General features: G+C 67.3%; 49 protein-coding genes (1 of these 49 cut by a window edge). 25 read left to right on the top strand and 24 right to left on the bottom strand.

Annotated elements, in window-relative coordinates:
* The 4 genes in view from GPA27_RS09540 to GPA27_RS09525 are tightly spaced (at most 58 nt apart) and all read left to right on the top strand, a layout consistent with a single transcriptional unit that may run on beyond the window.
* Positions 1 to 127 carry the 3' end of an ABC transporter ATP-binding protein gene (locus GPA27_RS09540; RefSeq protein WP_169139873.1) on the top strand. The gene continues 725 nt to the left of window position 1, outside the view, so 127 of the gene's 852 nt are visible here — the last part of the coding sequence; the start codon falls outside the window, past its left edge; its stop codon occupies positions 125 to 127.
* Entirely contained in the window at positions 124 to 831 is a 708-nt protein-coding gene (locus GPA27_RS09535) for an ABC transporter ATP-binding protein (protein WP_169139871.1), read from the top strand. Before GPA27_RS09540 ends, GPA27_RS09535 begins: the two co-directional genes overlap by 4 nt.
* 58 nt (positions 832 to 889) lie before the next feature.
* Entirely contained in the window at positions 890 to 1,777 is an 888-nt protein-coding gene (locus GPA27_RS09530; protein WP_169139869.1) for a branched-chain amino acid ABC transporter permease, read from the top strand.
* Positions 1,774 to 2,715, top strand: coding sequence for a branched-chain amino acid ABC transporter permease (locus GPA27_RS09525; protein WP_169139867.1), 942 nt, complete (start codon positions 1,774 to 1,776; stop codon positions 2,713 to 2,715). The genes GPA27_RS09530 and GPA27_RS09525 overlap by 4 nt, the downstream gene beginning before the upstream one ends.
* Before the next feature lie 301 nt (positions 2,716 to 3,016).
* Here GPA27_RS09525 and GPA27_RS09520 read toward each other — a convergent pair whose 3' ends face one another.
* From GPA27_RS09520 to aliA, 3 genes are read right to left on the bottom strand one after another with little or no spacing between them, the layout of a single operon-like run.
* Complete coding sequence (locus GPA27_RS09520; RefSeq protein WP_211164910.1) at positions 3,017 to 3,934, bottom strand: FAS1-like dehydratase domain-containing protein; 918 nt, start codon at positions 3,932 to 3,934, stop codon at positions 3,017 to 3,019.
* A 1-nt stretch (position 3,935) separates the two neighbouring features.
* The gene (locus GPA27_RS09515; protein WP_169139865.1) at positions 3,936 to 4,709 is read right to left on the bottom strand and encodes an enoyl-CoA hydratase; all 774 of its coding nucleotides are present in this window, start codon (positions 4,707 to 4,709) and stop codon (positions 3,936 to 3,938) included.
* A gap of 20 nt (positions 4,710 to 4,729) precedes the next feature.
* The gene (gene aliA, locus GPA27_RS09510; RefSeq protein WP_169139863.1) at positions 4,730 to 6,358 is read right to left on the bottom strand and encodes a cyclohexanecarboxylate-CoA ligase; all 1,629 of its coding nucleotides are present in this window, start codon (positions 6,356 to 6,358) and stop codon (positions 4,730 to 4,732) included.
* 437 nt (positions 6,359 to 6,795) lie between these two features.
* On the opposite strand from aliA, the gene aliB reads away from it, so the two are divergent.
* Positions 6,796 to 7,944 (top strand): cyclohexanecarboxyl-CoA dehydrogenase, encoded by a 1,149-nt coding sequence (gene aliB / locus GPA27_RS09505; RefSeq protein ID WP_169139861.1) that lies wholly within the window; start codon positions 6,796 to 6,798, stop codon positions 7,942 to 7,944.
* Here the strand turns inward: aliB and GPA27_RS09500 are convergent.
* Positions 7,941 to 8,411, bottom strand: a complete 471-nt coding sequence (locus GPA27_RS09500; RefSeq protein ID WP_169139859.1) for a MarR family winged helix-turn-helix transcriptional regulator — start codon at positions 8,409 to 8,411, stop codon at positions 7,941 to 7,943. The two genes, aliB and GPA27_RS09500, sit on opposite strands and share 4 nt — an antisense overlap.
* Before the next feature lie 99 nt (positions 8,412 to 8,510).
* On the opposite strand from GPA27_RS09500, the gene badH reads away from it, so the two are divergent.
* From badH to GPA27_RS09480, 4 genes are all read left to right on the top strand, one after another.
* Entirely contained in the window at positions 8,511 to 9,278 is a 768-nt protein-coding gene (gene badH / locus GPA27_RS09495) for a 2-hydroxycyclohexanecarboxyl-CoA dehydrogenase (RefSeq protein ID WP_169139857.1), read from the top strand.
* A gap of 34 nt (positions 9,279 to 9,312) precedes the next feature.
* Positions 9,313 to 10,095, top strand: coding sequence for a 2-ketocyclohexanecarboxyl-CoA hydrolase (gene badI / locus GPA27_RS09490; protein WP_050415692.1), 783 nt, complete (start codon positions 9,313 to 9,315; stop codon positions 10,093 to 10,095).
* 103 nt (positions 10,096 to 10,198) lie between these two features.
* Positions 10,199 to 11,353: an acyl-CoA dehydrogenase family protein gene (locus GPA27_RS09485; RefSeq protein ID WP_169139855.1), complete on the top strand. Its 1,155-nt coding sequence runs from the start codon at positions 10,199 to 10,201 to the stop codon at positions 11,351 to 11,353.
* Positions 11,350 to 12,090, top strand: coding sequence for a nitroreductase (locus GPA27_RS09480; protein ID WP_169139853.1), 741 nt, complete (start codon positions 11,350 to 11,352; stop codon positions 12,088 to 12,090). The genes GPA27_RS09485 and GPA27_RS09480 overlap by 4 nt, the downstream gene beginning before the upstream one ends.
* Before the next feature lie 124 nt (positions 12,091 to 12,214).
* On the opposite strand, the gene paaY is transcribed toward GPA27_RS09480, so the two are convergent.
* Entirely contained in the window at positions 12,215 to 12,829 is a 615-nt protein-coding gene (gene paaY / locus GPA27_RS09475; RefSeq protein ID WP_169139851.1) for a phenylacetic acid degradation protein PaaY, read from the bottom strand.
* Positions 12,830 to 13,044: 215 nt separating this feature from the next.
* Here paaY and GPA27_RS09470 point away from each other — a divergent pair, with 215 nt between their 5' ends.
* From GPA27_RS09470 to GPA27_RS09455, 4 genes are all read left to right on the top strand, one after another.
* Positions 13,045 to 13,815: an enoyl-CoA hydratase gene (locus GPA27_RS09470; RefSeq protein ID WP_169139849.1), complete on the top strand. Its 771-nt coding sequence runs from the start codon at positions 13,045 to 13,047 to the stop codon at positions 13,813 to 13,815.
* 3 nt (positions 13,816 to 13,818) lie between these two features.
* A complete protein-coding gene (locus GPA27_RS09465) occupies positions 13,819 to 15,339 on the top strand; it encodes a 3-hydroxyacyl-CoA dehydrogenase (protein WP_169139847.1) in 1,521 nt (506 codons plus the stop codon).
* Between the two features lie 29 nt (positions 15,340 to 15,368).
* Positions 15,369 to 16,577, top strand: a complete 1,209-nt coding sequence (locus GPA27_RS09460; RefSeq protein WP_169139845.1) for a 3-oxoadipyl-CoA thiolase — start codon at positions 15,369 to 15,371, stop codon at positions 16,575 to 16,577.
* Between the two features lie 215 nt (positions 16,578 to 16,792).
* Entirely contained in the window at positions 16,793 to 17,383 is a 591-nt protein-coding gene (locus GPA27_RS09455) for a nucleotidyltransferase family protein (protein WP_169139844.1), read from the top strand.
* A gap of 16 nt (positions 17,384 to 17,399) precedes the next feature.
* On the opposite strand, the gene GPA27_RS09450 is transcribed toward GPA27_RS09455, so the two are convergent.
* The 3 genes from GPA27_RS09450 to ipdC all read right to left on the bottom strand — a co-directional run bounded on the left by GPA27_RS09450 (position 17,400) and on the right by ipdC (position 20,671).
* Positions 17,400 to 18,056, bottom strand: coding sequence for an HAD family hydrolase (locus GPA27_RS09450; RefSeq protein WP_169139843.1), 657 nt, complete (start codon positions 18,054 to 18,056; stop codon positions 17,400 to 17,402).
* Between the two features lie 143 nt (positions 18,057 to 18,199).
* A complete protein-coding gene (locus GPA27_RS09445; protein WP_169139842.1) occupies positions 18,200 to 19,036 on the bottom strand; it encodes a DUF3025 domain-containing protein in 837 nt (278 codons plus the stop codon).
* A gap of 12 nt (positions 19,037 to 19,048) precedes the next feature.
* Positions 19,049 to 20,671, bottom strand: coding sequence for an indolepyruvate/phenylpyruvate decarboxylase (gene ipdC, locus GPA27_RS09440; protein WP_169139841.1), 1,623 nt, complete (start codon positions 20,669 to 20,671; stop codon positions 19,049 to 19,051).
* A gap of 120 nt (positions 20,672 to 20,791) precedes the next feature.
* Here ipdC and GPA27_RS09435 point away from each other — a divergent pair, with 120 nt between their 5' ends.
* A complete protein-coding gene (locus GPA27_RS09435; RefSeq protein ID WP_169139840.1) occupies positions 20,792 to 21,313 on the top strand; it encodes an Lrp/AsnC family transcriptional regulator in 522 nt (173 codons plus the stop codon).
* Here GPA27_RS09435 and GPA27_RS09430 read toward each other — a convergent pair.
* Positions 21,310 to 21,870 (bottom strand): YcbK family protein, encoded by a 561-nt coding sequence (locus GPA27_RS09430; RefSeq protein ID WP_169139839.1) that lies wholly within the window; start codon positions 21,868 to 21,870, stop codon positions 21,310 to 21,312. The genes GPA27_RS09435 and GPA27_RS09430 overlap by 4 nt on opposite strands.
* Between GPA27_RS09430 and GPA27_RS09425 the strand changes: the two genes are divergently transcribed.
* On the top strand, positions 21,869 to 23,605 hold the full coding sequence (locus tag GPA27_RS09425; protein WP_246261013.1) for a L,D-transpeptidase family protein: 1,737 nt from the start codon (positions 21,869 to 21,871) through the stop codon (positions 23,603 to 23,605). The two genes, GPA27_RS09430 and GPA27_RS09425, sit on opposite strands and share 2 nt — an antisense overlap.
* A 12-nt stretch (positions 23,606 to 23,617) precedes the next feature.
* On the opposite strand, the gene GPA27_RS09420 is transcribed toward GPA27_RS09425, so the two are convergent.
* Genes GPA27_RS09420 through pdhA form a run of 3 tightly spaced genes read right to left on the bottom strand, consistent with a single transcriptional unit; the run spans position 23,618 to position 26,782 of the window.
* The gene (locus GPA27_RS09420) at positions 23,618 to 24,721 is read right to left on the bottom strand and encodes a dihydrolipoamide acetyltransferase family protein (RefSeq protein WP_169139838.1); all 1,104 of its coding nucleotides are present in this window, start codon (positions 24,719 to 24,721) and stop codon (positions 23,618 to 23,620) included.
* Positions 24,718 to 25,698, bottom strand: a complete 981-nt coding sequence (locus GPA27_RS09415; RefSeq protein WP_169139837.1) for an alpha-ketoacid dehydrogenase subunit beta — start codon at positions 25,696 to 25,698, stop codon at positions 24,718 to 24,720. Before GPA27_RS09415 ends, GPA27_RS09420 begins: the two co-directional genes overlap by 4 nt.
* Positions 25,691 to 26,782, bottom strand: coding sequence for a pyruvate dehydrogenase (acetyl-transferring) E1 component subunit alpha (pdhA, locus tag GPA27_RS09410; protein ID WP_169139836.1), 1,092 nt, complete (start codon positions 26,780 to 26,782; stop codon positions 25,691 to 25,693). Before pdhA ends, GPA27_RS09415 begins: the two co-directional genes overlap by 8 nt.
* A 428-nt stretch (positions 26,783 to 27,210) precedes the next feature.
* On the opposite strand from pdhA, the gene GPA27_RS09405 reads away from it, so the two are divergent.
* From GPA27_RS09405 to GPA27_RS09395, 3 genes are read left to right on the top strand one after another with little or no spacing between them, the layout of a single operon-like run.
* Positions 27,211 to 28,845, top strand: a complete 1,635-nt coding sequence (locus GPA27_RS09405; protein ID WP_169139835.1) for a methyl-accepting chemotaxis protein — start codon at positions 27,211 to 27,213, stop codon at positions 28,843 to 28,845.
* A 36-nt stretch (positions 28,846 to 28,881) separates the two neighbouring features.
* Positions 28,882 to 29,994, top strand: coding sequence for a Glu/Leu/Phe/Val family dehydrogenase (locus tag GPA27_RS09400; RefSeq protein WP_169139833.1), 1,113 nt, complete (start codon positions 28,882 to 28,884; stop codon positions 29,992 to 29,994).
* A gap of 47 nt (positions 29,995 to 30,041) precedes the next feature.
* A complete protein-coding gene (locus GPA27_RS09395) occupies positions 30,042 to 30,401 on the top strand; it encodes a thioredoxin family protein (RefSeq protein WP_169139831.1) in 360 nt (119 codons plus the stop codon).
* A gap of 31 nt (positions 30,402 to 30,432) precedes the next feature.
* Here the strand turns inward: GPA27_RS09395 and GPA27_RS09390 are convergent, their stop codons facing one another.
* The 3 genes from GPA27_RS09390 to GPA27_RS09380 form a co-directional block, all read right to left on the bottom strand.
* Positions 30,433 to 31,338, bottom strand: coding sequence for a Dyp-type peroxidase (locus GPA27_RS09390; RefSeq protein ID WP_169139829.1), 906 nt, complete (start codon positions 31,336 to 31,338; stop codon positions 30,433 to 30,435).
* Between the two features lie 254 nt (positions 31,339 to 31,592).
* The gene (locus tag GPA27_RS09385; RefSeq protein WP_169139827.1) at positions 31,593 to 33,686 is read right to left on the bottom strand and encodes an ATP-dependent helicase; all 2,094 of its coding nucleotides are present in this window, start codon (positions 33,684 to 33,686) and stop codon (positions 31,593 to 31,595) included.
* The gene (locus tag GPA27_RS09380) at positions 33,683 to 33,931 is read right to left on the bottom strand and encodes a hypothetical protein (RefSeq protein ID WP_169139825.1); all 249 of its coding nucleotides are present in this window, start codon (positions 33,929 to 33,931) and stop codon (positions 33,683 to 33,685) included. The genes GPA27_RS09385 and GPA27_RS09380 overlap by 4 nt, the downstream gene beginning before the upstream one ends.
* Positions 33,932 to 34,176: 245 nt before the next feature.
* Between GPA27_RS09380 and GPA27_RS09375 the strand changes: the two genes are divergently transcribed.
* On the top strand, positions 34,177 to 36,759 hold the full coding sequence (locus tag GPA27_RS09375; protein WP_169139823.1) for a bifunctional diguanylate cyclase/phosphodiesterase: 2,583 nt from the start codon (positions 34,177 to 34,179) through the stop codon (positions 36,757 to 36,759).
* Here the strand turns inward: GPA27_RS09375 and GPA27_RS09370 are convergent.
* Positions 36,749 to 39,454, bottom strand: coding sequence for a bifunctional acetate--CoA ligase family protein/GNAT family N-acetyltransferase (locus GPA27_RS09370; RefSeq protein WP_169139821.1), 2,706 nt, complete (start codon positions 39,452 to 39,454; stop codon positions 36,749 to 36,751). The genes GPA27_RS09375 and GPA27_RS09370 overlap by 11 nt on opposite strands.
* 33 nt (positions 39,455 to 39,487) lie before the next feature.
* Entirely contained in the window at positions 39,488 to 41,869 is a 2,382-nt protein-coding gene (gene ovoA / locus GPA27_RS09365; RefSeq protein ID WP_169139819.1) for a 5-histidylcysteine sulfoxide synthase, read from the bottom strand.
* 226 nt (positions 41,870 to 42,095) lie between these two features.
* Here ovoA and GPA27_RS09360 point away from each other — a divergent pair, with 226 nt between their 5' ends.
* The 5 genes from GPA27_RS09360 (at position 42,096) to GPA27_RS09340 (ending at position 46,787) form a co-directional block, all read left to right on the top strand.
* Positions 42,096 to 42,827 carry an SDR family NAD(P)-dependent oxidoreductase gene (locus tag GPA27_RS09360; RefSeq protein WP_169139817.1) on the top strand — a complete coding sequence of 244 codons (732 nt, stop codon included), beginning with the start codon at positions 42,096 to 42,098 and terminating at the stop codon, positions 42,825 to 42,827.
* A 391-nt stretch (positions 42,828 to 43,218) separates the two neighbouring features.
* Positions 43,219 to 44,262: a chorismate transformation FkbO/Hyg5 family protein gene (locus GPA27_RS09355; RefSeq protein ID WP_246261012.1), complete on the top strand. Its 1,044-nt coding sequence runs from the start codon at positions 43,219 to 43,221 to the stop codon at positions 44,260 to 44,262.
* Positions 44,259 to 45,125, top strand: a complete 867-nt coding sequence (locus GPA27_RS09350; RefSeq protein ID WP_169139815.1) for a MipA/OmpV family protein — start codon at positions 44,259 to 44,261, stop codon at positions 45,123 to 45,125. The genes GPA27_RS09355 and GPA27_RS09350 overlap by 4 nt, the downstream gene beginning before the upstream one ends.
* Positions 45,118 to 45,948 carry a lysophospholipid acyltransferase family protein gene (locus GPA27_RS09345; protein WP_246261011.1) on the top strand — a complete coding sequence of 277 codons (831 nt, stop codon included), beginning with the start codon at positions 45,118 to 45,120 and terminating at the stop codon, positions 45,946 to 45,948. Before GPA27_RS09350 ends, GPA27_RS09345 begins: the two co-directional genes overlap by 8 nt.
* A gap of 20 nt (positions 45,949 to 45,968) precedes the next feature.
* Entirely contained in the window at positions 45,969 to 46,787 is an 819-nt protein-coding gene (locus GPA27_RS09340; protein WP_169139813.1) for a glycosyltransferase family 2 protein, read from the top strand.
* On the opposite strand, the gene fabG is transcribed toward GPA27_RS09340, so the two are convergent.
* Genes fabG through GPA27_RS09320 form a run of 4 tightly spaced genes read right to left on the bottom strand, consistent with a single transcriptional unit; the run spans position 46,768 to position 49,971 of the window.
* Entirely contained in the window at positions 46,768 to 47,487 is a 720-nt protein-coding gene (fabG, locus tag GPA27_RS09335; protein WP_169139811.1) for a 3-oxoacyl-ACP reductase FabG, read from the bottom strand. The two genes, GPA27_RS09340 and fabG, sit on opposite strands and share 20 nt — an antisense overlap.
* Complete coding sequence (locus tag GPA27_RS09330; protein ID WP_169139809.1) at positions 47,484 to 47,963, bottom strand: hotdog family protein; 480 nt, start codon at positions 47,961 to 47,963, stop codon at positions 47,484 to 47,486. Before GPA27_RS09330 ends, fabG begins: the two co-directional genes overlap by 4 nt.
* Entirely contained in the window at positions 47,960 to 48,757 is a 798-nt protein-coding gene (locus GPA27_RS09325) for a beta-ketoacyl synthase chain length factor (RefSeq protein ID WP_169139807.1), read from the bottom strand. The genes GPA27_RS09330 and GPA27_RS09325 overlap by 4 nt, the downstream gene beginning before the upstream one ends.
* Before the next feature lie 8 nt (positions 48,758 to 48,765).
* Positions 48,766 to 49,971 carry a beta-ketoacyl-[acyl-carrier-protein] synthase family protein gene (locus GPA27_RS09320; RefSeq protein ID WP_256222870.1) on the bottom strand — a complete coding sequence of 402 codons (1,206 nt, stop codon included), beginning with the start codon at positions 49,969 to 49,971 and terminating at the stop codon, positions 48,766 to 48,768.
* 196 nt (positions 49,972 to 50,167) lie between these two features.
* On the opposite strand from GPA27_RS09320, the gene GPA27_RS09315 reads away from it, so the two are divergent.
* Positions 50,168 to 51,079 (top strand): LysR family transcriptional regulator, encoded by a 912-nt coding sequence (locus GPA27_RS09315; RefSeq protein ID WP_169139805.1) that lies wholly within the window; start codon positions 50,168 to 50,170, stop codon positions 51,077 to 51,079.
* Positions 51,080 to 51,151: 72 nt separating this feature from the next.
* Here the strand turns inward: GPA27_RS09315 and GPA27_RS09310 are convergent, their stop codons facing one another.
* The 3 genes from GPA27_RS09310 to GPA27_RS09300 all read right to left on the bottom strand — a co-directional run.
* On the bottom strand, positions 51,152 to 53,746 hold the full coding sequence (locus GPA27_RS09310; RefSeq protein WP_169139803.1) for an MtrB/PioB family decaheme-associated outer membrane protein: 2,595 nt from the start codon (positions 53,744 to 53,746) through the stop codon (positions 51,152 to 51,154).
* Between the two features lie 21 nt (positions 53,747 to 53,767).
* Positions 53,768 to 54,847 carry a DmsE family decaheme c-type cytochrome gene (locus GPA27_RS09305; RefSeq protein ID WP_169139801.1) on the bottom strand — a complete coding sequence of 360 codons (1,080 nt, stop codon included), beginning with the start codon at positions 54,845 to 54,847 and terminating at the stop codon, positions 53,768 to 53,770.
* Positions 54,848 to 55,054: 207 nt separating this feature from the next.
* Positions 55,055 to 55,882 (bottom strand): polysaccharide deacetylase family protein (locus GPA27_RS09300; protein ID WP_308446327.1); only part of this gene is annotated, 828 nt, incomplete at its 5' end.

The following is a 55,882-nucleotide window of genomic DNA, read 5'->3' as shown; positions in this document are numbered from 1 at the left end:
TGCGACGGTGTCGGCGAACCCTGCAGTGATCGAGGCCTACATGGGGGCCGAATCCGAAGACCTGTTCGGCGAGGAGCCGACGCAAGCGACGAGTACGCGGGTCCCCGCGACGGAGGTGGTGTCATGAGCCCGACAGAATATCTGCGGGTATCGGACCTGCACGCCTTCTACGGCGAGTCGCACATCCTGCACGGCATCGACTTCACCGTCAGGCGGGGCGAATGCGTGACCCTTCTCGGCCGCAACGGCGCAGGACGGACCACGACCCTGCGAGCGATCATGGGGCTGACGGGCAAGCGCACGGGCTCGATCATGCTCAACGGGCGTGAAGCGATCAATCTTCCCCCGCACAGGATCACGCAGCTTGGCGTGGGCTATTGCCCCGAGGAGCGCGGCATCTACGCCGGGCTCAGCACGGAAGAAAACCTGCTGCTGCCGCCCGTGGTCGGAAGCGGGGGCATGAGCGTCGACGAGATCTACGCGATGTTCCCGAACCTGTGGGAACGGCGCCACAGCCAGGGGACGAAGCTCTCCGGCGGCGAACAGCAGATGCTGGCGCTCGCGCGGATCCTGCGCACCGGCGCGCGCCTGCTGCTGCTCGACGAGATCTCCGAAGGCCTCGCGCCGGTGATCGTGCAGAAGCTCGCCGACGTCATCCGCGAGCTCAAGCAGCGCGACTACACGGTCCTGCTCGTCGAGCAGAACTTCCGCTTCGCCGCGCCGCTCGCGGATCGGATGCTGGTCGTGGAACACGGCCAGATCGTCGCCGAGATCGCACAGCACGAGCTGCGCCAGCGCAAGGACATGCTGCAGGAGCTGCTCGGCGTATGAAGACGATCGCAATGCCGCCCGTGTGCGGCCCCGTCGCCCAATTCAGGAGTGTCGCCCCATGACTGAGATTTTCGGTGTTCCATTGCAGGCATTGATGGGCCAGCTCGTGCTGGGCCTGGTCAACGGTTCGTTCTATGCCGTGCTGAGCCTCGGGCTCGCGGTGATCTTCGGCATGCTCAACATCATCAACTTCACCCACGGTGCGCTCTACATGATGGGCGCGATGTTTACGTGGATGCTGCTCGAGTACACGGGGGTCGGCTACTGGTGGTCGCTGCTCCTCGCTCCGGTGGGGGTCGGCCTCATCGGCATCCTCATCGAGCGCGTGCTGCTGCGCCATGTGTACAAACTCGACCACCTGTACGGCCTGCTGCTGACCTTCGGCCTGGCGCTGATGATCGAAGGCCTCTTCCGCCACCTGTACGGCGCCGCCGGCCAGCCGTACGCGGTTCCGAGCCAGCTCACGGGGGCACTGGACCTCGGCTTCATGTTCCTGCCGAAGTACCGCGCATGGGTCATCGTTGCGTCGCTCGCGGTGTGCCTGTTCACCTGGTACATGATCGAGAAGACGCGGCTGGGTGCCTACCTGCGCGCTGCGACCGAGAACGCCAAGCTGACCCAGGCGCTCGGCATCAACGTGCCGCTGATGGTGCTGCTCACCTATGGCTTCAGCGTCGGCCTCGCGGGTCTCGCCGGCGTGCTCGCGGCGCCGACCACGCAGGTCGGTCCGCTGATGGGCTCCAACCTGCTGATCGTCGTGTTCGCGGTGGTCGTCATCGGCGGCATGGGCTCGATTCTCGGCTCGGTCGTGACCGGCCTCGGGCTCGGCCTCGTCGAGGGGCTCACCAAGGTGTTCTACGCGGAGGCCGCCTCGACCGTGGTGTTCATCGCAATGGCAATTGTTCTGATGTTCCGCCCCGCGGGACTCTTCGGGAGAGAAAAATGATGCGGACCAAGCTTTCCTGGCCGAGCGTCGCCGGGGTGGCGCTGCTGCTCGTCGCCCCTGCGGTCGTCTACCCCGTGCTTGTGATGAAGGTGCTGTGCTTCGCGCTGTTCGCCTGCGCGTTCAACCTGCTGCTGGGCTTCACCGGGCTGCTGTCGTTCGGCCACGCGGCCTTCCTCGGTACTGCCGCGTACCTGACCGGCCACGCGCTCAAGGTGTGGGAGGTTCCCACGCTCGTCGGCCTCATCCTTGGCACGGTGGGGGCGGCGGCCCTGGGCTGGGTGATCGGCAGCCTCGCGATCCGTCGGCAGGGCATCTACTTCGCGATGGTCACCCTCGCGCTGGCGCAGCTCGTGTTCTTCGTGCTGATGCAGGCACCTTTCACGCATGGGGATGACGGCCTGCAAGGCGTGCCGCGCGGCACGCTGTTCGGGATCGATCTCACGAACGACTACGCGCTGTACTACCTCGTCGTTGCCCTTTTCGTGGGTGCGTTCTGGCTGATCCGCCGTACGATCGACTCCCCGTTCGGGCAGATCCTGAAAGCCATCCGCGAGAACGAGCCGCGCGTCGTGTCGCTCGGCTACGACGTAGCCCGCTACAAGCTGATCGCCTTCGTGCTGTCGGCGGCGCTGGCCGGGCTCGCCGGTGCGACCAAGACGCTGGTGTTCAACTTCGCGACGCTCGGCGACGCCCACTGGCACATGTCCGGCGAGGTCGTCCTGATGACGCTGCTGGGCGGGATGGGCACGGTGTTCGGGCCTGTCGTCGGTGCGGCACTCATCGTCACGCTTCAGAATGAGCTCGCCGTGGTCGCGGGCTCGCTGGTGACCGTCATCATGGGCGCGATCTTCGTCGTCTGCGTGCTGGCGTTCCGCCGCGGCATCGTCGGCGAGGGTATCGCGCTGTATCGCCGCATGATCGGCGAGAAGGTCGGCTGAGGCGGTTTCTCTTGCGGGCGCTTCGCCCGCCTCCGGCGCGGTTCACGCTTCTCCCTCCCTACGGACTCGCCGGAGTTTTCACCGGCTCGGCGTTGATGCGCCGAGCCGGTGTTTCCTTTTGCGTGCGGCGTGGGCGGAATCCTTCCGGTGTGAGCGCACTGTCAGCGGAGGAAATGTGATGGGCGAGTTGCGCGCGGGCGGCCGGGAGCCGGGCAGGGGGCGCCCAGTGAGTTTTCCATCGGGCCGAGCGCTGGGGATGCGCTCGGAACCGGCCCGTTCGGCGCCGGCCCGTGTGCGTTGGTTACCGCGAGGCGGAAACGATAGCCTCGCCGGAGAGCCTTTCCTCGCCGGCCTGATTAGTCACGCGCAGGACGATCCGCTGCTCCAGCGGATCGTCGGCCGGTAGCGCCGTGCCGGTGCAGATCGGCGCCTCGCCCAGGAGCGTGCGACCGGTGAAGCGGACGCGGAACTGGCGGAGCCGCTCCTGCGGCACCTGGCCGGTCAGCAACCGGCCGAGATAGGCCATGCTCAGCATGCCCTGGGCGAAGACGTCGTCGAAGCCCACGCTGCGCGCAAACTCGGGATCGAGGTGGATCGGGTTTAGGTCGCCCGAAGCCGTGGCGAAATCCGCGAGTGTCGCGCGCGTGATCGGGGGCAGGCGCAACTCGGCCTGCCACGCGGAGGCCGACTGCGGCTCTCGCCCGGCTTCCGCAGCGGTTGCAGATAAGCGGGTGGACGGTGCAGCCTTGGGCGGCGCGAGATCGCGTGCCGGGTCGGGCTGGATGAAGATGCTGTGCAAATCTGCGACCGGCGCGCCCAGCTCGCTCGTGATGCGGATGTCGCGCACCACGAAGCGCAGGCCGCGCTCGGGTTTGTCGTAGATGGCGCTGATGCGCGGCTGGACATGCAGCCGCTCGCCCGCGCAGGGCACGGCGTGATAGGTGAAGGTCTGCTCGCCGTGCAGCACGCGCGGCAGGTCGAGGCCGACGCTGGCGAACCATGGGAAGGGTTCGCCGGGTTCGAGTGCAAGACCGAACAGGAACGAGGGCGGCAGCGGGAGCGAGCGGTAGCCCGCCCGCCGTGCCGCGTCCTCATCCACGTACAGCGGCGTCGTTTCGCCGATGGCCGCGGCAAATCGCCGCAGCCGGTCGGCGTCGGCGCACACGGCGAATCCGGCTGCGTCGCCGGTCGTCGCGTCGCCTGCGCGGTTGGACATCATTTCAACGGTCGGCGAACTGCGGGCGGCGCTTGTCGACGAAGGCCGCCATGCCTTCCTTCTGGTCCGCCAGCCCGAAGGTCGCGTGCAACGTGCGACGCTCGAACAGCAGGCCTTCGTTGAGCGGGCCTTCGAAGGCGCGGTTCACCGTTTCCTTCATCATCATGAGGACGGGAAGTGAGAACTCCGCGATCTTCGCTGCTGCCGCGAGCGCCTCGTCGAGCACGCTCTCGGGCGGATAGATGCGCGCGACCAGGCCGCTGCGCTCCGCTTCCTGCGCGTCCATCAGACGGCCGGTCAGGCACAGGTCCATCGCCTTGGTCTTGCCCACGGCACGCGGCAGGCGCTGCGTGCCGCCTGCACCGGGGATCGTGCCGATCTTGATCTCCGGCTGGCCGAAGCGGGCATTTTCCGCCGCGAAGACGATGTCGCACATCATCGCGAGCTCGCAACCGCCACCCAGCGCGACGCCCGAGACGGCGGCGATGGTCGGCTTGCGGAAGGTCTTGAGACGCTCCCAGTTGCGTGTGATGAAATCGGACTTGTACGCGTCCATGTAGTCCATCTCGCGCATCGCGGCAATGTCCGCGCCGGCGGCGAAGGCCTTTTCGGAGCCTGTCACGACGACGCAGGCGATGCCGGGGTCGGCTTCGAAGCGGTCGAGCGCCTGGCCGATCCCGGTCATCACGTCGTCATTGAGGGCGTTGAACACTTCCGGGCGGTTGATGCGGATGAGCCCGACCTTGCCGCGCGTTTCAGTGAGGATTACCGAAGTCATCGTGTCGTCTCCCGTCACCATCACTGGTCGTTGCCGAAGGACTTGGCGGTTTCGCGCAGCTTGAACTTCTGTAGCTTGCCGGCCGGCGTGCGGGGCAGGTCTTCGACGATCTCCAGGCGCTCCGGGTAGTACTGCTTGGCGACCTGCTGCTTGTCGAGATAAGCCGTGAGATCCTCGAAAGTCAGCGTGCAGCCGGGTTTCAGCGAGACGAAGGCGCACACGCGCTCGCCAAGGCGGCGATCGGGGTAGCCGACGACTGCGACGGTGGTGATGGACGGGTGACGGTAGAGCAGGTTCTCGATCTCGACGACCGGGATGTTCTCGCCGCCGCGGATCACGATGTCCTTGCTGCGGCCGTTGATGCGGATGTAGCCCTCGGCGTCCTGGAAGGCGAGGTCGCCGGTGTCGAACCAGCCATTCGCGTCAACGCTGTTCAGCTGGGGACGCTTGAGGTAACCGGCGAACAGCGACGAGCCACGGATCAGCAGTTCGCCCGTCTCGCCAGTGGGTACCTCGTCGCCGTTCGAGTCGATGATGCGGACCTCGATGCCGGGCAGGGCGCGACCGTCGGAGACGCCCGACTTCTCGAGCGCACGGGCAGGTTCGGTGATCGTGACCGCGCCGCATTCGGTCATGCCCCAGGCCGAGCACACGCGCAGCCCCATCATGTCCCAGGCGCGCTGGATCGTTACCGGCGGGATGGGTGCGCCGGCGCAGTTGAACTTGGTGAATTGCGGCGACACCGGAGCGCCCGCTTCGACCGCTGCACACATGTCGGAGATGAAGGCGGCCGACGCCATGCTGAAGGTTACGCCCTCGTCACGCACGATCTCCAGCGCACGCGCGGCGTCCCAGATCTCCTGCAGCACGGTCGTCGAGTTCAGGATCAGCGGCAGCATCGCGAGGTAGCCATAGCCGGTGAGGTGCGCCATCGGCGACGCGCCGAGGACGACGTCCGAAGCGCTCAGCTCCATCGTCGCGATGTACGCGTGCAGATTCGAGAAGAGCGTGTTCGAGGTGTGCATCACGCCCTTGGGCTCGCCCGTCGTGCCGGACGTGTACATGAGGAGCGACACGTCGTCGGGTCCGAGGCCAGGGCCGGCAAGCGGCGGCGTGTCGTCGCGCATGAGCACGCGATCGAAGCTGTCTTCACCGTCGCCGTCCACGACGACAACCTGCTTCAGGTTGGGCAGTTTGGGCTGCAGTTCGCGCGCCATCGCCGCGTGGTCGAACTTGCGGAACACGTTCGGGACGATGAAGACCTTGGTCTCGGCGAAGTTCAGCATGTAGCTGAGTTCGTGCTGACGGAAGATCGGCATCACCGGGTTCGCTGCCGCGCCGATGCGCGCGCAGGCGAGCGAAAGCGCCACGAATTCCCAGCGGTTGGGCAGCTGGAAGCTCACGACGTCGCTGCGGCCGACGCCCAGCGCCACGAGGCCGCGGGCGATGCGGTCGACGCGTTGGTCGAGTTCGCGATAGCTGAGACGGACCGGTTCGGCCTGACCGTCGCGGTACGCGACCACGGCCAGCTTGTCGGGGCAGTTTTCCAGCGCGCGCTGGAAATACACGTCGATCGTCTCGTCGCGCCACAGGCCTGCGGCCTTCATCGTTGTCATGCGGTCGGCGATCAGCACCGGGTCGAAATTCATCGTCTTCTCTCCTCTCTTGGCGGGGGCTTGGCCCGCGAATAACCCTTAATGGCGTCTTGCGAGACGGCAGCGCTTCGGCCACAGCGACGACGGCGACGCGTCGATGTGGAAATGCGGTTCGGCAGTGCCCGTTGCGCCCGGCTTGCCGGGGCGCGTCTCGCTCATTGATGTTCGCCTCCGGCCTTCACCGACGGCGTCGCAAAGCTATTACCTTTGCGAAAGCAAGTCAATAGGTTGGCACAACGGCGCATGTGGAAAGCAGCGTGCGGTTGGTCGCAGAATTTCGTTACATCATCTGCACAGCAAGGCCGCGCAGCATTGAAGGAATATTTGCGACGATCCCTCTCTTCGCCAACCTAAAAAAAGAAATAGCAATGTATTGACAGAAAAGCTCGACTCTTCCTAGAATGCGCTAAACCTACACAGGAGGAGCAGCGATGGATTTCAGTCTCAGTCCCGAGCAGCAGGCGCTCGTCGATACCGCAAGCCGTTTCGCCCGTGAGCGTCTCGCTCCCGGTTACAAAGCCCGCGAAAAGGCTGAGCGCATCGAGCGCGAAGTGATTCGGGAGATGGGCGAGCTGGGCTTTCTCGGACCCGAGCTGCCCGAGGAGCATGGCGGTATGGGGGTCGATTGCCTGACCAGCGGCCTGTTGCTGGAGCAGATCTCGTACGGCGACTTCAACGTGTCATACGTGAATCTGCTCACCTCGCTGTGCGGCCAGATCGTTGCGAACTACGCGCAGCCGCAAATTGCGAAGGAGTGGCTGGGCCAGGTCATCGCCGGCAAGAAGTCGATCGCGATCGCGCTGACCGAACCCAGCGCCGGCTCCGACGCGGCACGCCTGAAACTGAAGGCGACGCGCGACGGCGATGTATGGGTGCTCAACGGCGAGAAGACCTCGATCTCGATGGCGACGCAGGCGGATGTGGCGGTCGTGTTCGCCCGCACCGGCAGCGAAGCCGATCGTGCCCGCGGCATCAGCGCCTTCCTTGTGCCGATGGATCTGCCGGGTATCACCCGCACGGCTTTCGACGACATCGGCACCCGCCCGGTGGGCCGCGGCTCGATCTTCTTCGACGACGTGCGCGTGCCCGCCGAGATGATGCTCGGCGACGAGGGCAAGGGTTTCGTGCAGGTGATGCAGGGCTTCGACTACAGCCGAGCGCTCATCGGCATCCAGTGCATGGGTGTGGTGCGCGCCTCGCTCGATGAGACCTGGCGTTACGTGCAGGAACGCGAGGCCTTCGGCAAGAAGATCGGCGAGTTCCAGGGCGTGACTTTCCCGCTCGCCGAAGCGGAGACGATGTACGAGGCCTGTCGCGCGCTATGCCTGAAGACGCTGTGGCTGAAGGATCAGGGCCTCGAGCACACGGCGGAAGCGGCGATGTGCAAATGGTGGGCGCCCAAGCTGGCGTGCGAAATCATCCACCAGTGCCTGCTCACGCACGGCCACGGCGGCTACGCGAGCGACTACGACTTCGGTCAGCGCTATCGCGACGTGATGGGTCTGCAGATCGGCGACGGCACCGCGAACATCATGAAGATGATCATCGGCCGCGAGAAGCTCGCGGCGCACGAGATCTAAAGCTTGGCCATGTTGCGCTGCAGGAGGCTCACGTAATGGATGAACTGCAAGCGGTCGTCGAACGAGAAGCCTTTCAGCGCCTCGTCGTAGAACGTGTGAATCGGGTCGATGAGCTTGACCCACAGTTCCTCGCCCTTGGGCGTGAGCTTCACCTTGCGCGAGCGACGGTCTTCGGCGCTGGTGACGCGCTCGATCAGGCCGTCGCGTTCAAGGCGGGTGAGGATGCCCGACAGGTTCTGGCGGCTGACGAGGAGGAAGCGCGACAGTTCGCCGACGCCCATGCCCTCCTTGACCTTCGGGCGGGACAGCGCGCCGAGTACGGACCATTGCTGCGTCGTCACGCCGAATTCGTCGAGGGCCTGAGTGCCCTTGGTGTGCAGCGTGTTCGCAGCCTGGAAGAAACGGAAGAACAGCCGGTTGCTGATCTCCATTGTGGCGAGGTCCTTGGCAGCGGAAAGGTCTTTCATCGGGGCGTCGGGTTGGTTTCGAACGGCGCCCATTGAAGCGCAAAGCATGGCTCGGACGCAACGGGCCTGATTGATGGTTATCCAACAGGAGGAAGTGAAATGAGAGGTCTTGAAGGCAAGGTCGTGATCGTGACGGGTGGCGCCGGCGGCATCGGTTCCGCAATCTGCCGCCGTTTCGGCGAGGAGCGTGCGAGCGTCGCGGTGTTCGACATCAACCGCGAAGCGGCCGAAGCCGTTGTAGCGGAAATCCAGTCCGCCGGCGGCAAGGCGCGTGCCTTTGCGGTCGACCTGACGAGCCAGGATTCGGTGATCTCGGCCGTAACGGCCGCCGAAGCTGAACTCGGCCCGATCGACGTGCTGGTGAACAACGCCGGCTGGGACAAGGTCGGCAACTTCCTCGACACCGAGAAGCCGCTGTGGGACAAGATCGTCGCGATCAACCTGTACGGCGCGCTGTACATGCATCACGCGGTCGTCAAGGGCATGCGCGAGCGCGGCCGCGGCCGTGTCATTAACGTCGCGTCCGATGCCGGCCGTGTCGGTTCGTCGGGCGAGGCAGTGTATTCGTTCTGCAAGGGCGGCCTGATCTCGTTCTCGAAGACGCTGGCGCGCGAAGTCGCCCGTCAGCAGATCAACATCAACGTCGTGTGCCCCGGCCCGACCGACACCCCGCTGCTGGATGACATCTGCGGCGAAGGCGAGCGCGGCGAGAAGCTCCGTACCGCCTTCACCCGCGCCGTGCCCTTCGGCCGTCTCGGCCAGCCGGGCGACCTGGCTGGCGCCGTGACCTTCCTCGCCAGCGACGACGCCGCGTTCATCACCGGTCAGGTGATCAGCGTGTCGGGCGGCCTGACGATGGCCGGCTAAGCACCCAATTCACGACAACGACGAGGAGCAGAACATGGAATACCAGGACATTCTCTACACCAAGCAGGACGGCATCGCGACCGTTACGATCAACCGTCCCGCCCAGTACAACGCCTTCCGCGCCCAGACCTGCGAGGAAATGATCCACGCGCTCAAGGATGCGGATTACGACCGCAGCATCGGCGTAGTCGTGCTGACCGGCGCCGGCGACAAGGCCTTCTGCACCGGCGGTGACCAAGGTACGCAGGACGGCGGCTACGGTGGCCGCGGCGTGATCGGCCTGCCGATCGAGGAAGTGCAGAGCGCGATCCGTGACATCTCCAAGCCGGTGATCGCTCGCGTGAACGGCTTTGCGATCGGCGGCGGCAACGTGCTCGTGACGATCTGCGACCTCGCGATCGCCTCCGACAAGGCCCAGCTCGGCCAGGCCGGTCCGCGCGTCGGCTCGGTCGACCCCGGCTTCGGCACCGCGCTGCTGGCGCGTGTGGTCGGCGAGAAGAAGGCGCGCGAAATCTGGTACCTGTGCCGCCGTTACAACGCGCAGGAAGCGCTCGCGATGGGCCTCGTCAACGCCGTCGTGCCGCACGACCAGCTCGACGCCGAAGTGAAGAAGTGGTGCGACGAGATCGTCGAGAAGAGCCCGACCGCGATCGCGCTGGCGAAGAAGTCGTTCAACGTCGATACGGAAATGATCCGCGGCATGGGCGGCCTGGCAATGCACGCGCTCAAGCTCTACTACGAGACCGCCGAATCGGCCGAAGGCGGCAATGCCTTCCGCGAGAAGCGCAAGCCCGAGTTCCGCAAGCACCAGAAGTAAGCACCCGCGGACCGCGCGCCGGCCGGCAGATGGCCGGGCGGTGCGCAGGTCCCCCTAGCATCACCCTGACAAACAAAACGCAGCATCGGAGAGGGAACACGACATGATCCGCGACCAGGAGACACTCAACATTCTTCTCGACACGATCTCGCGCTTCGTGCGCGAGCGCCTCGTGCCGCAGGAGGCGCACGTCGCCGAGACCGACCAGATCCCGCCGGAACTGGTCGCCGAGATGAAGGAGCTGGGCCTGTTCGGCCTGTCGATTCCCGAGGAATTCGGCGGCATGGGTCTGACGATGGAAGAGGAAGTCCTCGCGACTTTCGAGATCGGCCAGACCTCGCCGTGCTTCCGTTCGCTGTTCGCGACGAACAACGGCATCGGTGGCCAAGGTATCGTCATCGACGGTACGCCCGAGCAGAAGCGCGACTATCTGCCGCGTCTCGCGTCCGGCGAGATCATCGGCTCCTTCGCGCTCACCGAGCCGGATGCCGGTTCGGACGCCGGCAGCCTGCGCACCAGCGCCCGCCGCGATGGCGACCATTACGTGCTGAACGGCACCAAGCGCTACATCACCAACGCGCCCGAAGCGGGCATCTTCACGGTGATGGCGCGTACGAATCCCGACGCGAAGGGGCCGCACGGCATCTCCGCGTTCATCGTCGAGAAGGGTACGCCGGGCCTGTCGCTCGGCAACATCGACAAGAAGATGGGCCAGAAGGGCGCCCATACCTGCGACGTGATTTTCGAAGACTGCCGCGTGCCGGCCTCGAACCTGATCGGCGGCAAGGAAGAGGTCGGCTTCAAGACTGCGATGAAGGTGCTCGACAAGGGGCGCATCAACATCGCCGCGATCTGCGTCGGCGTTGCAGAGCGCATGCTTGCAGACGCGCTGCGGTATGCGATGGAACGCAAGCAGTTCGGCAAGCCGATCGCGGAATTTCAGCTGATCCAGGCGATGCTCGCCGACAGCAAGGCCGAGATCTACGCCGCGCGCACGATGGTGGTCGATGCGGCACGCAAGCGCGACGACGGCCGCGATGTCGGCACGGAAGCGGCCTGCGCCAAGCTCTTCGCTTCGGAAATGTGCTGCCGCGTGGCCGATCGCGCCGTGCAGATCTTCGGCGGCGCCGGTTACCTGTCGGAATACGGCATCGAGCGCTTCTATCGCGACGTGCGTCTGTTCCGCATCTTCGAGGGCACGAGCCAGATCCAGCAGCTTGTGATCGCCCGCAACATGATCCGGGCTGCCGGCGAATGAACGCGCGCGTGCGTGAGGATCCCGTCGTGTCCTTCGGCGGCGACGAGGCGGCGCTCGACTGGCTGATCTCGCGTCGCCGTTCGATACGCGCCTTCCTGCCGGTCACCGTCGATACGGGCACGATCGAGGATGTGCTGCGGATCGCCGCGCGCGCGCCGTCTGGCAACAACATCCAGCCGTGGCGGGTGCACGTCGTGGCCGGCGCGAAGCTCGAGTCCCTGGTGAGCGCCGTCTGCGCCGCCTTCGACGAGGGCGGCGACAGCCATGTGCCGGAGTACGCCTATTACCCTGACGAGTTCTTCGAGCCGTATCTGGGCAGGCGGCGCCGCAGCGGCTGGGGACTCTACGCCCGACTCGGCATCGAGAAGAGCGACCGCGAGCGGATGCGCGTGCAGACGCGGCGCAACTTCCGCTTCTTCGATGCGCCGGTCGGCCTGATCTTTACCATCGACCGCCGCCTGGGGCAGGGCAGCTGGATCGATTACGGCATGTTCCTGCAGAACGTGATGCTGGCGGCCGAGGCACGCGGGCTTTCCACCTGCGCACAGGCGGCCTGGACTCCGTACCACCGCGTCATTTCCGACGTGCTCGGCTTTGACGAGCACGAGCAACTGGTGTGCGGCATGGCGCTCGGTTACGGCGACCCCGACGCACCCGAGAACGCGCTCGTGACCGAGCGCGCGCCGCTGTCGGAATTCGTGGTCATGCACGGCGAGGCTGCCGTTGCGGAACACTGAGTTTTTCCTGCGGGTCGATCGAGCTGATCGGCCCGCCTCCGGTGCAGTTCGTCCTGCTCCCTTCTCCCAAACTCGCCGGAGTTCTGGCCGGCTCGACGCGAACGCGTCGAGCCGGATTTTTTGCTCAGCCCCGCTGTTTCTGTTCGCTCAGCGGCACGATTTCAGGCATCACGATGCGCTTGCGTCCCGGTTCCTCCGCGGTCAGCGCATTAGTCTCTTCCATCGTCGCGAGGCAGCGCACGGCGAGGTTCTGGTAGATCCCGGTGCCGCGCACCTTCCACGCCATTTCCTGCTCGGTCAGCGCGCGTACGACCTTGGCAGGTACGCCGGCGACCAACGAGTTGGCCGGCACCTCCATCCCCGCCTTCACGAAGCTGCACGCAGCGACGAAGGTGTTCTCACCGATCACGGCGTTGTCCATCACGACGGCGTTCATGCCGACCAGCGCATTGCGCTTGATCGTGCAGCAATGCAGCACGGCGCCGTGGCCGATGTGCCCGTTCTCTTCGACGACCGTGTCGTGCTCGGGGAAGCTGTGGATCACGCAGGTGTCCTGCACGTTCACGCCTGCCTGCAGGATCAGGCGGCCGAAGTCGCCGCGCAGGCTGGCACAGGGGCCGACGTAGCAGCCAGGGCCGACGATCACGTCGCCGATCAGCACGGCAGTGGGATGGACGTAGGCGGTCGGGTCAACGACCGGCACGACGCCGTCGATCGCGAATACTCGGGGTGTGGTCATCGAAACTCCTTGTGTGCACGCAGTGCGGGCTCGTGGGGCGGGGTTCGGTCCGGCGCGGTCTTTGCGGCGTTACGCGCCCGATCAGGCCTTAAAGGCATTATATTGCCCGGATTATTCGATTCTAGGGGTTTATCCATCGGCGGAAAAGCAGTATCGTGCATTTTCCAAAATAGACAGAACAATGGTTCGCAGTGCGGACCCAAGGAGAGCGAGAGATGGATGCAGTAGTCGTCGAACGGCCGAATCCGCAGGTCGCGGTGGTGCGGCTCAACCGGCCCGAGGCCCGCAACGCGTTGAACCAGCAGGTGCGCATGCAGCTCGCCGAGCACTTCACCGCGCTCGGCCGCGACCCCGAAGTGCGTGCCATCGTCCTGACGGGCGGTGACAAGTACTTCGCCGCCGGCGCCGACTTGCGCGAGATGGCCGAGGCGGGTGCGATCGAGATCATGCTGCGCCACACCCATCGCCTGTGGGGCGCCATCGCGAGCTGCCCGAAGCCGGTGATCGCCGCGGTGAATGGCTTCGCATGGGGCGGCGGCTGCGAACTCGCGATGCACGCCGACATCATCGTCGCGGGCGAGGGCGCGTCGTTCTGCCAGCCGGAAGTCAAGGTCGGGATCATGCCCGGGGCCGGCGGCACCCAGCGCCTGGCGCGCGCGGTGGGCAAGTTCAAGGCGATGAAGATGGTGCTGAGCGGGCAGCCGGTGAGCGGGCGCGAGGCCGGCGAGATGGGCCTCGCGAGCGAGGTCGTGCCGGATGCCGAGGTGCAGTCGCGCGCGATGGAGCTGGCGACGCAGATCGCCGCGTTGCCGCCGCTCGCGATCATGCAGATCAAGGAAGTGCTGCTCGCCGGCCAGGACGCCTCGCTCGACGCGGCGCTGATGCTCGAGCGCAAGGCGTTCCAGTTGCTGTTCGCGAGCCGCGACCAGAAGGAAGGCATGCAGGCCTTCTTCGACAAGCGTCCGGCCGGTTTCGAGGGGGTGTGAGAGATGTTCGATGCAATGCGTAATGACCTGACGCTCGGCGTCGTCGGCACCGGCCTGATGGGCCGCGGGATCGCCCAGATCGCGGTGCAGGCGGGCGTGGCGGTGCGGCTCTTCGACACCCGCGCGGGTGCAGCCGCGGAAGCGTGCGATGCGGTGGGCGGCATGCTCGCCAAGCTCGCCGAGAAGGGCAAGATGGACGCCGCTGCCGCGCGCACGGCGACCGAGCGGATGACGGTCGCGGCGAGCCTCGCCGAGCTTGCCGGCTGTGACGTCGTCGTCGAGGCGATCGTCGAGAACCTCGACGCCAAGCGTGGCCTGTTCCGCGATCTCGAAGAAGTCGTGGCTGACGGCTGCGTGCTGGCGACCAACACGTCGTCGCTGTCGGTGACCTCGATCGCCGCCGCCTGCCGCCGTCCCGAGCGGGTGGTGGGCTTCCACTTCTTCAGTCCCGTGCCGCTGATGAAGGTCGTCGAGGTCATCGACGGCGTGCGCGGCGACCGCACGGCAGGCGACGCGCTGACCGCGCTGGCACGCCGCATGGGTCACACCCCCGTGCGTGCCGCCGACACCCCGGGCTTCATCGTCAATCACGCCGGCCGCGGCTACCTCACCGAATCGCTGCGCGTGCTCGGCGAAGGCATCACGGACTTCGCGACGCTGGACCGCATCCTCAAGGAATCGGTCGGCTTCCGCATGGGGCCGTGCGAGCTGCTCGACCTCACCGGGCTGGACGTGTCGCATCCGGTGATGGAGTCGATCTACGACCAGTACTACCAGGAGCCGCGCTACCGGCCGTCCCCCATCACGCGCCAGCGCCTCGCCGGCGGGCTGCTCGGGCGCAAGAGCGGGCAGGGCTTCTACGTCTATAAGGACGGCAGTGCCGTGCCGGTCGCCATGCCGTCCGTGCCGGCCGTCGCGCCGCAGCCCCTGTGGGTGAGCCGCGCCGACGCCGCCCTGCACGCGCGTGTCGTCGCGGCGCTGGAGGCGCAAGGCGTCGCGCTCGACCGCGGCGAACGTCCCGCCGAGGGTTCGGTATGCATCGTGCTGCCGGTCGGCAGGGATGCGACCACCTGCGCGCTGGCCGAGGGGCTGGATCCGAAGCGCACCCTGGCGCTCGACCCGCTGTTCGTCGACAAGCACCTGACCCTGATGACGACGCCGCTGACCGCAACCGAAGCACGCGACGCCACGTGGGCCGCACTCGCCGCCGGCGGGAAGGCCGTATCCCTGGTGCGCGACAGCGCGGGGCTTGTCGCGCAACGCGTCGTCGCCGCGATCGTCAACATCGGCTGCGACATCGCGCAGCAGCGCATCGCGACGCCGGACGACATCGATTCGGCCGTGCGCCTCGGCCTCGGCTATCCGAAGGGGCCGCTCGCGCTGGGCGATTCGCTGGGCGCCTCGACGATCCTCGCGATCCTCGACGGCATGCACGAGTTCTACCGCGATCCGCGTTATCGCCCGAGCCCCTGGCTCACCCGCCGCGCGCGCCTGGGCGTGTCGTTGCTGACGCCCGACAACTGACAAACATACCCGTTACCAAAGGAGATTCCATGCTCGACGCCTACATCTACGCCGGTCTGCGTTCCCCCATCGGCCGCCACGCCGGCTCGCTCGCCCCGGTCCGTCCCGACGACCTCGTCGCCACCGTGATCCGCGAGGTTGTCGCACGCTCGCCTTTCGCTGCCGCCGACATCGAGGACGTGGTCCTCGGCTGCGCCGCACAGGCCGGTGAGGATTCGCGCAACGTCGCGCGTCACGCGGCGCTGCTCGCGGGCCTGCCGACCAACATTGCCGGTCAGACGGTGAACCGCCTGTGCGGCAGCGGCCTCGCCGCAGTGCTGGACACCGCGCGTGCGATCACGGCGGGCGAGGGCGAGCTTTACATTGCCGGCGGCGTCGAGAGCATGAGCCGCGCGCCCTTCGTCGTCGCGAAGGCCGAATCAGCCTATAGCCGCGACTTCAAGGTGTTCGACACGACCATCGGCGCACGCTTCCCGAACCCGAAGATCGTCGAGCAGTACGGCAACGACAGCATGCCGGAGACGGGCGACAACGTCGCCGCGGAATTCGGTATCTCGCGCGAGGATTCGGACCGCTTCGCCGCCGCATCCCAGTCGAAGTACGCGGCCGCGAAGGAAGCGGGCTTCTACGCCGGCGAGATCCTGCCGATCTCGGTCCCGACCGGCCGCAAGACCCCGCCGCTGGTTGTCGCCGAGGACGAGCATCCCCGTCCGGAGTCGACCTACGACTCGCTGGCGAAGCTCAAGTCGCTGTTCCCGAACGGGGTCGTCACCGCCGGCAACGCCTCCGGCATCAACGACGGCGCCGCTGCGCTGCTGATCGGCAGCAAGGCGACGGGCGAGAAGGCCGGCGCGAAGCCGATGGCGCGCATCCTCGCAGGTGCGGTCGCGGGCGTCGAGCCGCGCATCATGGGCGTCGGTCCCGCCTATGCGATCCCGAAGGCGCTCGAGCGCGCCGGGCTCACGCTGAAGGACATGGACGTCATCGAGATCAACGAAGCCTTCGCGCCACAGGTTCTGAGCTGCCTGAAGGTGATGGGTGTGGCGTTCGACGACCCGCGCGTGAACCCCAACGGCGGCGCAATTGCGATCGGTCACCCGCTCGGCGCATCGGGTGCGCGCATCGCGCTGTCGGCCGCGCGCGAGCTGGAGCGGCGCAACGGCCGCTACGCGGTGGTCAGCCTGTGCATCGGCGTCGGCCACGGCATCGCGCTGGTGATCGAGCGTATTCCGGGCTGAAGCAGGGGCGAACGGGCGCGATCCAGTAGGGCGGGAGGAGCGCAGCGCATCCCGCCACAACGGCGTGTCATCATGTCCGGCGTGCGGATGGCCGGATACGCCTCCGGCTCCTCCCGCCCTACGACCCGGACACCGATACGGGCCGGCAGCTCTCGCGGGCAATACGCATCAGCTAAGCTGTGGTCCGGCAATCGTGTTCGCGTGGAGGTGGGGTTTTGGAAGACCGTCCGACATCGTCCCGCGGCATCGTCGGTATCCTGCTCGCGGCGGGGCAGGGTTCGCGCTTCGGCAGCAACAAGCTGTGTCATCCGCTCGCCGACGGCACGCCCGTCGCAGTGCGTAGCGCCGAGAACCTGCGGGATGCACTGGGCGAGGTGCTCGCGGTCCTGCGGCCGGAGGATTCCGTCCTGCGCGGGCATTTCGACGTTGCGGGAGTTCCGTACGTCCTGTGTCCGGACGCGGGGCAGGGAATGGCGGCAACGCTCGCCTGCGGTGTCCGTGCGAGGGCCGATGCCGGGGGCTGGATCATCGCGCTGGGCGACATGCCCTATATCCGTCCAGGCACGATGGCTGCGGTCGCCTCGGCGATCGCCGAGGGCGCTCTGCTCGCCGCACCGTTCGTCGACGGACAGCGTGGCCACCCGGTCGGATTTGCGGCGCCGCTGAAGGACGAACTACTGGCGATCGCGGGCGACGAGGGGGCGCGCCGCGTGATCGTCGCGCACAAGGAGCAGTTGCACCGCATCGACTGCGACGATGCGGGTATCCTTGCCGATATCGACGTTCCCGACGACTTGCGCCCCTGAAGCGCGCACGCTTGTTTCAGTCGTCCAGCAGCGCCTCGGTCAGCGCCGCCGGGCTTGCAAAGGCTCGCCAGTGGGTGGCCATTTCCTCCGGCACCAGGCTGCCATAGCCCCAGGTCGCGGCGAAGAAGGGCAGGCGGTTCGCGTCGGCCGATTCGCCGTCCTCGCTGCGGTCGCCGACGTACACCGACACGTGCTCGGGAATGTCGTGGTCGGCCATCAGGCGCGCGATCATCGCCGCCTTGCTCGGCAGGCGCGGCTCGAAGAGATCCAGCGCATACACCGTCTTGAAGTAGCCGCTCCAGCCGAGATGATCGAGGATCAGGCGGGTCGGATGCAGGCGCTTGTTGGTCGCGATGGCGAGCGTGCGTCCGCTGGCCGCGAGGCGCTCGAGCATGTCGCCGACGCCGGCGTAGGCCGCGGTCTCGCGGTAACCCGTCGTGTCGTAGCTCGCCTTGAAGTGGACGGCGAGCTCGTCGATGACCTGCGGATCTTTCGACCCGGCGAGGATGTGCAGCGTCTCGATCAGCGGCGGCCCGACGATTGACTCGTCGATCGTCACGGCCGGCGCGCGCCCCGTGGAGGCGAAGGCCTGGCGGTAGCTCGCGAGGATCGCGGGCGCGGAGTCGATCAGCGTGCCGTCGAGGTCGAAGAGGATGTACTGGAAGCGCGGCATCGATGGAGGGAGGTTTTCGGTCAGGCCTGCATTCTACGGGCTTCAGCAGCGGTTAGAGCGGGTAGCCGTAGGGCGGGAGGAGTCGAAGACGGATCCCGCCACGCGGCGGTCGGGAGCTTCCATCCGCGTTGTGGCGGGATGCGCTACGCTTCTCCCGCCCTACGTATTGCGGGGGACCGCTTCGGGCGAAACTGTCGCGTGTCGCGGTAATACGCAGCGGATTCGTTTTCTGGAGTGACGCCGGGAATCCCAAGCAGTGGCAACGGCGCGAGCGCGCGGGGCGAGTGGAGGAGGCCGGCGTCGAGCAGTTGCGTGGCGAGCCAAACGTCGGTCTCGGCCTGTTGCTCCGCGACGGCCAGTGCCAGCCATCCTTCATCGACGACGCGATACAGCGCCTTGCCGCACAGTCCGAAGAAGGGCTCGCGCAGCTGGTCCCAGCTGCCGTGACCGAAGATGAGGAAGCGGGTACTTGCGATCAATCGCGCGCGCCGCGTCCAGAAGGACTCTTCCCATGCATGGGTGGCGAGGAGGGCCGGGATCTCCGCATCGCTCGACACGACCACGATGCCGCATTCGTCGAACTGGGTCAGGGCATCGCGCCGCGGCCCCCGTCCGGGAAGTCCGGCGGCAATGCGTGCGTCGCGCTCCTGGCGATGGAGGATGTTGCAGGCTGCCTTCGTGCGCGGCCAGACGCACCACGCGAGCGCGTTGAAGAAGTCGTGCCACTCGTACGTACGGGTCGGCACCTCGCCAGTCGCGTAAATGTGCTCTTCGTAGGCGAGGGCTTCCGCGGGAGGCAGGATGAAGCGGATCAGCTGTCCGCCCCCGCTCGCGGTGCCCGGCGCGACCTCGCGCAGCAGCGCGTCGAGCTGCGCGGTGCCGGGCAGCGTGGGACCGGTGAAGCGCGCGAGCAGTGCCGCGATCGGTTCGAAGAGCGGCCGGGCGGCGAATGCCGCGGGAGTGTCGGGTCCGGCCGTCATCGAACTCCTGCGCTATTTCGTGCTGATGCGTTTCACCCCGGCGACGAAGCGCGCGAGCGTCGTCGACAGCACGCCGCGCGGGATCGTCACCTCGATCAGCTGGAAGCGGCCGCGCGTCGCGATCGCCTTGTCGAGCGCGGCCTTCAGTTCGGCGCGCGTGGACACGCGGACGCCGTCGCCGCCGAGGCCCGCCGCCATCTCCGCGAATCCCCAGTGGCCGAGGTCGTTGAAACCCGATTCCGGCTGGAAGGTGCGCAGCATCTCCCAACTCGCGTTGTTGAACAAGAGCACGATCGGATCCCAGCCGTAACGCTTGCAGTTGCCGAGTTCCCAGCCGGTCATCTGGAAGGCGCCGTCGCCGACCAGGATCAGCGGGCGCTGGCCGCTGGTCGCCTGCAGGCCGAGGCCGGCGGGCACGCCGAAGCCCATCGTCGCGTAGTAGCCGGGGGCGATGAGCGCCGTCTGCTCGATCTCCATAGCAGTGAACAGGCAGTCACCGATGTCGGAGGCGATCGGCAGCCTGCCGTGCTCGGCGAAAAGGTCGTTCACCGCCTTCGCGATGTCGGTCGGCGCGATCGTCTCGCCGTCCGCGACGAGGCCCTTCGGGTACTGATAGTGTGCGACCGGGAAGGCCTTGTCGGCATTGCCCTTGACGCGCGCGAGCATCTCGTCGACGAGCGCGGCGAGCGGCATGTTCGCGTACATGTGGTAGCCGAGCGTGACCTGGCCGTTGTGCGCCTGGATCGTCTGGCGCAGGTCGATGCGGGTCTCCGACACCGCGAAGTTCGTGTCCGAGATGATCTCGCCGAGCAGGAAGAGGCCGTCCGAGCTCTCGACGAGCTGCGTCACGTCCGGCAGTCCCGCGACACCCATGTAGGTGCCGACCAGCGGCGCGTCGCAGTCGGTGAGCAGGCCGCGGCCCATGAAGCTGGTGACGACCGGCAGGCCGAGGCGGCGCGAGAGGTCGGCGACCTTCTCCTCGAGGCCGAAGCGGCGCACCTCGACGCCCGCCATCAGCACCGGGCGCTTCGCGACGTCGAGCCGGCCGAGGATCTCGTCCACGCAGGCGGCCAGCGCGTCGCGGTCGATCGCGCGCGGCGCCTCGCGCACCACCGGTGCGCACGGTTCGCGCACCATGTCGCGCGGGATCTCGATATAGACCGGCTCGGAGTTGCGCAGGCAACTCGCCAGCACCCGCGCGATGTCGGCCGGTGCGCGCGCCGCGTCGTCGAGCTTGACCTGGTCGCAGGTGATCTCCTTGAAGATCTGCAGCTGCGAGTCGAGCGTCTTGGCCTGATGGTGCAGCAGCAGGCCCGAACTCGCCTCGCCCTTGCCGGGGCCACCCGAGAGCACGACCACCGGCGACTTCTCCGCATAGGCCGCCGCGACGGCATTGACCATGTTGAACGCGCCCGCGCCGTAGGTGACGGCGGCGACGCCCAGGCCACCGCGGATGCGCGCGGTCGCGTCCGCCGCGAAGCCGACGCCCGGCTCGTGCGAGAGCGTGTACAGCGGCAGGATCTCCGACTCTTCGATGATGCGGAAGTACGGCAGCGCGAAGTCGCCGGGGATGCCGAAGATTTCGCGGGCGCCGTGGTCCTTGAGCGCGTGCAGCAGGGATTCGACCAGGTTCATGGGTTGCTCCTCCTATACGTTGTTGTAGAGCATTATTGCGCGCGCATCGCGCACATTGCGTTCGTTATATGCGCATAATGGGGTTATTAATGCACGAAATACGTATGAGGAAGCAAAACGATGCAACAGATCGTCGTGGATAAGTTCGACCTGCAGATTCTCGATGCGTTGCAGCGCCGCGGCAACGCGACCAACAGCGCCCTCGGCGAGGAAATCCACCTCTCGCCGTCGCAGATCAGCCGGCGCATCAGCCGCATGGAGCAGGGCGGCATCATCGCGTCCTACGCGGCGTTGCTGGACCCCGCCGCCATCGGGCTGGACGTTTCCGCCTTCGCGCAGGTCACGCTGGAGCGGCACGGCGAGTCGCGCAGCGACGCCTTCGAGCGCGCCGTGGCGGCGCTACCCGAGGTGGTGGCGTGCTTCTCGGTGAGCGGGGACGCGGACTACGTGATGCACATCGTCGCGCCGGACCTGGTGGCGTTCTCGAACGTGATGATGAAGCGCATCATGCGCCTGCCCGGGCTCACGCACCTGAAGACGAACATCGCGCTGAAGACGGTGAAGCAGACGAGCGTGTTGCCGCTCGACCACATCATGCATGCGCCACAGCCGCGGCGGCGAATGCAGTTCGCGTCGGCTTAGGCACCCCAGTGGCGCACGCGCCCGGTATCGAGGTGCACGAAGTCCGATTCCGGGTAATAGCCCACGCCGCCGGCCTTCAGAGCCAACGCGGCGTCGCGCAGTGCGGCGGTATCGAAGCCGGGGATGCGCACGTCGATCGCGCGGCCGTCCATGTGCAGGCTGCGCGTTGCGACGCCCGTTCCGTCGGCCTTGTGCAGTTTTTCGTTGGTCGTCGGCGAGCGGAAAGCCGAGATGATTTCGAAACTTTCTCCACCGCAATTCGTCCGCAATGTATGGAGAATATCGAGCAGGCGTGGATCTATGCGGGCGACGTCGCCGGTGCGGAAGTCGCGCATCAGCCAGTCGATGCGCTCCAGCGCCGATGGCACGTAGGTGCCGCCGCTGCGGTAAACGATGCGCAGGCTCTCGTCGGTATGCGTGTGACGGAAGCACAGCTCGCAGTCGGAGTCGGCGACGCTGGCCTGCGCCCTGCCGAAATTCAGGCCCAGGGGCAGGGCGGCGAGGCCTTTCAGCAGGAGCCGGCGGTGCGCGGCGGCATGGCGGAGGTGTTTCGACATGGAGATGCGGGAAACGAAGCGACCGGACAAGGGCGCAATCGTAAACCGGGCGGCGCGGATTGGGCAGCTGATCGGGCGGGTGTTACAACTCGTCGCGCTGGCATTGTGCGTGGCCGTCGGGAGCGCGTCGGCGGGCCTGTTTGGCGAGGCTGGCGGCGACGCGGTGCGCCTCGCGCTGCGCGAACGTGTGGTTGCGCTGCGCACCAACGGCGACCTGCGTCCGGGGGGTGGGGAGATCGCCGCGCGCCGTCTGATCCCCGACTTCTACGCGAGCCGCGACTATGCGCCCGTCTGGAGCAGCCCGGAGCGGCGGCGCGCCCTGCTGCGGGCGGTGGATGACAGCGCGAGCCACGGACTCGATCCGGCCGATTACCAGTTCGATCTGTTGCGCCGCCACGCCGATGACGGCATGCGGGACGCCGGCCGGCTCGCGGACCGCGACCTGCTGTTCACCGAGGCGCTGGTCCGCCTCGTCTATCATCTGCGCTTCGGCAAGGTCGACCCGCATGAACTCTACGAGGGCTGGAATTTCTCGCGCTCCCTGGGCGCAGTCGAACCGGTCCAGGCGCTGGACGCGCTGGTCGGTGCCGAAGCGCTCGGAGCGGCGATCGAACAGTTTGCGCCGCGGCTCGAAGACTATCGTCAGCTGCGCGTGGCCCTGCTCGCGTACCGGGCGATGGAGGTTCTGGGCGGCTGGCCATCGGTTCCGGTCGGCCCGACACTGCGGCCCGGAGATCGCGACACGCGCGTCCTGACCCTGCGTGAACGCCTCAGAGCGAGCGGCGACCAACTTAGCCCCCCGCCGTCCGACCGCGAACTCTTCGATGATGGGTTGCGCGAGGCGGTGGTCGCGTTCCAGGCTCGCCACGGACTCGAGCCGGACGGGGCCGTCGGGCGCAAGACAGTCGCTGCGCTGCAGGTCGACGTGGGCGGCCGCATCGACCAGATCCGCGTGAATCTGGAACGCCTCCGCTGGATCGCGCAGGACGTCGCGGGCGATTACCTGCTCGTGAACATCGCCGGTTTCAATGCCCGCCTGTACCTGGATGGAAAACTCGCGTGGCAGTCGCGTGTCGTCGTCGGCCGTCCCTATCGCAAGACACCGGCGTTCCGTGCCGAGATGCAGTACCTCGTGCTGAATCCGGAGTGGGTGCTTCCGCCGACGATCCTGAAGGAGGATGTCCTGCCCAAGGTGGCGCGCGACCAGGCTTATCTCGCCGAGCACGACATGCGCGTGGTGACCAATGCGGGGCGGGAGATCGATCCCGGCGAGGTCGACTGGTCGGGCTACCGCAGGGGTGGCTTCCCGTATCAGATCGTGCAGGCGGCGGGGCCGGAAAACCCGCTTGGGCGCGTCAAGTTCATGCTGCCCAACCCGTATTCGGTGTACCTGCACGACACCCCGGCGAAGACGCTGTTCCAGCGCAGCGAGCGCGCGTACAGCTCAGGCTGCATCCGGCTCGAACGGCCGATGGAACTTGCGGTGTTACTGCTCGACGACCCCGGGCAGTGGAGTACGGAGGCGCTGGAGGCGGAGATCGCGAAAGGCGAGACGCGCAACGTGCAGATCGGGCGACGGGCGCCGGTGTTGATCCTGTATCACACGGCCGAGGTCGGCGAGGACGGACGCACCTATTTCCACCCCGACCTGTACGCCCAGGATGGCGCGGTGCTCGAAGCCCTCGCGCGCCCGTTCCGCTTCAGCACGGTCGGGCGCACCGGGCCGGGGAGGTGAGCGGCCGCCCGCTCAGGCCGGCTTCGCGAGGTCCGCGATCACCGCGGCGAGGAAACGGCCCGCTTCGCCGCCCGTCACGACGCGGTGATCGAAGGTGAGGCTGAGCGGCAGCACACGGTGCACCGCTGGCTTGCCGTCGAACGCGACGACCGCATCATGCACGCGCCCCGCGCCGAGGATCGCGACCGTGGGCGGCACGACGATCGGCGCCGCGTACTTGCCCGCGATCATGCCGAAGTTCGACAGTGTGATCGTGTTGCCGCGCATCTCCTCGGCCGGGATCTTGCGCGCCGCGACGTCCGCGCGCATGCGGTCGAGCCCTGCGCGCAGGTCGGCCGGCTCGCGGTTCGCGACGTCGCGCAGAACCGGAACGAAGAGCCCGTCGGTGAGATCGACGGCGATCCCGACGTCGATCTTCGCCAGCACGCGCCGGCCCATCGTGTGGCTCTCGTACCAGGCGTTGAGCCCCGGCTCGGCCTTGCAGCCGGCCACCAGCGCGCGGATCAGGCGGATCGTGATGTCCGTGTCGGCCGGCCAGGCGTGGATGTCGGCGTCGTCGATCACGGTCGCGGCGGCGACTTCGCTCTGTGCGAGCGCCATGTTCTGCGCCATCGCGCGCCGCACGCCGCGCAGGATCTCGGGCGGGCCCACTTCGGCGAGGATCTTCGCGACGCGCTGCACGTCGGCGAGGGTGATGAGCCCGTCCGGCCCCGACGGGGTGACCATGGACAGATCCACGTTGAGCTGCCGCGCCTGCGCGCGCACCGCGGGGGTCGCCTTGATCGCCGCTGCAGGCCGTCCGACCGCGGCCGGCGCCTCCTGCTGCACCTGCGAGCCGACCTTCACTTCGCCGACCACCGTCCCCGCATCCGCATCCCCGGCCGCGCCTTCGAAGCCGATCAGCGGCGCGCCGACCAGCACGATCTGGCCCGCCGCGCCGAACAGTTTCTCGATGCGCCCGGCCCACGGGGCGGGAATCTCGACGATCGCCTTCGCGGTCTCGACCGACAGCAGCGGCTGGTCGGCCTGCACCTCGTCGCCCGGCTTGACGTGCCACTCGACGATCTCGGCTTCCTGCAGCCCTTCGCCCAGGTCGGGCAGTTTGAAGATCTTCATGCGCCCTCCAACGTCTTCCTGACCGCCGCGACGATACGCTCGACGCTCGGCATGTACTGGTATTCGAGCCGCGACAGCGGCACCACGACGTCCCATGCGGTGACCCGCTGAACCGGTGCCAGCAGCGAATACAACCCGTGCTCGGCGAGGTTCGCCGCGATCTCCGCGCCGAAGCCGCCGGTGCGCGTCGCCTCATGCACGATGACACAGCGCCCGGTGCGGGCCACCGATTCGAGGATCGTCGTCATGTCGAGCGGCTTCAGCGTCGCGACGTCGATCACCTCGGCCATCACGCCTTCCTGCGCGAGCGCCTCGGCTGCGGCCTGGGTCTCGTTCAGCATCGCACCCCAGCTCACCAGCGTCACGTCGGTGCCCGCGCGCAGCGTAAAGCACACGTCAAGCGGCAGCGCCTCGCCGTCGTCCGCCACTTCCTGCTTGAACAGGCGGTAGAGCCGCGTCGGTTCGAGGAAGATCACCGGGTCCGGGTCGCGGATCGCGGCGAGCAGCAGCCCGTAGGCGCGCGTCGGGGACGAGGGGATCACGACGCGCACGCCCGGCAGGTGGGCGAACAGCGCCTCGGGGCTTTCCGAATGGTGTTCCGGCGCATGGATGCCTGCACCGCAGGGCGCACGCACCACCAGCGGGCAGGACAGCCGCCCGCGCGTGCGGTTGCGCAGGCGCCCGGCGTGATTCCAGATGTGGTCCATCGCGGGGTAGATGAAACCCGAGAACTGGATCTCCGCGACCGGTTTCAGGCCCTGCGCCGCCATTCCGATCGCCGTGCCGACGATGGCCGTCTCGGCGAGCGGCGTGTCGAGCACGCGATCGGGGCCGAAGCGCTCCTGCAGCCCGACAGTCGCGCGGAACACGCCGCCATTCACACCGACGTCCTCGCCCAGCACGACCACCGACGGATCGTGCGCCATCTCCCAGGCCTGGGCGCGGTTGATGGCCTCGACCAGATTCAGCTCAGCCATGGCTGCTTCCTCCGTCGTGCGACGCGAACCATTGTGCGGCCTCGCGCTGTTCCTGCAGGCCGGCCGGCAGCGTCGCGTACAGGTGATCGAACATCGCCGTCGTGGTGGGCGGCGGAATCGCGAGATAGGCCTCGACCGCGGCATTGAGCTGCTCGGTGCTCTCCTTGAGCAGGTGCTCTTCCTTCTCCTGGTCCCACGCACCGATGCGCGCGAGATAGTTGCGCAGCCGCCGGATCGGCTCGTTCGCCCACTGCTGCTGCACGACGTCCGGATCGCGGTAACGGGTCGCGTCGTCGGCCGTCGTGTGGTCGCCCAGCCGGTAGCTGATCGCCTCGATCAGGCTCGGCCCGCCGCCCGCGCGCGCCTTGTCGATGGCCTTGCGCGCGGCGTCATGCACGGCGATCACGTCGTTGCCGTCGACCTGCACGCCCTCGATGCCCGCCGCGATGGCCTTCTGTGCCAGCGTCGGCGTTGTGGTCTGGTGATCGCGCGGCACCGAGATCGCCCACTGGTTGTTGTTGATCACGACCACCAGCGGGGCCCGCCACACGGCGGCGAAGTTGAGCGCCTCGTAGAAGTCGCCCTTGGAAGTCGCGCCATCGCCAAGGAAGCAGGCGGCGACGCGCGCCTGCTTGCGCACCTTGAAGGCGTAGGCGACGCCTGCGGCGTGGCACACCTGGGTGCCGATCGGCACGCAGATCGGGAAGTCCTCGCGCGGCACGGAAAAATTGCTGCCGCGCTCGTCGCCCCCCCAGTACAGCAGGCTCTCGGTCATCGTCACGCCGCGCACGAACTGGGCCGCATGGTCGCGGTAGGAAGGCACGAGCACGTCCTCCTGGCGCATTGCGCCGGCGACGCCGACGCCGATCGCCTCCTGGCCAAGCGCAGAGGCGAAGGTGCCGATCTTGCCGGTGCGCTGCAGCGCGATCGCCTTCGTGTCGAAGGCGCGCGTGAGCTGCATCGCGCGGTAAAGGGGAAGCAGGTTGGCGGGATCGAGCGCGAAGGCGGGAAGTTCCTGCGTCGCCTCGCCCTCCGCATCGAGAAACCGGGTGAATTCGACTTCGAACCGGGCAACGGTAGCCATGGCCAGTCTCCTCGTTCGTCTCTTTCTTATTGACCCTGTCCAACTCCAGTCTAATGCATGCCCCCTCGGCCCGGGCGCCCATACCCCGCATCGAAGGAAAGACGTCACGGCGACGTTCGGATTCGCGGCGGTTCCACCCGGTCCATGCAACGCCGCGGAGTGGCCGCTGGCGATCAGGGGGCCACTCCGTCGACCGTCACCGTTCGCGGCAGTTTCCTCCGCGTGGGTGGATCGTCAAAACACCGAAATGACGAATATTTCCCGGCCTCTTCATGACGTGGCGCTGGGGCGATGTAGATAGAATGTGATACGTGAGCATTGAAGGGCGCGCGACCAGTGCCAGTCGGCGAATCGCACACGATCGGGGTTCAGCCCCGGGCGCGACCCGAAATTTTTTGCACCCCTGTGCGGGGCGAAGGTGGAACGAAATGCTGCGGACTTCCGATATCAAGATCTGGGTACGACTGACCGCGTCGATCTGGGCCCTGCTGATCGTCGTGTGGGCGGGGATGATCTTCTGGGATAGTCACAACAGCCGCAAGCTCGCGGTCGAGCAGGCTATTGATTTTTCGCTCAGCATGCACGACTCGGCGCTGGCCGGGCTGACGGCGATGATGATCACCGAGACGATGCACAAGAAGCATGTGCTGCTCGACCAGATCAGCCATCTCGCGGCGATCCGCGAACTGCGCGTCGTCCCGGGCGAGCTCGCGCGCGAGGGTGTTGAAAGCTCCAAGGACGAGGGCAAGCCGCGCAACGACCTGAAGCCCAACGAACTCGAGGCGCAGGTGCTGCGCACCGGCGAACCTTACGTCGAGGTCCGCGAGGACGAGAAGGGCGCCTACCTGCTCGCGATCCGTCCGACGAAGAACGTCACCAAGTACCTCGGCAAGAACTGCGTCGAGTGCCACGACGCGCCGGAGGGCGCGACGATTGGCACGATCGGGATCAAGATCGCGCTCGACAAGACGGACAAGGCGATCACTGCCAAGCGGTTCGAATCGCTGGGGGTCGCGCTGGTCGCGAGCCTTGTCGTGCTCCTGTTCATCTGGTCCTTCATCCGCGGCGCCGTGACCGGACCGCTCGATCGCATGGTCGCAGGCCTGCGCGCGATCGTCTCGGGCGAGGGCGACCTCACGCGCCGCCTCGAGGTGCGCGGCAGCGACGAGATCGGCGTCGCGTCGGCGGTGTTCAACGAGATGATGGCGAAGATCGCGGGACTGGTGCGCCACGTCGGTGAGTCGGCCGCGCAGGTGTCGAGTGCTGCAGCCGAACTCGTCGTGCGCGCCGACCAGGTCGTCGCGTCGTCGCAGAGCCAGAGCGCGACCTCCGCGACCACGGCGCAGGCGGTCGAGCAAATGGTCGCAAGCATCGCCACGGTTGCCCGTAGCGCCGAGGAAGTGCGCCAGCTGTCGCGCGAGAGCCTGCGCCGCTCGGACGAAGGCAACGCCAGCCTCACGACGCTGGATGAGCGTGTCGGGATGGTCGAGACCACCGTGCGCGGCATCGCCGATTCGGTCGGTGAATTCGTGTCGAGCACGACGGCGATCACGCACATCACCAGCGAGGTCAAGGAACTGGCCGAACAGACCAACCTGCTCGCGCTCAACGCAGCCATCGAGGCCGCGCGGGCCGGCGAGCAGGGGCGTGGTTTTGCCGTGGTGGCCGACGAGGTGCGCAAGCTCGCCGAGAAATCGGCCTCCTCGGCCAACGAGATCGACGCGATCACGCACACGCTGGGCAAGCAGTCCGAGCAGGTCAAGCGCGCGATCGCCGACGCGATGGATCACATCGCCACCAGCCGCGCGTCTATGATGACGGTGAATGGTGTGCTCGCCGCAGCCAGCGAGTCCGTGGTCGCCGTCGGGAGCGGCCTGGACAGCATCGCCGCGGCCACGCAGGAGCAGGAGCGGGTGAGCGCCGACGTCTTCTCGGGCATCGAGACGATCAAGCAGATGGCGCAGGGCAACAGCGAGGCCGCCGGTCAGACGGCTGCGGCGGCGCGCAACATGGGCGCGCTTGCAGGGGAACTGCAGGGGGCGGTGGGCCGCTTCCATACCTGACCGCCTGCGCTCGCCCGGCAGCCGGAGGATGGGGCGATGAGCGACGCGTTCGATTTTGCCGACGATCTTGGTCCGGCCAAGATCATTCATGTCCATGATCCCGGCATCGGCCTGAAGGCGGTGCTGGTGATCGACAACGTCGCCATCGGGCCCGCGATCGGCGGCGTGCGCATGGCGCCCGACGTCAGCACGGAAGAATGCTTCCGCCTCGCGCGCGCGATGACATTCAAGAACGCCGCGGCGGGCCTGCGCCACGGCGGCGGCAAGGTCGTGCTGTATGGCGATCCCCGGATGCCGCGCCCCGACAAGGAGCGCCTCGTCCGCGGGCTCGCGTGCGCGCTGCGCGACATCCGCGACTACATCTTCGGTCCCGACATGGGCACGGACGAGACCTGCATGGCGTGGGTGCGCGACGAGATCGGCCGTGCAGTGGGCCTGCCGCGCGAGCTCGGCGGCATCCCGCTCGACCAGATCGGGGCGACCGGGTGGGGCGTCGCGCACGCCGGCGAAGTGGCGGCCGCCGCCTGCGGCTTCGAACTGGCTGGCGCGCGCGTCGTGATCCAGGGCTACGGTGCGGTCGGCCGGCACTCCGCGCATTTCCTGACGCAGAAGGGGGCCGTCGTCGTCGGGGCCGCCGATTCGGCCGGGACGCTGTGGGACTCGCGCGGGATAGACCTCGCCGTGCTGGACGTGCTCAAGGCCGAGGGCCGCTCCGTCCTCGACTATCCGGGCGGGCAGAAGGGCGGGCCCGACGCCGTCATCGACGTCGAATGCGACATCTGGATTCCCGCGGCGCGGCCTGACGTAGTGCATGAGGACAACGTCGGGCGCCTGCGCACGCGGCTCGTGCTGCAGGGCGCCAACATTCCCTTCACGCGTGCGGCCGAGGAATACCTGCACCGCAAAGGGGTGCTGTGCGTACCCGACTTCATCGCGAATGCGGGCGGCGTCATCTGCGGTGCCGTGGAATATGCAGGCGGCAGCCAGGCCGCCGCACTCGCGACGATCGCGGAGAAAGTGCGCGAGAATACCCGCGCAGTGATCAAGACGGCGTCCGCGCAGTCGATACTGCCGCGCGACGCGGCGATCGCGCTCGCGACGGCGCGAATCAGGAAAGCGATGTCCTTCGGCCGCTGGCGTCCGGCGTGAGCGAAGTCACGGAGTCACGGAGTCGGCAACGGGATTGGGAACCACGGATGGTATCGAACGCTGAGTATTCGACGGTTGCGCCCGAGCGCAGGGAGATCGACGCGCTGAAGGAGGCAACGGTGCTGGAATTCGGCACCGGATGGTGCGGTTTCTGCCGCGGTTCGCAACCGCTGATCGCGGAAGCCTTCGCTGCATATCCGCAGGTCCGCCACCTGAAGATCGAGGACGGGCCCGGCCGGCCGCTGGGACGCTCCTTCAGGGTCAAGCTGTGGCCGACGCTGGTGTTCCTGCGCGACGGCGTCGAAATTGCGCGCATCGTGCGTCCCGGCAGCGCCGCGGAAATCTCGGAGGCGCTGCAGACACTCGGCGCCGCCTCTGGAACCGGAACCGCGTCCGGGGCCGAGTAGAACGGTCGAGGGGCCGGAGCCCCCGCCGTGATCAGCGACCCGGAATACGGAGGTCGATGCGGCCGTCGCGCATCGGGGGGCACCAGTAATAACCGCCCGTCACGGGCTGGCTGAAGCGGAACAGCGCATCGACGATGCCGTCGTCGAGCCCCGCCATGCGGCGCAGTTGCGCTTCGAATGCGTCGACGGAATGTCCGAAGGCGAGGAACACGAGTCCGGACTGCGCACCGTCGGTCCACGGCATGGAGCGCCGCACCACGAAGGCTTCGGGGTCGAAGCTCTCCTGCGCGGTGCGCTTCACGTGGGAGGATTCCGGCGCGTCCTCCAGTTCCTGGTTGTCGCTCTTGCGCCGGCCCATGATGTGGTCCTGCTCGTTCCCGGGCAGGCGTTCGAAATGATCGAGATCGTGCCGCCAGTGCTGAACCGCCGCGAAGCTTCCGCCCAACAGCGAGTCTGCTCCGGTCGAGGTGAAGGCGACGGCGAGCGCCTCGTCGCCCTCGGGGTTCTCGGTGCCGTCCTCGTACCCGGTCAGGTCCAGCCCCTTGCCGTAGCGGAAGGCTTCCGTCGCCAGCACGAGGCGTAGGGCCGGTGCGAGGGCCGCCTCGATGCGGCGGCCGCGGTGCAAGAGTTCGCCGCGATCGTCGCCGCGCAACCAGCACCACAGGCCATGCTGGGTCGAGGGGATGTCGACCGGGCTGCCGCTCAGCGTCGGGAAAGGGCGCAGGCCGTCCATACGCCCCCCTGCGGCACGAACGAGCGATTCGCCGAGGCCGACGACGGTCGCGTCGCCGTCGGCGAGCGGCGCGATGCGGTTCAGCGCATTGGGCAGTTCGGTGACCGAGTCGAGGGCGAAGAACAGGTGGCGCGCCAACGCTGGCACGGCCTTCAGGATTCCGGCTTGGTGCCGGCTCGTGTCGTGGGTCGTCTCGGGGGTCATGTCAGCTCCCGGTGGATCAAGGAAAGAAGGGGCGGCCCTGTCGGTGACGCAGGCGCGCGCATGCAGACGGCAAGAGTAGCGCATTCGCCTGCCCGCCTGTAAGCGGGGCGGGCCCTGCCGATTGCATGAGCGATGTCCGGCTGCGATTGCCTATCGATGCAGCACGAAACGAATTTCCTGTCGGGTTAAGGACTTGTGAGCGTCATCCAGCAGCGGCTCACAGGGTTATCCACATTCGCTGGGGACAACTCGGGTTACTTCCACATCGAACGCATCTTCTCGGCGAGGTCGAATGCGATGCGGCGCGATTCCGCCGTCGGGCGGGGGGCGGCCGCGGGCGGCGGCCACGAGGTCTGCTCGAAGCTTTCCAGGATCCGGTTCGGGATGAAACGCGTCCGGCTGGCGTACACGTGACGGTCGCCATGACCGGGCTGCTGTGACACATGGAAGCGCTGCGGCACGATCAGGTCGAGCGCATCCTTCGCCCGCGTCATCGCGACGTACAGCAGGCGGCGCTCCTCTTCGATCTCGCTGCTGCTGCCGGTCGCGAGGTCCGAGGGCAGGCAGCCGTCGACCGCGTTCAGCAGCGTCACCGCGGACCATTCCTGCCCCTTCGCCGAGTGGATGGTGGACAGGATCAGGTAGTCCTCGTCGAGCAGCGGGATGCCCGCTTCGTCGCTCGTCGCGCTGGGCGGGTCGAGCGTGAGTTCGGTGAGGAAGCGTTCGAGGTTCGGGTAGGTCGCCGCGATCCGTGCGAGCTGTTCGATGTCGCCAGCGCGGATCGCTGCATCGTCGTACAGGCGAGCCATCTCGCCTACATACCACTGGCAGATCGGTTCGAGGCTCGCAGGCCATGTGGCGGCGGCGACCGATTCCAGCAGGGCAGCGAAGGCCGTCCACGCGCCGCGTGCCGCATCCGGGACGGGCTGCTCTGCAAGCAGGAGGCAGCCGGGCGTGGCGCCGGCGATGTTGTCGAGCACCCGCCCGGCGGTCTTCGGGCCGATGCCGGCGTGAAGCTGGATGGCGCGGAAACCCGACACGCGGTCGCGCGGATTGATGGCCCAGCGCAGCACGGCGAGCACGTCCTTGACGTGTGCCGCTTCGAGGAACTTGAGCCCGCCGAATTTCACGAAGGGGATGTTGCGGCGGGTGAGTTCGACCTCGAGGCGGGCGCTGTGATGCGACGCGCGGAAGAGCACGGCCTGCGATTTGAGGCGCACACCTTCCTCGCGGCGCGCGAGGACCGATTCGACGACGCAGGCCGCCTGGTCCGCGTCGTCCCGTACCGCGATCAGGCGCGGTTTCTGCGCCCCTGCGCGCTCGGTCCACAAGTCCTTGGTGAAGCGTTCGCTTGCGAGGGCGATGACGGCGTTCGCCGCGCCGAGGATGGGCTGGGTCGAGCGGTAGTTGCGGTCGAGCGTGATCTGGTGGGCCGGCGGGTCGAAATGGGCGGGGAAGTCGAGGATGTTGCGCACCGTCGCGCCGCGGAAGGCGTAGATGGCCTGCGCGTCGTCGCCGACGACGGTGAGGCCGCGTCCGTCGGGCTTCATCGCGAGCAGGATGGAGGCCTGCAGGCGGTTGGTGTCCTGGTATTCGTCCACGAGCACGTGGGAGAAGCGCGTGCCGATTTCCGTCGCGAGCTCGGCGTCGGTGATCATTTGCGCCCAGTAGAGCAGCAGGTCGTCGTAATCGAGGACTTGCTGCGCCTGCTTGGCCTCGACGTAGGCAAGAAAGAGGCGTTTGAGGTCGGCCTCCCACTCGCTGCACCACGGGAAGGACTGCTGCAACACCTCGCCGAGCGGCGCCTGGGTGTTGACCGCGGAGGAGTAGATCGCGAGGCACGTTCCCTTCATCGGGAAGCGCTTCGACTTCGCGGAGAGCCCGAGTTCGTGCCGCACGAGGTTCATCAGGTCGCCTGAGTCCTCGCGGTCGTGGATCGTGAATCCCGGTTCGAGCCCGATGCGGCCGGCGAACTCGCGCAGCAGGCGGGCGCCGACGCCGTGAAAGGTTCCGGACCACTCGAGGGACGCACCGGCGAGCCGCGGACGGGACTTCGCCAGTTGTGCGACGATGCGCGTGACGCGGCGGTTCATTTCGTCGGCAGCGCGGCGCGAAAAGGTCAGCAGCAGGATGCGGCCGGGATCTGCACCGCTGGCCAGCAAGTGCGCGACGCGGTGGGCGAGCGTGCTGGTCTTGCCCGAACCGGCGCCGGCGATCACCAGAAGCGGGTGGTTATGTTCGGCGGAGTCGGGCTCGGTGCCGAAAAGAACGGCCGCACGCTGTGCTTCGTTGAGGTGATCCAGATAGGCGACCGGATCCGCGGTCTCCATCGCGTTCGCCGTCTTCATCGGCATTCCGGCACCGCGCCCGTTCCGGACCGGACGAGCGCGACGGAGGCCCCCTCGATCTCGCCGTCGCTCGCGGAGGACCGCTGCAGCCACGGCGGAATGCGTGGTGCGTCGCGTAGCGCGAAGAACACCGCTTCATCGCAGGCCGGACAGATGCGGTATTCCGCGAGGTCGCTGTAAGCGCGCTCCATCGCGTGCGGATTCAGGGAAGCGTGGCAGTGGGGGCAAATGAATCGGGCAGACATGGCGTGATCCTTCTGAGCTGGAACTATATACAGTATTCAGGCAGATGCAAACCCCGCATCGAACGCGCCCCAGGCGGTGCTCGCCTCGTCGGTCACGAGTTGCCGCCGGACGTGGGATTAATGCAAACCCGGCGCAAGGCGGCGTGGGCGGGAGGGTATTCCGCGGTGGGTGCGCGGCGCTGGAGAGGCGTGTAAGATTCCCGGCTTCGGGCATTCATCCAGCCATCATTTCCCGCCCCGCCAACGTGCCCACGACCGTCGCCAATCGCCTCGTTCCCGCTTTCTTTCGTTGGCTCTCGTGGCTGGCGGCAGCGGCGGTGTTGGTTGCAGGCACAGCGGTCGGCCTGGTGCTCGGCTCGCTCGACGCTTCACGGGCGCTGAGCGAGGCGCGCAGCCGCACGATCGCCGAACTCGCCAGGGTGCAGGCGCAACTCGACGGGGTGCTCAAGCAGGCGATCGTCGGCGGTGACGGCATCGTCCATCTGATCCAGCATCAGGGCGACCTGCCGCCCCATCTGTTCGATGCGATGGCGAAGCAGACCATCGCCGACCAGCGGCTGATCCGCAACATCGCCTACGCCCCCGACAACGTGATTGCGCGCCTGTATCCGCTGGAGGGGAACGAGAAGGCGCTGGGCATCGACTACCGCAGCATCCCGGAGCAGTGGGCGACCGTTGAAAGGGCGATGAAGTCCGGAATGCCCGTGCTGTCCGGACCGGTGACGCTCGTGCAGGGCGGGCGTGCGGTGATCATCCGCGCGCCGGTGGTGCTGCGCGAGGACGGCATCAGCGGTCGCAGTGGCTATTGGGGCTCCGTGTCCATCGTCGGCAACATCGAGGCCATCCTGGCCGACGGCGGGGTCACGGGGTCGCACGCGCTGCGCATCGCCGTCCGCGGCAAGGACGGGCGCGGCGACGACGGCGATCTGGTCGGTGGCGATCCGGGGGTATTCGAGGACGAACCGGTCAGGACGCGCTTGGGCGTGCCCGGCGGCTACTGGGTGCTGGCGGCGACGCCGATGGAAGGCTGGCCGCGGATGGCGGCGTTCGAGTCGAAGTATTTCGTCATCGCCGTTCTGAACTCGCTCCTGCTCGCATGGCTGGCGAATCTGCTCGTCGCGCGCGTGACGGAGCGCAAGCGCTCGCACGATGCGCTGCAGCTCGCGTCGACGATCGTCGAATCCACGGCCGACGGCGTGGTCGTGACTGACCCGCGCGGGCACATCATCGCCACCAACCCGGCATTCACCGAGATCACGGGGTATTCGGCCGACGAGGTCAGGGGGCGCACGCCGAGCATCCTCAAATCCGACCGCCAGGAGGAGGACTTCTACGGCCAGCTATGGACGTCCATCCTGACCGCGGGGGAGTGGCAGGGCGAGATCTGGAACCGGCGCAAGTCGGGCGAGGTGTATCCGGAGTGGCTCACGATCAGCGCGGTGCGCGGCGCGGGCGGGGAGATCCGCAACTTCGTCGGCGTGTTCTCGGACATCTCGGCGATCAAGCGCACGCAGGCCGATCTCGAGCGGCTGGCGCATTTCGATCCGCTCACCTCGCTGCCCAACCGCGTGCTGTTCCACGACCGCATGCAGCATGCACTCGATCGCGCACAGCGCTATGGCCATCGGGTCGGCGTGCTGCTGCTCGACCTGGATGGTTTCAAGACCATCAACGACAGCCTCGGGCATCCGGTCGGCGACCAGTTGCTGCAGCTCGTCGCGGCCCGGCTCGGCACCTGCGTGCGCGTCGAGGACACCGTTGCGCGGCTCGGCGGCGACGAGTTCGCGGTGATCCTGTCGGAGCTCGGCGATGGCGCCGATGCGGTCGAGGTCATCCGCCGCATCCTCGCCGCGATCCAGGTGCCTTTCGAGATGGCAGGCGGCACCGGGATGGTGACCAGCAGCATCGGCGTGGCGGTGTTCCCCGACGACGGGCCGAACGTCACCGAACTGATCCGCAACGCCGACGCCGCGATGTACGAGGCGAAGGGGGCGGGGCGCAACACCTATCGCTTCTATCAGCGCAACATGACCGCCGAGGCGCAGAAGCGCCTGCACACGGAGAGCGCCTTGCGCCGCGCCATCGACCGCAACGAGTTCGAGGTGTGGTTCCAGCCGCAGTTCAGCCTCGAGGACGGTGCCTACCTCGGTGCGGAGGCGCTCGTGCGCTGGCGCGACCCGGAGCGCGGACTGGTTCCGCCGGGCGACTTCATTCCCCTTGCAGAGCGCAGCGGGCTCGTGATCCCGCTGGGCGAGCAGGTGCTCGAGCAGGTCGGTGCGGCGGCGCGCCGCTGGCTCGACGAGGGGCTGGAGATCGGGCGGCTCGGGGTCAACGTGGCGGGGCCGCAGATCGACCGCAGCGACATCGTGGCAACGCTGCGTGCGGTGATCGAGCGCTGGCGCCTGCCGCCCTCGGTGTTCGAGATCGAGATTACCGAAACCGTGATCATGGAGAACCCCGATCACGGCCGCCGTGTCCTCAACGACATCATGGCGCTGGGGATCACCACCGCCATTGACGATTTCGGCACGGGCTATTCGTCGCTGGCGTACCTGAAGCGGCTACCCATCGGCACGATCAAGCTCGACCGCGCCTTCGTGAACGATCTGCCGGACGATCCGTCCGATATCGCGATCAGCCGCGCAGTCATCGCGCTGGGACACAGCCTCGGGTTCAAGGTCATCGCCGAAGGCATCGAGACGGAAGCGCAGCGCCGCTTCCTGCGCGGGGAAGGATGCGACGAGGGGCAGGGCTACCTGTTCGCGCGGCCCATGCCCGCGGCGGAATTCGGCCAGTGGCTGCGGGCGCTGTCGACGCTCACGTCGTGACGGGCTGCTCCTGCAGCATCAGGCGCACGGCGAGGATTCCGGGCTCCTCCGAAGCCCTGACGGTGAAGCCGAACACTTTTAGCAGCTTCAGCATCGGTTCATTTTCCGCCATGACTTCGCCTGCGAGCACCTGCAGGCCGCGCTCGCGGCCGTAGCGGATCACCTTCTTGAGCAGTGTCGTGCCGAGGCCGTGGCCCTTCATGTCGGAGCGCACCAGGATTGAGAACTCCGCCGTGTGGTTGTCGGGGTCGGCCACGGCGCGAACCACGCCCAGGGTTTCCGGGCGGTCCGAGCTGTCCCGCCCGCTGGCGATGAAGGCCATTTCGCGGTCGTAGTCGATCTGCGTCAGTCGCGCCATTTCGCTGCGCGGCAGGGTTCCGATGTAGTGGAAAAAGCGGAACAGGATGTCCTCGGGCGTCACGCGCGAGAGGAAGTCGTAATGCGTGGCTTCGTCTTCGGGACGGATGGGGCGCAGGACGATCTGACGCCCGTCGCGCAGCTTGGCCGGTTCGGCGAGGTCTTCAGGGTAGGGGCGGATCGACAGCCGCTGCGGATTCGGCGGTGCCGTCGAAATCTGGATATGCGCATCGACCGCGAGAACGCCCTGCTCGTCGACGAACATCGGGTTGATGTCGAGTTCCTCGATCTCGGGGATGTCGACGATCAGCTGCGAGATGCGGGTCAGCATCACGGCGACGGCGTCGCGATTGGCGGCCGGGTGGTTGTGGTAGGCGTCGAGCAGGCCTGCGGCCCGGCTGCGGTTGATGAGGTCGTGCGCGAGCGGCAGGTTGAGCGGCGGCAGGCCGATGGCGAGGTTGCGGTACACCTCCAATCCCCGTCCGCCCTCGCCGAAGACGATCATCGGCCCGAACAGCGGGTCGGTCACCACGCCGACGATCAGTTGCCGGGTATGGGCGCGCGTTTCCATCGGCTGCACGGCGAAGCCGCTGATCCTGATGTCGGGCCGCGCGGCCGCAACGCGCACGAGCATGGCCTGCGCGGCCGACTCGGCGGCCTCCGGGGTCTCTAGATCGAGCGCAACACCGCCCACTTCCCACTTGCGGCGGATGTCGCGGGACATGACGGTGACCGCGACCGGCATGCCGAGCTCGGTGGCGATCGCGGAGACGTCCTGCGGCGTCGCCGCCAGATAGGTCTGCACGACCGGGATCTCGTACGCCGCCAGGATGTGCTTGGCTTCCGGCTCGGTCAGGCGCGTGCGGTCTTCTGCGACGGCCTTGCGCACCACGGTGCGTGCGCCCTCGACATCGGGACGGAAGTTCTCCGACGTGGAGGGCGGCGCCTGCATCAGCACTTCGCGGGTGTGCCGGTGATTGACCATGTGCAGGAAGGCGCGCGTGGCGTTTTCCGGCGTGTCGAAGGTGGCGATGCCCGAATCCGCGAACAGCTTGCGCTCGGCTGCGGCGGTCTCGTCGCCGATCCAGCACGTCAGGAGGTTGCCGCCGACGCTGCGGATGGTCTTGATCGCCGCTTCGGCGATCTCCATGCTGGGAGTGAGGGCGTTGGGCGTATGGATCACCAGGATCGCGTCGCCGTCCTGCTCCTCGCAGAGGACCTTCAGCACGTCCTCGTAGCGCTTGGGCGGCGCGTCGACACGGATCGCGATCGGGTTGCGCCCGTTCCAGTCGGGTGGCAGCAGGCGGCGAAGGCGGGCGAGCGTGTTGGGGTAGAGGTCCGGCAGCGCGTAGCCGCCCAGGTGCAGGCTGTCTTCGGCCATGATGCCCGCGCCGCCGCCATTGCTGACGACGACAAGGCGGTCGCCGTGGATCGGGCGCGAACGCACGACGGTCTCGACGGCGCCGAACAGCTCGTTGAGGTGATCGACGCGCAGGATGCCGGCGCGGCGTAGCACCGCGTCGGCGACGTCGTCGCTGCCGATCAGGCCGGGGCTGTCGAGGAACAGCGGGTCGCCGATGCCCGCCAAGGCACGCTGCGCGCGTCCGGCCTTGATCGCCACCACCGGCTTGTTGCGGGCCGCGGCACGTGCGGCCGCCATGAAGCTGCGGCGTTCGCGGATCGATTCGATGTACATCAGGATCGCGCGCGTGCCGGGATCGCTGCCGAGGAAGTCGAGCACTTCGCCGAAGCCGATGTCGAGCGCCTCGCCGAGCGACACGAAGTGCGAGAAACCGATCTTCCTCGGCTGCGCCCAGTCGAGCACCATCGTTCCAACGGCGTCGGACTGCGAGACGAAGCCGATGTTGCCCGACAGCCCACCGACCTGCGAGAAGGTCGCGTTCAGGCCTGCCTGCGGCACCATCACGCCGAGCGTGCTACCCCCGAGGATACGGATGCCGTGACGGCGGGCGATCTCGAGGATCGTCACGTCGAGCGGCCGTCCGTCCGTTCCCAGCGTGGTGCCGAGCTGGCTCGCCGTGACAATGGCCGCGCGCGTGCCGCGTTCGCCGAGCTGGTCGAGGATGCCCGGGATGGCGGATGGCGGGGTGCAGATGATCGCGAGGTCCGGTGTGCGTGGCAGGGCTGCGACATTCGGATAGGTCAGCACCCCGGCGACGGCGTCGCGCTTGGGGTTGACCGGCATGATCGCACCACCGAATCCGCCGGCCAGCAGGTTGCGCATGACGACGCTGCCGATGCGGCGGGGCCGGGCGCTGGCGCCGATCACTGCGATCGACTGCGGATTGAAGAGGCTCTGCAGGTATCGGAAGCTCATGGTCTGGGAGGGCGTCGGGTCTGTCGGTGGCGGTCAGCGCACGCGCTGCCAGAGCATCGCGTGCGTCACGATGTACTGGTACTTGCGCGCGTGCTCGCGGATCACGAGGGGCATTTCGGTTTCGCGTCGGAGTTCGAAGCCGTCGGCGTCGAGCAGGGCCTTCAGGGTGTCGGCGCTGCGCACGGCGCGCTCGGCGTCCATGTAGCCGCCCAGCCAGGCGCCGCGCGGCGTGAACTGTTCGAGCCAGGTGTAGGGCGACAGGATGGCGACGACGCCGCCGGTGCGCACCAATCCGCGCGGCCCGCCGAGTCGGCCGAGCAGCGACTTCGGACTCGGGAGGCGGCACAGCAGGTTGGCGAGCAGCACCGCATCGTAATCCATGAGCTCGGCGGGCAGCGAGCAGGCGTCGGCCTGGCGGAACGCGACGCGGCTGCGGTCGATGGCCGGATCGACGCGTGCCTGCAGCGGGTGGCCGAGCTCGCCTTCGTCGCGGCAGGTGTATTCGAGGACGCCTTTTTCGCGCAGCGTGTCGGCCGCGTCGATGAAGGAGCGGCTCAGGTCTATGCCGAGCACCTCGCGGAACACGCTCGCGAGTTCGAAGCTCGCGCCGCCGACTGCGCAGCCCACGTCGAGGGCCCGGCCCGCCGTGATGCCGAGTTCGTGTGCGCCGTCGATCAGCCAGCGTGCCGAACGCAGCGGGAACTGGCAGGCGTCGCGCGGCCCCGATTCGTGCGGCATCTGCTCTTGTGGGCTGCCGTAGTGCAGCAGCAGGTACTCGCTGGTGATCCCCGCGTTCTCGTAGGCCCTGCCCGGCGCATCGGCAGCATCGAGACGCACGGCGCCGCCGTCATGGGCGGCCTGCACGACGCGGAATCCCGCATGCTGGAAGAAGTGCGGGCGGAAGTGGAAGCGCGACCACACGCTCGCCTCGTCACCGGTCGAGATCCAAGAGCCGCCGAGGATCATCTGGTGCTCGCCGTCGTAGCACGGGCTGCTGAAATCGTCGTAGTAGGGGTGGACCTCGGCGCCGGGCAGCGGATTGAACTGGTCGCCCAGCCATTGCCACACGTTGCCGAAGACGTCGTGGAAGCCCCTCGCGGTCGGCCTGCCCCCATTGACGGGGGTGGAAGAGCCGCAGCCGAGATTGAGATTGAGGCCGCGTTCGTGCATCAGAGCCGCGCCACTCATGTTCATCACCGGGTCGTCGGCGATGGCGCCGATCCGGTCGCGCAGGGCATGGTGCTCCGCTTCGCTCGGCAGGCGACAGGGCTGGCCCCGCCGGGCGCTCAGCCACGCGCAGTAGGCGCTCGCCTCGTGCCAGTTGACCTCGGCAGGCCAGTCCCAGCGCATGCCGATTTCCTCGAACAGCGTGCGCAGGCGGAAGCGGTGGGATCCGGCAGGTCCGTCGGGTACCCAGAAGGTCGGCCACTTGATGTTGCGGTAGGTGCGCCAGGACCAGCCCGTGTCGGACCACCATTCGTGCTCGCGGTAGCCACCGTCGGTGACGAACTGCCAGAACTCGCCGTTGCTTACGAGGCCGCGGGCGGCGCGGAAAGGCTGCACGTCGACGCTGCGGCTGCCGTATTCGTTGTCCCAGCCGTAGGTGGGCCAGTCGGCGGGTTTGCCGAGCTGCAGCCGCGCGGCACCGACGGGCAGGAGATCCATTTCCGGATAGTCGCGTCCGGGAAGCGGAGGAAAGGCGGCAGGGCTCGTCGCGGAGGGATGCAGGGGCGCCCATCCCGCGGGCCTGCGCACGAGGCGCAGCGGCAGCTCGTGGATCAGAACGGACGAGGTTTCGAGATGGATGCGTTCGTGTTCGAAGCCCATGAACAGCGCCCACAGCGGATCGCCCTGCTTGATCGGCGGGTGGCCGTCGGCGAGGCCCGGATGCTCGTCGATGACGCGCCGAACCAGCGCGTACACCGCCTTGCGGTAGGCGTGGGCCTCGTCGAACGCGGGCCAGCGCATCGCGTTCTTCGACATGTCGTCCCAGCGCATCTCGTCGACGCCGGTTTCGAAGATGCGCTCGAAGTAGGGGTTGAGCGGCGCGGGAATCAGTCCGGCCACGCGCAGCTTGTTGACGTAGAGCGCCGGGGGGTGGCAGTAATAAAACACCATCGGATGCCGCAGACGGTGATACGGGGGGCGGTAGAAGGCCTCTTCACCGATCAGCCCGGAGAACAGCAGCTCGGTGAGCGTCCAGCCGTTGTCGAAATAGGCGCGGACTTCGTCGCGCGTGCAGGTCGCCAGGTTAGGCAGCGGCAGCGAGGTGAGCGTGCCGTCCGCCGTCCAGCCCGGGCAGCGCTCGGGCGTAAGGGCGGTCCACCAGTCTGGGGGGCGCACGGGGCCGAGACGATCGTCGAAACGCCCCTCGAGATTCTGTCGCCAGCTTTCGTCGGTCAGGTCGTCTGTCATCTCGGATCGCCCTCGGTACGCATTCGCCATCGTGTGGAGACCCCGCAGAGCCCCATCGGACGAGGATAACCCCGGAGCAGGCCACTCGCAAACGGCCGTCGCTGTCTGTGGCGAGCCTTCGTCCATGCGGGTTGGGTGAGGCATGAGTGGCGGACGTGATCTAAAGTGAAGTCACCGATGGGCGTATCCATTCGTGGCGGACGGACGCCGGTTCGAGGAGACAGCGATGGAACAGCGGAAACTTGCACTGATCGTCGGCGCCGGGCCGGGGCTCGGCCGCTCGCTCGCGCGCCGTTTCGGCGCTGCGGAGATGAATGTCGCGCTTGCAGCGCGTAATCTCGATCGGCTGGAGAACCTCAGCGTGGAATGTGCCGGCATCGGTCGCGGCGCCCATGCCTACCGCTGCGATGCCGGGCGCGAGGAGGATGTCCAGACGCTGTTCCGGGCGGTACGCAGCGACTATGGATGCCCGGATGTCGTGGTGTACAACGCGGGCGCCTTCGTTGCGCGCGGCATCGTGGAGACCAGTGCGGAAGAGTTCGAACGCTGCTGGCGAGTGGGCTGCTTGGGCGGCTTCCTTGTCGGGCGCGAGGCGGCGCGGGCGATGCTGGAGCGCGTCGGTCAAGGCGGCCCCGGCGGGACCATCCTGTTTACCGGAGCCACCGCCAGCCTGCGCGGGAGCGCCGGGTTCCACAACCTCGCGGTCGGCAAGTTCGGCCTGCGTGCGCTGGCGCAGAGCATGGCGCGCGAGCTGCAGCCCAAGGGCATCCACGTGGCGCACGTGTTGATCGACGGCCGGATCCGGCCAGCGAGCGTCGTCGAGCATACCGATGCGCACGATGGCGACGCGCTGCTCGACCCGGACGCGATCGCCGAGGCCTATTTCCAGCTGTACCGGCAGCCGCGCAGCGCCTGGACGCAGGAGCTCGACCTGCGGCCATGGGTGGAGCGGTTCTGAGCACTCGCACGACCGCCTCGCGGTCAGTGTCGGATAGTCGGTGTCGCACTCGGCACCCGCCAGTCTCGAAGCGGTCGGTGGGTGCGGCGAAGGCGGACGGCGAGGCCCTTCCGGGGCGCCTTGCAACTTGTCCGGCGGTGTGTGAAGATTCGCCCCTTGTCATCTTTCGATGACTTTGTAACTGCATGTTTTGTAATGAAAAACGTGCAAAATGGCGAGATTGCGGGAACTGCCGGAATCGCCGTCTTTCCCGTGCAGAACGTCTTCCTTTCCGGTTGCGATCCGCGCCTGCCCTGCAGGCAGTGCGAGCACCGGATCGCACGGGGCCTCCGACTGCTGTCGTTCGTGCCGGGGATCGTTTGCCCCGGGTGCAGGAAAGCTTGATGTGCTGATGAGTCTGGTTCGCGGTTTGTCCCTGGCATACATGCCGACGTCGTCTGTCCGGCAGTGCTCGCAGCAGTGGTGGGATGATGTGCTTGGCGTCGCGATCCTCGGGGACGGCGAAGCGGGCTTCGTGCCGAACGGAGTTCCGCTCGCCCGTGTGGCGACGCCCGTGCTCGCGGGCCCGCAGGCCATATGTGAGGTCTGGCGCGCCGGTGGGCCGGTGAGGGCGGGCGCGCGCGGACGAGTGCGCTATCGCTGCAGCGAGACGATGCTGTTCGGTGCCATCGAACTCGACGAGCGCGCCATGCCTGCAGGAATGGAGGGAGTTTCGGTGCTGCAGCGGGCCACCGCGGCTGTGTACCGGGAGGTGTTCGCGCTGCTCGATGAGGCCGGATATCCGGCGCTCTTCCGTGCCTGGAACTACTTCCCGGCAATCAATGCGGTGGCAGACGGCAGCGAGCGCTACTGGCAGTTCAACGCCGGCCGCCAGGAGGCGTTCGGCGCCGGCGGCCGCAGTACGACCGGCCGAGTTCCGGCCGCATGTGCCCTCGGTTCGGCGCACGGTCCATTCACGCTGTATTTCATCGCACTGCGCGAAGCGCCGCTGGCCATCGAGAATCCGCGCCAGGTCTGCGCGTATCATTACCCCGAGCAATACGGCCCGCGCAGCCCGACCTTCGCTCGCGCGAGCCTGGCGCTGTCGCAGACGCCGCCGGTGCTGTTCGTGTCGGGCACGGCGAGCATCGTCGGGCACAAGACGCTGCACCCGGGCGACGTGGTCGCGCAGACCGCGGAATCCTTCCGCAACATTGCCGCGGTGCTTGCCGAGGCGCGGCGGGCAGATCCGGCGGGTAGCGGGCTCGATTCGAGGGATCTTGCCTACAAGGTCTACGTGCGCTATCCGGGCGATCTCGGTGCCGTGCGGGCCTGTTTCCGCGAGCACGTCGGCGATGCGGTGCCGGTGGTGTTCGTGCAGGCCGATGTGTGCCGCGACGACCTGCTTGTCGAGATCGAGGCCTCGGGCGGGCATGCGATGGAGGATGGCCGATGAGGGCGACTGATGAAGGGACGGAGAGCGGGTTGCTGCGGCGTGGAGCGCTCGCCGCGCTGCTGGCGCTCGCGTCCCTTCCGGTCGTCGCAGCGGCCGCGGAGAAGCCGCTGTGGGAACTCGGTGCGGGCCTGACGGTGTTGCAGTTTCCCGCCTACCGCGGTTCGGACGAGGACCGGGTGTTCCTGCTCCCGCTGCCCTATGTCGTCTATCGCGGCGAATTCCTGAAGGCGGATCGACAGGGGATCCGTGGCACCTTCTTCGACAGCGACCGCGTCGAACTGAACCTCAGTCTCGGTGCGTCTCCGCCGGTCAGCAGCGATCGCGTGAAGGCACGCGAGGGCATGCCCGACCTGAAGCCGACGGTCGAGATCGGCCCTTCGCTCGATGTCCGGCTGTGGCGTTCGGCGGATGAACGCTTGCGACTGCGCACGCGGCTGCCGCTGCGTGCAGGTTTCACCGTGGAAGGCAGCCCCGAGTCGACAGGCTGGCAGTTCACGCCCCAGCTCAACCTGGACTGGCATGATCCGGCCGGGATGAACGGCTGGACGCTCGGCCTCGTCGCGGGGCCGGTGTATGGCGACCGGCGGCAGCACCGCTATTTCTACACGGTCGAGGCCAACGAGGCGACGCCGCTGCGCCCGGCCTACGACGCCCGCGGCGGCTACGGCGGAACGCAGGTGCTGGCCGCACTGTGGAAGCGCTATCCGGGTTGGTGGATCGGCGGTTTCGTGCGCTACGACAGCCTCGCCGGCGCGATGTTCGAGGACAGCCCGCTGGTCAAGCGCAAGGACTATGTGGCCGCGGGCTTCGCGGTAACCTGGGTGCTGGGCGAATCCTCGCGTCGGGTCGACGCCGATGAATAAGGGCGGGCCGATGCGGGACGGGCCGACGACGCGGCCGGGCCTGCTGCGGCGCCTGCACGAGTATGTGCTGCTCTACCTTGGGCTGGGCTACCTCGGTGCGATCTGCCTACTGTGGACGCCCCTCGCGATGGTGCTGCATCCGGTGCTGCCGGCTCATGCCGGACGGCGGCTCGGGCGCTTCGTCATCAACCAGGGGTTCAAGAGCTATATCGGTTTCCTGACGCTCATCGGTGCATGCCGTTTCGACCTGTCCGCACTGGACAAGCTACGTGGCCAGGGACCGCTGATCCTCGCGCCCAACCACCCGAGCCTGCTTGACGCGGTGATGGTGATCTCGCGCCTGCCCGACGTCGCCTGCATCATGAAGGCGGGCCTCATGGACAACATCTTCCTCGGCGCCGGCGCGCGGCTCGCCCGATACATCCGCAACGATTCGCCGGTGCGCATGGTGGGCAGCGCGACCAGCGACCTCTCTGCGGGCAGCTTCCTTCTGGTATTTCCCGAGGGCACGCGCACGACGCGCATGCCCGTCAACCCACTGATGAGCAGCATCGGACTGATTTCGCGGCGCGCCGGCGTGCCGGTGCAGACGATTTTTATCGAAACGGATTCGCCCTACCTGTGCAAGGGCTGGCCCCTTTTCCGCAAGCCGGAAATGCCCGTCGTATATCGCGTGCGCCTTGGGCGGCGCTTTGATCCGCCGTCCAGCGTGCAGCCCTTCATGGCCGAACTCGAGCGCTATTTCGTTGCCGAACTCGAAGATGCAGTTCTACCGCGACCGCCGGAAAGGGACGGTGGCACAATGTCGTCGTCCACGATCTGAACCCAGTTTCTCATGCTGCCATGACGTCCCACCAGGTCACCCGTCCGAAATCCGCGCCGCTACCCAGTCCGGTAGAGGCTCCCACTGCCACGCACCTGGTGCTAATCCCGAGCTACAACCCGGGACCTAAGGTGTTCGAGACGGTGCGCGCCGCGCGCCACGAGTGGATGCCCGTATGGGTCGTCGTCGACGGCAGCACGGACGGCTCCACCGACGGGCTGCGGCGCATGGCGGAAGGCGACCCCGGGCTGCGCGTGATCGTGCTGCCGAAGAACTCGGGCAAGGGGGCAGCGGTGCTGCACGGCATCGAGCAGGCGGCGAAGCAGGGCTTCACGCACGTACTGACGATGGACTCGGATGGCCAGCATCCTGCGGAACTGATTCCGGACTTCATGGCGGCGTCTGCGGCGCAACCGGATGCGATGGTGCTGGGCTTGCCGGTCTTCGACGCCAGCGCCCCGGCGCTGCGTGTACGCGGGCGCAAGTTGTCGAACTGGTGGGCGAACCTTGAGACACTGTGGATGGGGATCGGTGATTCGCTGTTCGGCTTCCGCGTCTACCCGATCGCTCCGCTGGCCAAGGTGATGCACGGCCACCGCTGGATGCGCCGCTTCGATTTCGATCCCGAGGCCGTGGTGCGCATGGCCTGGCTCGGGGTGCGGCCGGTGAACCTTCCGGCGCCGGTGAAGTACTTCCGCGTCGACGAAGGCGGGGTGTCGCATTTCAACTACGCGCGCGACAACCTGCTGCTGACGTGGATGCACACGCGGCTGTTCTGCGGCTTCCTTGTGCGTCTGCCGATGCTGCTCGCGCGGCGCTTCAGATCATCCCGCCGTTGATCGAGATCACCTGGCCGCTGATGTAGGCCGCCTGGGAGGATGCGAGGAAACCCACCAGGTCGGCGACCTCTTCGGGCTTTCCGGCGCGCTTCATCGGCACCATGCGTGCGATCGTCTCCGCGTCGAAGGCGTCCTCACTCATCGCGGTGTCGATGATGCCGGGGGCCACGACATTCACCGTGATGCCCCGGCTCGCGAGTTCCTGCGCGAGCGACTTGCTTGCCGAATGCAGGGCGCCCTTCGCCGCAGCGTAGTTCGTTTGGCCACGGTTGCCGGTGATCGCCGCCACTGACGATATCGTGATGATGCGCCCCCAGCGGGTGCGTATCATCGGCATCGTGAGCGGTTGGGTGACGTTGAAGAAGCCGTTCAGCGACACGTCGATGACGCGCTGCCACTGGTCGGCGCGCATGCCGGGGAACACCGCGTCGTCGTGGATGCCGGCATTGTTCACGAGGATCTGCAGCGGACCATCCGCGCCGATCGCCTCGAGCGCGGCGGCGGTGGCCGCGGCGTCGGTGACGTCGAACGCGATCGCTTCCGCACTGCCGCCCGCGCCGCGGATCTCCGCGGCAAGCGCTTCGGCCTTGTCGGCGTTGCGGTTGGCGTGGATGAAGACGTGATGGCCGTCGCGGGCGAGGCGGCGGCAGATTGCCGCGCCGATCGCGCCGCTTCCGCCGGTGACGAGTGCGCGCTTCATGACTGGTTCCCGCTGAGACCGCCGGCGCCGAGGGCGCCCGCGTCGAGAATCACCGCGGCGCGGCCGGAAACGAGCACTCGCCCGTCCGCGGCGACGGTCAAGGAATAGAGGATCTGGTTGTCGTTGCCGGTGATGCGTTCGGCGCGGATGTCGAGATCGGCCGCGACGGTGTCTAGCCGTTCGACCGCGATCTCGACGCCGCGCACGCTCGCGAGGAAACCCGCGCGCGGGGTCTCGCCCGGCGTTGCGAGCAGGGCGCCGTGCACGGCCATCGCCTGTGCGGCGTACTCGATGGCGCTCGTCGCCGGCAGGCCGCGATCGTCGCGCAACGGGTTGTCGGCGTCGCGGTGGCTCGTCGCGCGGCAGCGGATCGCGTCGGCGTCCCAGGCGTCGACGCCAGCGAGCAGGCACATGTTGCCCTGGTGCGGGATGCGCGCGGCGATGCCTTTGCGGTCGAGCGTCACGGGTTCGGTCATGCCGCGTAATCGACCGCGAGGCGGACGTGGTCCAGATAGTCGAGGACGATCCGGCCCGCGCGGCGCCCGGCAATCGCGCCCAGCAGGGGCAGGCTGCGCGCGGCGGGGATCGCGCATCGCAGGGTGTCGAGCGCGGAATCCGGCAGGGTGTCGGCGGGGGCGTCGGTCAGGCTCGCGGCGATGCGTCCGCAGCTCTCTGCTTCCCGCTCGGGCGTCAGCAGCAGCGCGACGCCGAAGGCGTCGGGGATGGGGCGCGCCGCCCGCAGCGGTTCGGGGTAGTCGGCGTCGTAGGCGAGCAGCAGGCAGGGCGCGCGCTCGACCTGGACCTGCGCGAGGGCCTCGAGGAGGCCCGCGCCGAAGCTGGCGTCGTAGGCGCATAGCACTGCCGACGCGGCGGTCGCGCCGGTGGCGATGCCCCAGTAGCCGGCGGCGGCGTTATGCACCGAATTGTGAAAACGCGTCGGCGAGATCTGGCGGTCGTCCGATGCGAGGGTTTCGCAGATCTGATGGCAATTGACGCCGTCGCCGCCGGAGGAGGAGAAGACGGTCGCGAACCCGGACGGATCCACGCCGGCAGCAGTCGTCGCCTGCAGGCCGATTCCCAGGGCGAGCTTCACTACCCGCACCGCACGACGGCGTTCGGCCGGCGGCAGTTGCTCGGGGGCGTTGAGCACGGTCTTTTCGGGCTGCCACTCAGCCTTGCCCAGCAGGATCGCGGCGCAGGCCGGCCAGTCGGACATGCCGGGCCCGATGAGGCCGATGCTGCGGATCCAGGCCGCGGGCGGGTTGGTCATGGTCGGACTCATGCTGGGCAGCCAAGGATGAGGCTGCAGTTCGTGCCGCCGAATCCGAACGAGTTGCTGAGAACACGTCGCACCGTCTGGTGGCGCGTGGCGAGTACGTAGTCGAGCCCCGCTTCGGGATCGGTGGTGCCGGCTCCCGCCGGAATGAAGCCGTCGCGGATCGCGAGCGCGGCGATCACGGCCTCGACGCCCCCGGCGGCGCCGAGGGTGTGACCGGTTGCGCCCTTGGTGGAGCTGCAGGGCGTCGCATCGCCGAAGAGCCCCGTCACGGCCTTGCCTTCGGCGGCGTCATTGCTCGGCGTCGCCGTGCCGTGGAGGTTGATGTAGTCGATGTCGCGCGCAGTCAGGCCGGCGCGTGCCAGCGCGGCGTCCATCGCCTGACGGGCGCCGCGACCCTCCGGATGCGGCGAGGACATGTGGTAGGCGTCGCTCGATTCGCCATAACCGAGCAGGAGGATCGCGTCCGGCGGAAGTGGAACCGCCGTCCGTTCCACCAGGGCGAAGGCGGCTCCTTCGCCGATCGAGATGCCGTCGCGGGCGCGATCGAAGGGGCGGCAGGCCTGCGAGGAGGTGAGCTCCAGCGAATTGAAGCCGTACAGCGTCGTGAGGCACAGCGAGTCAACGCCGCCGACGAGGGCCGCGTCGATCAGACCGCTCGCGATCATGCGTGCGGCGGAGGCGAACACCTTGGCGCTCGACGAGCAGGCGGACGAGACGACCACGGCGGGTCCCTTCAGTCCGAACCAGTGCAGCACGAAATCGGCCAGCGAGAAGGTGTTGTGCGTGCCGGCGTAGTTGAAGTCGGCCGGCAGCGCTCCGGTGTCCGCTGCGCGCCGGCGGTAGGCGAGTTCGGTCTCGAGGATGCCGGAGGTGCTCGTGCCAAGGAACACGCCGACGCGATCGGCACCATAGCGGGACATCGCCGTGCGAACGGAGTCGGCGAAACCGTCCTGCACGAGGCCGAGTTGCGCAAGCCGGTTGTTGCGACAGTCGAAGCGCGCCAGCGCCGCAGGGAGCCGGTCGTCGTCGGTGCCCTCGACCTCGCCGGTCCATGTCTGCAGCGAGACGGTCTCGAAATCACAGGGCTTGAGCCCGGACCGGCCGGCGAGCATGGCTTCGCGCAGCGGCGCCAGCCCGTGCCCGAGGCAGGACGTGGCGGTGTAGGCGGAAATCAGCAGCGGATGCACTTTGACTCGCAATTGCACGAAGGAGGGCTATTCTAGCAAAGTGCGCGATGGCGGCTGTGCTCGCTCTGCGTTCGGGATGTGGTTGCACGGGCCGCGTATCGGTCAGCGACTGTTTTGGTTTGCGAAACAGTATTTCATTCGATGCGCGCTATTTCGGCGTGCTGCATCCCCATAAACTGCGGCGACCCGATTGAAACAGCATACGGACGGATTCATGGACAAACTGACCGCGATGAACGTCTTCCGCACGGTCATCGATTGTGGCTCGTTCACCCGGGCGTCGGCCAAGCTCGCCATTTCAACCACCACCGCATCGCGTCACGTGGCGGACCTGGAGCAGTCGCTTGGCGTGTCGCTGCTTCACCGCAGCACGCGCAAGATCAGCCTGACCGAACCCGGTACGATGTATTACGAGCGCTGTTGCACGCATCTGGACGAAATCGCCGCGACGGAACTTGCCGTATCCGCCGACACTGCCACACTTGGAGGCTGCCTGCGCATCAGCGTCCCGTACTCCTTCAGCAACGCCTTCCTTGCCCGGCATTTCTCACGGTTCGTCGAATCCCATCCGGCGCTCAAGACGGAGATCCGCTTTTCCGACCGGATCGTCGATCTCGCCCAGGAGGGTGTCGATCTGGCGGTGCGCATCACGCGCAATGTTTCGGGGATGTATGTCGCGCGACGCCTCGCCGTGATCCGCACGGCGCTGTGTGCGAGTCCGGAGTATCTGGCGCGCGCCGGCGTCCCGGAGAAGCCCGACGAACTGGTGCGCCACAGCTGTCTCTTGTACACCAATCTTGCGTCCGGCAACGGGTGGACGCTGCGCAGGGGTGGGCAGGAGATCGTCGTTCCGGTGAACGGCACGTTCCGCTCCAACAACGGCGACATGAACCGCATCGCCGCGCTCGCGGGGCGGGGCATCATCTGCGAACCGACATTCATCGTCGGTGACGACCTGCGTGCCGGCCGCCTCGTGCGTGTACTGCCCGACTACGAAACGATCCCCAATCTGGCCCACGCGGTGTTCCTGCCGGCCGGCCGCAATACGGCGCGCATACGGGCCTTGCTGGACTTCCTGGTGGCGCTGTTCGAGGAGGAATTTCCGGCCTTCGATCCTGCCATGTGAGCACAAGCCCCAGGCTAATGCGCAAGACCCCGGCTTGCCGGGGCCTTGCACTCGGCACGTCGGACTCCGGCCCTACATGCGGTACTGCCAGAACACGCCCAGCACGTTGACGTTGTAGTCCTCCGGGGTGGCGCCGAGGTACAGCTTCTGGCCGATCAGCTGGTTGCCGTCGAGGCCGGTGTAGTGCCAGTCCTCGACGTTGCGCTTCTCCCAGCGATGGAACAGTCGCACCGAATTGTTCTTGTCCAGGTCATGCACGATGCTCGTTTCGAGCACCTGCAGGCGGTACTTCATGTCGGCAAACTCGTCGCCCGCAACCGCCGCGGTCTGAGTCTCCCTGGTGCCGCTGCCCACCGTCGCCGCCTGTGCATTGCCGTAGCCGTACTTCTGCTTGCTCGACGACCACATGTAGCTGTAGCGGCTTTCCAGGCGGACCCAGCCGAAGTTGTGCGTGAAGCCGGCGCCGAGCGCGTGGTTGAGGTCGTCGGTGCTGGCGTTCCACGCGCCGGCCAGCGGATACATGTTGTCGACGCCGGTATGGGAACTGGCGCGTGTGCCGCTCACGCCCTGGTTGATGTTGCGCTGGCTCATCTCGCCGGTCTGGAAGGAGTACCACGTGAAGAAACTGCTGCCCGGTGCGGGCGTGTAGTTCCATTCCGCATTCGCGGTGCTGAGTTTCTCGTCGCCGGTGCGGCCGTAGTCGCTGTCGAGGTAGTCGCTCCGCTTGTGCTGCAAGGACAGCATCGCGTCCATGTCCGAGCGCAGCATGTAGTTCCAGCGCAGGTTGATGAGGTTCTGGCGGCGATCGGCGATATCGAACTTGCGCAGTTCGGCGAGGGTGTGCACGGGCACGGCACCGGTGTAGTCGTCGCGCGAGCTGGTGTAGAAGTGTTCGTAGATGTCGTAGCGGTATTCGCTGCCGCGACGATCGCCGATCTCCCACGACGCGCGCAGCATCGATTGTTCGAAGGCGCGGGTGTTGAAAGTGAGCTTGAGACGGTCCTCGGTGGTGTTCTTGACTTCGCGGTACGGGCGCTCGGTTTCCTCCCTTTCCCAGGTTGCGCCGACCTGGCTCTGGCGGCCGAGGCGGTAGTCGGCGCCAAGTCCTCCCGTCCAGCGCGTGTAGCTGGTCGGAATGCTCAGGTAGTGGATGTTGTTAGTGCCGTTGTAGAAGCCGAACGCCGCGCCAAAGACGCCCGGCAGCGCGTAATCCAGCGCCGGATAGCCGATCTTGCCGGTGGCCGGATCGATGGCGGTATAGCGCGTGCGGTTGTCTTCGTCGTAGTAGCGCAGCTTGGCGCGCACGGTGAGGTCGTCCGCGGGTTGCAGAGACAGGCCGAGGTCGGCGAGGCGCGTGTCGATCCTCGCGTCGGCCTTCAGACGGCTGAGCACGCCTGTCGTGTCGTAGCCGGCGATTGCGCTGGCGTAGGTCGTCGCCACGCCGGCGGCATTGATGCCGTCGTTGATGGTCGGCGGAAGCAGATCGTCGTTCTGGCGCATGCTGCCGAAGGCGACGGTCGCGCTGATCTGCCCGTTCAGCGGCAGCATGCGAGCGTAGTCGGCCTTGATGTTGTACGCCTCGTTGTCCGGGCTGAGGGCGAAACGGCCTTTTTCCCAGCTGGTCGAGTTCGTCGTTCCGGCCGCGCCGAAGTTGATCGAGAAGGGATTTTCCCAGGTCAGGGATTTGTTGTCGTTGCGAAACAGCGAACTCGACAGGGTGAGGTTCAGGCGGTCCTTCTCGCCGACGTAGCGCAGGCCCGTGAGGAACTCGTGGGTCGTATAGTCGATCGGTTCGACCGTCTCGTTGACTGCCCCCAGGACGTTGCTGCCGACCGGATTTGCCGCAGAACGGCGGATGAAGTCGAAGAGGAAGCCGCCACCGAAGGGGCGCTCGCCTTCGCGCCGTTCGTTCGTGTAGCTGAAGAAGCCGGTGAGCCGCTCGTTGATCGGCGCGTCCATGCGCAGGCCGATCTTCTGCCGGTCGACGCTCAACGTCGTTTCGCGGGCATTCGCCACTGCCGCTTGCAGTGCGGCGTAACTGGCCGGATCCGACTGAGTATGGGTCCCGGCGGCGAGGCCGGCGGGCAGGGTCAGCTTATCGGTCCCGACACCGTTCCACAGAGGTCTCGCGTTGGTCGAGAAGATATGTGGCGTGTCATTGAGAAAAAGCGAGAACTTGATGCCGTTGTATCGCCCGGCCTCAAAACCGTAGTACTGGTCGTCCCGGTCGACGCCGCCGCCGCGCAGTCGCAGATAAAGGGCAGCGTCCGGCTTCTCTGCGCTGACGTTGAAACTGTTGATCAGTGCGCCGTTCTTCCAGTCCGCGTACTCGCGGAAGCCGGCGGCCTTGGTGTCGGCCTTGCCTCCGGTGTAGCCCGCTTCAACGCTGCCCGAGTATTGCCAGCCGCCGCTGCCTTCGACGTAAGCGGGTGATACCGGCGGGTATTGGTAGAGCTGCGCGCTCGGTGTATGCGAGGGGCCCTTGCCGCCCATCACGGCGGAGAAGCCTTGCGGGTCCGTGTAGCGCGTGGTGTCGCCGCCACCGGGGGCGGCCGCGTTGCCGAGCACGGTGTCGACGCCGGCTGCGGAGTCGGCGCGCGCGGGGCCGGTACCCATCATCGCGAGCATCGCGACGATGGGGAGCAGGACGAATTCCTTGTTTTTCATGATCGTTGTTCCTCAGTCTCGTTAGCGATGCATCCGTGCGCCAGCCGGGTGGTTCGAGCCATGGACCTGCGCATGACACGTCGAGCAGCCGCGGCCGGTCACGCGTTCGTCAGGCAGCGTGCCGCTGGCGGTATTGGCCTGCGTGAGGAGGTTGTTCTGGTGTGTCGTGTGCGTGTGGCACTGCTGGCACAGGAAGGGGCGTGGGGTCGTCAGCAGCTTTTCCTGGTTCGAGCCGTGCGGGCTGTGGCAGTTGAGGCAGCTTTCGCGCACCGGGGCGTGTTCCCAGACGAAGGGGCCGCGCTTCTCCTGGTGGCAGCTGTAGCAGAGCTGGTTGACCGAATCTGCCTTGAGCAGCGGCTTCGTCGGCGAGCCGTGCGGGTTATGGCAATCGACGCAGGACATCTTCCCTTCGGGCAAGGGCATGTGCGAGCGCTTGCGGAACTCCATGCGCTGCTGCTGATGGCAGCTGTAGCAGGTCTCGGAAATGCTGTTGGCCTTCTGCAGGCCGGTGGCCGAGAACTTCGCCATCGGGTTGTGGCAGTCCGTGCAGGCCAGGCCGCTGGTCTGGTGCGTAGACGAGCGCCAGAAGATGCGCTGATTGCCGTCATGGCACTGCAGACATACCGCGTTGCTCTGGTCTGGCCCGTTGTTGTTGGCCGCCTCACCCGGTTTCGTCGCCTCGCGCGTGAAGCCGACGATCAGGGACTTGTCCTTTTGTTGCTCGCCAGCTTTCGTCGATTCGCGCGTGAAGCTGACGATGAGCGACTTGTCCATGTAGTTTTCGTTGGCGTGGCGCGAGCCGGGCCCGTGGCAGGCCTCGCAGCCGCGGCGCTCGAGATCGTTCTTCGGATTGAGGCGGAAAGCCTTGGCGTGAGTGGTGTGCGAGAACTTGTCGTTCTCGACGGTGTGGCATGCGAGGCAGCGCTCTTCACCGATGTATTCCGCGCCTTCGGCAAAGCGGATCAGCGGGGCGTTGGCCGCGCTGGCCGGCAGTACGGCCGCCTGCGCGAGGCCTACGCCGAGATGGATGAGCAGCAGGCCCGCCGTGAGGCGGACGCCGCGACTTGCGAAAAGCCGCGTGAATCGTGTTCCCGTTTTCATTGAACCCCCGATAGGCTGACCAGGCAGATCCGGATGGATACGCTTTGTTACATGCCTGGCGTCGGGCGGATTCTCGTGAATTCGGAGGTGCGGAAAAATGAAGCGCAGCGAAAGGGTATCCCCCGCAATTCGGGATGATCGGGGGATGCCCTTACATGCTGTCGTGGTGCTCCGGCCATTGGCCGTGGTGACGGGCGGGTGCCGTGCTTACGGGATGGCATGCTCGAGGGTGACCGGTATCAGGCCCGAAGCCCGGCATCCGTCGAGCACCCGTGGGAGCGCTTCGAGGATCACCGCCCGCCCGCACGACGTGCGCGCGGCGTTGCCGTCGTGCAGCAGCAGGATGTCGCCGCTGCGCATCTTCCCGTCGCGGCCGTCGAGCAGCCGGGACGCAACCGCATCGGCGTCGCCGTTGCGGGTGTCATACGCCCGGCGGGTCCACGATGCGAGTTGCAGGTCGAGCCGGGCGAGGACGGGTTCCAGGAAGGGGTTGCGCAGGCCTGCCGGCGCGCGGAAAAAGCGCGGTGTCCGCCCGCAGACTTCCGCGATGGTGTCCTGCGCGGCGCCGATCTCGCGGACGAGCCAGCGCGGGCCGTGCAGCGAGAAGGTCTTGAGGTGGTGTTCGCTGTGGTTCTCGACGGCGTGGCCGCGGGCGACGATCTCTCGGGCGAGCGCCGGATGTTCGCGCACGAGCCGGCCGATGACGAAGAAGGTTGCCCGGGCGCGATGGGCATCGAGGAGATCAAGCACACGCGGCGTGACGTCCGGATCGGGGCCGTCGTCTATCGTCAGCGCGATCTCGCCCCGCGCGGCCGCGGTGCCGGGCAGCCGGGTCCAGTTCGTCCCGAGCAGCGAGCAGCGCGGCAGCAGCCCTGCCGCGGTGAGCAGGCCGTGGTTGGCAGCGACGGCGCCCGCTGCCCACGGCCACGCTTCGGGGCGCAGGGCGACGCCTGCCGCTGCGGCGGCGTGAAGCGCGGCCGAAAAGCCGATCAGTGCGCCGGGGTGCCAGGGGCGGGGCATGGGGACGAGCGGGCG

Source organism: Aromatoleum toluolicum (genome assembly GCF_012911005.2).
In the GTDB taxonomy this organism is placed as follows: domain Bacteria; phylum Pseudomonadota; class Gammaproteobacteria; order Burkholderiales; family Rhodocyclaceae; genus Aromatoleum; species Aromatoleum toluolicum.
Note: the sequence above shows the minus strand (reverse complement) of the source record. Positions and strands in the feature narration are given on the sequence as shown.

Excerpts from the sequence above, each read along its gene's own strand:
- GPA27_RS09520 (WP_211164910.1), bottom strand. The coding sequence starts at position 3,934 with ATGATGTCCAACCGCGCAGGCGACGCGACGACCGGCGACGCAGCCGGA.
- GPA27_RS09420 (WP_169139838.1), bottom strand. The coding sequence starts at position 24,721 with ATGAAGATCTTCAAACTGCCCGACCTGGGCGAAGGGCTGCAGGAAGCC.
- GPA27_RS09305 (WP_169139801.1), bottom strand. The coding sequence starts at position 54,847 with ATGAAAACGGGAACACGATTCACGCGGCTTTTCGCAAGTCGCGGCGTC.
- GPA27_RS09435 (WP_169139840.1), top strand. The coding sequence starts at position 20,792 with ATGCAACAGATCGTCGTGGATAAGTTCGACCTGCAGATTCTCGATGCG.
- aliA (WP_169139863.1), bottom strand. The coding sequence starts at position 6,358 with ATGAATTTCGACCCGGTGCTGATCGCCGACCGCATGACAACGATGAAG.
- GPA27_RS09385 (WP_169139827.1), bottom strand. The coding sequence starts at position 33,686 with ATGAAGACGGCGAACGCGATGGAGACCGCGGATCCGGTCGCCTATCTG.
- aliB (WP_169139861.1), top strand. The coding sequence starts at position 6,796 with ATGGATTTCAGTCTCAGTCCCGAGCAGCAGGCGCTCGTCGATACCGCA.
- paaY (WP_169139851.1), bottom strand. The coding sequence starts at position 12,829 with ATGACCACACCCCGAGTATTCGCGATCGACGGCGTCGTGCCGGTCGTT.
- GPA27_RS09360 (WP_169139817.1), top strand. The coding sequence starts at position 42,096 with ATGGAACAGCGGAAACTTGCACTGATCGTCGGCGCCGGGCCGGGGCTC.
- GPA27_RS09460 (WP_169139845.1), top strand. The coding sequence starts at position 15,369 with ATGCTCGACGCCTACATCTACGCCGGTCTGCGTTCCCCCATCGGCCGC.
- GPA27_RS09465 (WP_169139847.1), top strand. The coding sequence starts at position 13,819 with ATGTTCGATGCAATGCGTAATGACCTGACGCTCGGCGTCGTCGGCACC.
- GPA27_RS09485 (WP_169139855.1), top strand. The coding sequence starts at position 10,199 with ATGATCCGCGACCAGGAGACACTCAACATTCTTCTCGACACGATCTCG.
- GPA27_RS09345 (WP_246261011.1), top strand. The coding sequence starts at position 45,118 with ATGAATAAGGGCGGGCCGATGCGGGACGGGCCGACGACGCGGCCGGGC.
- GPA27_RS09450 (WP_169139843.1), bottom strand. The coding sequence starts at position 18,056 with ATGCCGCGCTTCCAGTACATCCTCTTCGACCTCGACGGCACGCTGATC.
- GPA27_RS09515 (WP_169139865.1), bottom strand. The coding sequence starts at position 4,709 with ATGACTTCGGTAATCCTCACTGAAACGCGCGGCAAGGTCGGGCTCATC.
- GPA27_RS09415 (WP_169139837.1), bottom strand. The coding sequence starts at position 25,698 with ATGGCTGAGCTGAATCTGGTCGAGGCCATCAACCGCGCCCAGGCCTGG.
- GPA27_RS09480 (WP_169139853.1), top strand. The coding sequence starts at position 11,350 with ATGAACGCGCGCGTGCGTGAGGATCCCGTCGTGTCCTTCGGCGGCGAC.
- GPA27_RS09535 (WP_169139871.1), top strand. The coding sequence starts at position 124 with ATGAGCCCGACAGAATATCTGCGGGTATCGGACCTGCACGCCTTCTAC.
- GPA27_RS09390 (WP_169139829.1), bottom strand. The coding sequence starts at position 31,338 with ATGACCCCCGAGACGACCCACGACACGAGCCGGCACCAAGCCGGAATC.
- GPA27_RS09315 (WP_169139805.1), top strand. The coding sequence starts at position 50,168 with ATGGACAAACTGACCGCGATGAACGTCTTCCGCACGGTCATCGATTGT.
- GPA27_RS09325 (WP_169139807.1), bottom strand. The coding sequence starts at position 48,757 with ATGACCAACCCGCCCGCGGCCTGGATCCGCAGCATCGGCCTCATCGGG.
- GPA27_RS09530 (WP_169139869.1), top strand. The coding sequence starts at position 890 with ATGACTGAGATTTTCGGTGTTCCATTGCAGGCATTGATGGGCCAGCTC.
- GPA27_RS09350 (WP_169139815.1), top strand. The coding sequence starts at position 44,259 with ATGAGGGCGACTGATGAAGGGACGGAGAGCGGGTTGCTGCGGCGTGGA.
- GPA27_RS09500 (WP_169139859.1), bottom strand. The coding sequence starts at position 8,411 with ATGAAAGACCTTTCCGCTGCCAAGGACCTCGCCACAATGGAGATCAGC.
- GPA27_RS09405 (WP_169139835.1), top strand. The coding sequence starts at position 27,211 with ATGCTGCGGACTTCCGATATCAAGATCTGGGTACGACTGACCGCGTCG.
- GPA27_RS09445 (WP_169139842.1), bottom strand. The coding sequence starts at position 19,036 with ATGACGGCCGGACCCGACACTCCCGCGGCATTCGCCGCCCGGCCGCTC.
- GPA27_RS09525 (WP_169139867.1), top strand. The coding sequence starts at position 1,774 with ATGATGCGGACCAAGCTTTCCTGGCCGAGCGTCGCCGGGGTGGCGCTG.
- GPA27_RS09470 (WP_169139849.1), top strand. The coding sequence starts at position 13,045 with ATGGATGCAGTAGTCGTCGAACGGCCGAATCCGCAGGTCGCGGTGGTG.
- GPA27_RS09330 (WP_169139809.1), bottom strand. The coding sequence starts at position 47,963 with ATGACCGAACCCGTGACGCTCGACCGCAAAGGCATCGCCGCGCGCATC.
- badH (WP_169139857.1), top strand. The coding sequence starts at position 8,511 with ATGAGAGGTCTTGAAGGCAAGGTCGTGATCGTGACGGGTGGCGCCGGC.
- GPA27_RS09380 (WP_169139825.1), bottom strand. The coding sequence starts at position 33,931 with ATGTCTGCCCGATTCATTTGCCCCCACTGCCACGCTTCCCTGAATCCG.
- GPA27_RS09430 (WP_169139839.1), bottom strand. The coding sequence starts at position 21,870 with ATGTCGAAACACCTCCGCCATGCCGCCGCGCACCGCCGGCTCCTGCTG.
- pdhA (WP_169139836.1), bottom strand. The coding sequence starts at position 26,782 with ATGGCTACCGTTGCCCGGTTCGAAGTCGAATTCACCCGGTTTCTCGAT.
- ovoA (WP_169139819.1), bottom strand. The coding sequence starts at position 41,869 with ATGACAGACGACCTGACCGACGAAAGCTGGCGACAGAATCTCGAGGGG.
- GPA27_RS09395 (WP_169139831.1), top strand. The coding sequence starts at position 30,042 with ATGGTATCGAACGCTGAGTATTCGACGGTTGCGCCCGAGCGCAGGGAG.
- GPA27_RS09400 (WP_169139833.1), top strand. The coding sequence starts at position 28,882 with ATGAGCGACGCGTTCGATTTTGCCGACGATCTTGGTCCGGCCAAGATC.
- GPA27_RS09370 (WP_169139821.1), bottom strand. The coding sequence starts at position 39,454 with ATGAGCTTCCGATACCTGCAGAGCCTCTTCAATCCGCAGTCGATCGCA.
- badI (WP_050415692.1), top strand. The coding sequence starts at position 9,313 with ATGGAATACCAGGACATTCTCTACACCAAGCAGGACGGCATCGCGACC.
- GPA27_RS09340 (WP_169139813.1), top strand. The coding sequence starts at position 45,969 with ATGACGTCCCACCAGGTCACCCGTCCGAAATCCGCGCCGCTACCCAGT.
- GPA27_RS09425 (WP_246261013.1), top strand. The coding sequence starts at position 21,869 with ATGGAGATGCGGGAAACGAAGCGACCGGACAAGGGCGCAATCGTAAAC.
- ipdC (WP_169139841.1), bottom strand. The coding sequence starts at position 20,671 with ATGAACCTGGTCGAATCCCTGCTGCACGCGCTCAAGGACCACGGCGCC.
- GPA27_RS09355 (WP_246261012.1), top strand. The coding sequence starts at position 43,219 with ATGAGTCTGGTTCGCGGTTTGTCCCTGGCATACATGCCGACGTCGTCT.
- GPA27_RS09310 (WP_169139803.1), bottom strand. The coding sequence starts at position 53,746 with ATGAAAAACAAGGAATTCGTCCTGCTCCCCATCGTCGCGATGCTCGCG.
- fabG (WP_169139811.1), bottom strand. The coding sequence starts at position 47,487 with ATGAAGCGCGCACTCGTCACCGGCGGAAGCGGCGCGATCGGCGCGGCA.